The sequence below is a fragment of the Bacillus niameyensis genome (assembly GCF_001375535.1).
GTDB classification, from domain to species: Bacteria; Bacillota; Bacilli; order Bacillales; family Bacillaceae_C; genus Lederbergia; species Lederbergia niameyensis.
Genome location: NZ_LN831197.1, coordinates 1,542,867 through 1,599,667, shown reverse-complemented (window position 1 = coordinate 1,599,667; position 56,801 = coordinate 1,542,867). Strand labels below are relative to the sequence as shown.

65 protein-coding genes, 4 pseudogenes and 1 riboswitch (1 of these 70 only partly in view) are annotated in these 56,801 nt (G+C 36.5%); of the genes and pseudogenes, 48 read left to right on the top strand and 21 right to left on the bottom strand.

The window, feature by feature from the left end; genetic code table 11:
* A protein-coding gene (locus BN1243_RS22295) for a hypothetical protein (protein WP_195892085.1) crosses the window boundary here: on the top strand, positions 1-38 show its end. It extends 106 nt beyond the left edge of the window; the window shows 38 of its 144 coding nt (coding positions 107-144); the start codon falls outside the window, past its left edge; it ends in the stop codon at positions 36-38.
* 42 nt (positions 39-80) lie between these two features.
* Here BN1243_RS22295 and BN1243_RS07880 read toward each other — a convergent pair whose 3' ends face one another.
* Complete coding sequence (locus BN1243_RS07880; protein ID WP_062105725.1) at positions 81-644, bottom strand: beta-class carbonic anhydrase; 564 nt, start codon at positions 642-644, stop codon at positions 81-83.
* A gap of 118 nt (positions 645-762) precedes the next feature.
* Positions 763-810: riboswitch (PreQ1 riboswitch) on the top strand.
* 477 nt (positions 811-1,287) lie between these two features.
* On the opposite strand from BN1243_RS07880, the gene BN1243_RS07875 reads away from it, so the two are divergent.
* Together BN1243_RS07875 and BN1243_RS07870 are read left to right on the top strand one after the other, a co-directional pair.
* Positions 1,288-1,818 (top strand): NfeD family membrane protein, encoded by a 531-nt coding sequence (locus tag BN1243_RS07875; protein WP_062105723.1) that lies wholly within the window; start codon positions 1,288-1,290, stop codon positions 1,816-1,818.
* Positions 1,819-1,836: 18 nt separating this feature from the next.
* A complete protein-coding gene (locus tag BN1243_RS07870; protein WP_062105720.1) occupies positions 1,837-3,381 on the top strand; it encodes a flotillin family protein in 1,545 nt (514 codons plus the stop codon).
* A gap of 227 nt (positions 3,382-3,608) precedes the next feature.
* Here BN1243_RS07870 and mreBH read toward each other — a convergent pair whose 3' ends face one another.
* The 4 genes from mreBH to BN1243_RS07850 form a co-directional block, all read right to left on the bottom strand.
* A complete protein-coding gene (mreBH, locus tag BN1243_RS07865; protein ID WP_062105718.1) occupies positions 3,609-4,616 on the bottom strand; it encodes a rod-share determining protein MreBH in 1,008 nt (335 codons plus the stop codon).
* 380 nt (positions 4,617-4,996) lie between these two features.
* Positions 4,997-5,515, bottom strand: coding sequence for an acyl-CoA thioesterase (locus BN1243_RS07860; protein WP_062105716.1), 519 nt, complete (start codon positions 5,513-5,515; stop codon positions 4,997-4,999).
* Positions 5,516-5,618: 103 nt separating this feature from the next.
* Positions 5,619-6,851 (bottom strand): aminopeptidase, encoded by a 1,233-nt coding sequence (locus BN1243_RS07855; protein WP_062105714.1) that lies wholly within the window; start codon positions 6,849-6,851, stop codon positions 5,619-5,621.
* Between the two features lie 68 nt (positions 6,852-6,919).
* The gene (locus BN1243_RS07850) at positions 6,920-7,363 is read right to left on the bottom strand and encodes an RrF2 family transcriptional regulator (protein WP_062105712.1); all 444 of its coding nucleotides are present in this window, start codon (positions 7,361-7,363) and stop codon (positions 6,920-6,922) included.
* Between the two features lie 198 nt (positions 7,364-7,561).
* Between BN1243_RS07850 and hmpA the strand changes: the two genes are divergently transcribed.
* The 4 genes from hmpA (at position 7,562) to motB (ending at position 10,934) form a co-directional block, all read left to right on the top strand.
* Positions 7,562-8,782, top strand: coding sequence for an NO-inducible flavohemoprotein (gene hmpA, locus BN1243_RS07845; RefSeq protein ID WP_062105710.1), 1,221 nt, complete (start codon positions 7,562-7,564; stop codon positions 8,780-8,782).
* Positions 8,783-8,869: 87 nt separating this feature from the next.
* A complete protein-coding gene (locus BN1243_RS07840; protein WP_062105708.1) occupies positions 8,870-9,247 on the top strand; it encodes a DnaJ family domain-containing protein in 378 nt (125 codons plus the stop codon).
* A gap of 93 nt (positions 9,248-9,340) precedes the next feature.
* Positions 9,341-10,144 (top strand): flagellar motor stator protein MotA, encoded by an 804-nt coding sequence (gene motA, locus BN1243_RS07835; protein ID WP_062105706.1) that lies wholly within the window; start codon positions 9,341-9,343, stop codon positions 10,142-10,144.
* Positions 10,128-10,934, top strand: a complete 807-nt coding sequence (gene motB / locus BN1243_RS07830; protein ID WP_062110492.1) for a flagellar motor protein MotB — start codon at positions 10,128-10,130, stop codon at positions 10,932-10,934. Before motA ends, motB begins: the two co-directional genes overlap by 17 nt.
* 106 nt (positions 10,935-11,040) lie before the next feature.
* Here the strand turns inward: motB and BN1243_RS07825 are convergent, their stop codons facing one another.
* The gene (locus BN1243_RS07825; RefSeq protein WP_062105704.1) at positions 11,041-11,481 is read right to left on the bottom strand and encodes a flavodoxin domain-containing protein; all 441 of its coding nucleotides are present in this window, start codon (positions 11,479-11,481) and stop codon (positions 11,041-11,043) included.
* Between the two features lie 117 nt (positions 11,482-11,598).
* Here BN1243_RS07825 and BN1243_RS07820 point away from each other — a divergent pair, with 117 nt between their 5' ends.
* Both BN1243_RS07820 and BN1243_RS07815 read left to right on the top strand, forming a co-directional pair.
* A complete protein-coding gene (locus tag BN1243_RS07820) occupies positions 11,599-12,198 on the top strand; it encodes a glycerol-3-phosphate acyltransferase (protein ID WP_084781851.1) in 600 nt (199 codons plus the stop codon).
* A gap of 16 nt (positions 12,199-12,214) precedes the next feature.
* On the top strand, positions 12,215-13,807 hold the full coding sequence (locus BN1243_RS07815; RefSeq protein ID WP_062105700.1) for an aminotransferase class V-fold PLP-dependent enzyme: 1,593 nt from the start codon (positions 12,215-12,217) through the stop codon (positions 13,805-13,807).
* Positions 13,808-13,923: 116 nt separating this feature from the next.
* Here the strand turns inward: BN1243_RS07815 and BN1243_RS07810 are convergent, their stop codons facing one another.
* Positions 13,924-14,151 carry a DUF1128 domain-containing protein gene (locus BN1243_RS07810; RefSeq protein WP_062105698.1) on the bottom strand — a complete coding sequence of 76 codons (228 nt, stop codon included), beginning with the start codon at positions 14,149-14,151 and terminating at the stop codon, positions 13,924-13,926.
* 183 nt (positions 14,152-14,334) lie between these two features.
* Between BN1243_RS07810 and BN1243_RS07805 the strand changes: the two genes are divergently transcribed.
* The 8 genes and pseudogenes from BN1243_RS07805 to BN1243_RS07770 all read left to right on the top strand — a co-directional run bounded on the left by BN1243_RS07805 (position 14,335) and on the right by BN1243_RS07770 (position 22,390).
* On the top strand, positions 14,335-15,171 hold the full coding sequence (locus BN1243_RS07805; RefSeq protein ID WP_062110490.1) for a YihY/virulence factor BrkB family protein: 837 nt from the start codon (positions 14,335-14,337) through the stop codon (positions 15,169-15,171).
* Positions 15,172-15,182: 11 nt separating this feature from the next.
* Positions 15,183-15,569: an OsmC family protein gene (locus BN1243_RS07800; protein ID WP_062105696.1), complete on the top strand. Its 387-nt coding sequence runs from the start codon at positions 15,183-15,185 to the stop codon at positions 15,567-15,569.
* A gap of 109 nt (positions 15,570-15,678) precedes the next feature.
* A complete protein-coding gene (gene cax / locus BN1243_RS07795; RefSeq protein ID WP_062105694.1) occupies positions 15,679-16,734 on the top strand; it encodes a calcium/proton exchanger in 1,056 nt (351 codons plus the stop codon).
* Between the two features lie 99 nt (positions 16,735-16,833).
* Positions 16,834-17,640: a YfkD famly protein gene (locus tag BN1243_RS07790; RefSeq protein ID WP_062105692.1), complete on the top strand. Its 807-nt coding sequence runs from the start codon at positions 16,834-16,836 to the stop codon at positions 17,638-17,640.
* Positions 17,641-17,735: 95 nt separating this feature from the next.
* Entirely contained in the window at positions 17,736-18,533 is a 798-nt protein-coding gene (gene pdaA / locus BN1243_RS07785; protein WP_062105690.1) for a delta-lactam-biosynthetic de-N-acetylase, read from the top strand.
* Positions 18,534-18,804: 271 nt separating this feature from the next.
* Positions 18,805-19,674 carry a DNA-3-methyladenine glycosylase family protein gene (locus tag BN1243_RS07780; protein ID WP_062105688.1) on the top strand — a complete coding sequence of 290 codons (870 nt, stop codon included), beginning with the start codon at positions 18,805-18,807 and terminating at the stop codon, positions 19,672-19,674.
* Entirely contained in the window at positions 19,674-21,050 is a 1,377-nt protein-coding gene (gene rlmD / locus BN1243_RS07775) for a 23S rRNA (uracil(1939)-C(5))-methyltransferase RlmD (protein WP_407638851.1), read from the top strand. The genes BN1243_RS07780 and rlmD overlap by 1 nt, the downstream gene beginning before the upstream one ends.
* Before the next feature lie 437 nt (positions 21,051-21,487).
* Positions 21,488-22,390, top strand: a pseudogene (locus tag BN1243_RS07770) (macrolide 2'-phosphotransferase).
* Positions 22,391-22,769: 379 nt separating this feature from the next.
* On the opposite strand, the gene BN1243_RS23025 reads toward BN1243_RS07770, so the two are convergent.
* Positions 22,770-23,654 carry a DNA translocase FtsK gene (locus BN1243_RS23025; RefSeq protein WP_062105686.1) on the bottom strand — a complete coding sequence of 295 codons (885 nt, stop codon included), beginning with the start codon at positions 23,652-23,654 and terminating at the stop codon, positions 22,770-22,772.
* An 81-nt stretch (positions 23,655-23,735) separates the two neighbouring features.
* Between BN1243_RS23025 and BN1243_RS07760 the strand changes: the two genes are divergently transcribed.
* From BN1243_RS07760 to BN1243_RS23125, 13 genes and pseudogenes are all read left to right on the top strand, one after another.
* The gene (locus tag BN1243_RS07760; protein WP_062105684.1) at positions 23,736-24,101 is read left to right on the top strand and encodes an Hsp33 family molecular chaperone HslO; all 366 of its coding nucleotides are present in this window, start codon (positions 23,736-23,738) and stop codon (positions 24,099-24,101) included.
* A 74-nt stretch (positions 24,102-24,175) separates the two neighbouring features.
* Positions 24,176-24,385, top strand: a complete 210-nt coding sequence (locus BN1243_RS22565) for an alpha/beta fold hydrolase (protein ID WP_230200137.1) — start codon at positions 24,176-24,178, stop codon at positions 24,383-24,385.
* Positions 24,386-24,619: 234 nt separating this feature from the next.
* Positions 24,620-25,573, top strand: a complete 954-nt coding sequence (locus tag BN1243_RS07750) for an aminoglycoside phosphotransferase family protein (RefSeq protein ID WP_062105680.1) — start codon at positions 24,620-24,622, stop codon at positions 25,571-25,573.
* Between the two features lie 18 nt (positions 25,574-25,591).
* A complete protein-coding gene (locus BN1243_RS07745) occupies positions 25,592-26,125 on the top strand; it encodes a GNAT family N-acetyltransferase (RefSeq protein ID WP_062105678.1) in 534 nt (177 codons plus the stop codon).
* A gap of 40 nt (positions 26,126-26,165) precedes the next feature.
* Entirely contained in the window at positions 26,166-26,360 is a 195-nt protein-coding gene (locus BN1243_RS22560) for a hypothetical protein (RefSeq protein WP_230200136.1), read from the top strand.
* A 563-nt stretch (positions 26,361-26,923) separates the two neighbouring features.
* Positions 26,924-28,120, top strand: coding sequence for an MFS transporter (locus tag BN1243_RS07735; protein WP_062105674.1), 1,197 nt, complete (start codon positions 26,924-26,926; stop codon positions 28,118-28,120).
* Positions 28,121-28,520: 400 nt separating this feature from the next.
* The gene (locus BN1243_RS07730; protein WP_062105672.1) at positions 28,521-28,772 is read left to right on the top strand and encodes a DUF6054 family protein; all 252 of its coding nucleotides are present in this window, start codon (positions 28,521-28,523) and stop codon (positions 28,770-28,772) included.
* A gap of 177 nt (positions 28,773-28,949) precedes the next feature.
* Entirely contained in the window at positions 28,950-29,351 is a 402-nt protein-coding gene (tnpA, locus tag BN1243_RS07725; protein ID WP_062105670.1) for an IS200/IS605 family transposase, read from the top strand.
* Positions 29,352-29,359: 8 nt separating this feature from the next.
* A complete protein-coding gene (tnpB, locus tag BN1243_RS07720) occupies positions 29,360-30,532 on the top strand; it encodes an IS200/IS605 family element RNA-guided endonuclease TnpB (protein ID WP_062105666.1) in 1,173 nt (390 codons plus the stop codon).
* A gap of 74 nt (positions 30,533-30,606) precedes the next feature.
* Positions 30,607-30,765: pseudogene (locus tag BN1243_RS22555) on the top strand (DUF6054 family protein); the annotation flags it as partial.
* 621 nt (positions 30,766-31,386) lie between these two features.
* Positions 31,387-32,052: an HAD family hydrolase gene (locus BN1243_RS07715; RefSeq protein WP_062105664.1), complete on the top strand. Its 666-nt coding sequence runs from the start codon at positions 31,387-31,389 to the stop codon at positions 32,050-32,052.
* Between the two features lie 576 nt (positions 32,053-32,628).
* Positions 32,629-33,579 (top strand): DNA/RNA non-specific endonuclease, encoded by a 951-nt coding sequence (locus tag BN1243_RS07710; protein WP_062105662.1) that lies wholly within the window; start codon positions 32,629-32,631, stop codon positions 33,577-33,579.
* Positions 33,580-33,627: 48 nt separating this feature from the next.
* Positions 33,628-33,690: pseudogene (locus BN1243_RS23125) on the top strand (ArsB/NhaD family transporter); the annotation flags it as partial.
* 157 nt (positions 33,691-33,847) lie between these two features.
* On the opposite strand, the gene BN1243_RS07705 reads toward BN1243_RS23125, so the two are convergent.
* Positions 33,848-34,339, bottom strand: coding sequence for a phosphatase PAP2 family protein (locus BN1243_RS07705; RefSeq protein WP_230200135.1), 492 nt, complete (start codon positions 34,337-34,339; stop codon positions 33,848-33,850).
* A gap of 404 nt (positions 34,340-34,743) precedes the next feature.
* Here BN1243_RS07705 and BN1243_RS22545 point away from each other — a divergent pair, with 404 nt between their 5' ends.
* Positions 34,744-35,229, top strand: a complete 486-nt coding sequence (locus BN1243_RS22545) for a methyltransferase domain-containing protein (protein ID WP_230200134.1) — start codon at positions 34,744-34,746, stop codon at positions 35,227-35,229.
* 480 nt (positions 35,230-35,709) lie between these two features.
* Here BN1243_RS22545 and BN1243_RS07695 read toward each other — a convergent pair whose 3' ends face one another.
* Genes BN1243_RS07695 through BN1243_RS07685 form a run of 3 tightly spaced genes read right to left on the bottom strand, consistent with a single transcriptional unit; the run spans position 35,710 to position 37,822 of the window.
* Positions 35,710-36,060 (bottom strand): VOC family protein, encoded by a 351-nt coding sequence (locus BN1243_RS07695; protein ID WP_062105658.1) that lies wholly within the window; start codon positions 36,058-36,060, stop codon positions 35,710-35,712.
* Positions 36,060-37,094 (bottom strand): S-adenosylmethionine:tRNA ribosyltransferase-isomerase, encoded by a 1,035-nt coding sequence (locus BN1243_RS07690; RefSeq protein ID WP_062105656.1) that lies wholly within the window; start codon positions 37,092-37,094, stop codon positions 36,060-36,062. The genes BN1243_RS07695 and BN1243_RS07690 overlap by 1 nt, the downstream gene beginning before the upstream one ends.
* Entirely contained in the window at positions 37,094-37,822 is a 729-nt protein-coding gene (locus BN1243_RS07685) for an SDR family NAD(P)-dependent oxidoreductase (RefSeq protein ID WP_062110486.1), read from the bottom strand. Before BN1243_RS07685 ends, BN1243_RS07690 begins: the two co-directional genes overlap by 1 nt.
* Positions 37,823-38,364: 542 nt before the next feature.
* Between BN1243_RS07685 and BN1243_RS07680 the strand changes: the two genes are divergently transcribed.
* Both BN1243_RS07680 and BN1243_RS22540 read left to right on the top strand, forming a co-directional pair.
* Complete coding sequence (locus tag BN1243_RS07680) at positions 38,365-38,586, top strand: hypothetical protein (RefSeq protein WP_062105654.1); 222 nt, start codon at positions 38,365-38,367, stop codon at positions 38,584-38,586.
* Between the two features lie 133 nt (positions 38,587-38,719).
* The gene (locus BN1243_RS22540) at positions 38,720-38,878 is read left to right on the top strand and encodes a hypothetical protein (RefSeq protein WP_230200133.1); all 159 of its coding nucleotides are present in this window, start codon (positions 38,720-38,722) and stop codon (positions 38,876-38,878) included.
* A 45-nt stretch (positions 38,879-38,923) separates the two neighbouring features.
* Here the strand turns inward: BN1243_RS22540 and BN1243_RS07675 are convergent, their stop codons facing one another.
* The 3 genes from BN1243_RS07675 to BN1243_RS07665 are packed head-to-tail and all read right to left on the bottom strand — an operon-like array spanning position 38,924 to position 40,807.
* On the bottom strand, positions 38,924-39,568 hold the full coding sequence (locus tag BN1243_RS07675) for an ABC-2 transporter permease (protein ID WP_062105652.1): 645 nt from the start codon (positions 39,566-39,568) through the stop codon (positions 38,924-38,926).
* Entirely contained in the window at positions 39,552-40,421 is an 870-nt protein-coding gene (locus BN1243_RS07670; RefSeq protein WP_230200305.1) for an ABC transporter ATP-binding protein, read from the bottom strand. The genes BN1243_RS07675 and BN1243_RS07670 overlap by 17 nt, the downstream gene beginning before the upstream one ends.
* 14 nt (positions 40,422-40,435) lie before the next feature.
* On the bottom strand, positions 40,436-40,807 hold the full coding sequence (locus tag BN1243_RS07665; RefSeq protein ID WP_062105647.1) for a GntR family transcriptional regulator: 372 nt from the start codon (positions 40,805-40,807) through the stop codon (positions 40,436-40,438).
* 547 nt (positions 40,808-41,354) lie between these two features.
* On the opposite strand from BN1243_RS07665, the gene BN1243_RS07660 reads away from it, so the two are divergent.
* On the top strand, positions 41,355-41,723 hold the full coding sequence (locus tag BN1243_RS07660; RefSeq protein WP_230200132.1) for an MmcQ/YjbR family DNA-binding protein: 369 nt from the start codon (positions 41,355-41,357) through the stop codon (positions 41,721-41,723).
* A 214-nt stretch (positions 41,724-41,937) separates the two neighbouring features.
* On the opposite strand, the gene BN1243_RS07655 is transcribed toward BN1243_RS07660, so the two are convergent.
* The 3 genes from BN1243_RS07655 to BN1243_RS22035 all read right to left on the bottom strand — a co-directional run bounded on the left by BN1243_RS07655 (position 41,938) and on the right by BN1243_RS22035 (position 43,842).
* Positions 41,938-42,342, bottom strand: a complete 405-nt coding sequence (locus tag BN1243_RS07655; protein WP_062105643.1) for a hypothetical protein — start codon at positions 42,340-42,342, stop codon at positions 41,938-41,940.
* 144 nt (positions 42,343-42,486) lie between these two features.
* A protein-coding gene (locus BN1243_RS07650; RefSeq protein WP_154669822.1) for an IS3 family transposase occupies positions 42,487-43,628 on the bottom strand; the annotation gives its coding sequence in 2 pieces (ribosomal slippage) (positions 42,487-43,382 and positions 43,382-43,628; 1,143 coding nt in all).
* A 46-nt stretch (positions 43,629-43,674) separates the two neighbouring features.
* Positions 43,675-43,842: a hypothetical protein gene (locus BN1243_RS22035; RefSeq protein WP_154669820.1), complete on the bottom strand. Its 168-nt coding sequence runs from the start codon at positions 43,840-43,842 to the stop codon at positions 43,675-43,677.
* Positions 43,843-44,114: 272 nt separating this feature from the next.
* Here BN1243_RS22035 and BN1243_RS07640 point away from each other — a divergent pair, with 272 nt between their 5' ends.
* From BN1243_RS07640 to BN1243_RS07625, 4 genes are all read left to right on the top strand, one after another.
* Complete coding sequence (locus BN1243_RS07640) at positions 44,115-44,348, top strand: heavy-metal-associated domain-containing protein (RefSeq protein WP_062105636.1); 234 nt, start codon at positions 44,115-44,117, stop codon at positions 44,346-44,348.
* Between the two features lie 34 nt (positions 44,349-44,382).
* Positions 44,383-44,682, top strand: coding sequence for a hypothetical protein (locus BN1243_RS07635; protein ID WP_062105634.1), 300 nt, complete (start codon positions 44,383-44,385; stop codon positions 44,680-44,682).
* Positions 44,683-44,745: 63 nt separating this feature from the next.
* The gene (locus BN1243_RS07630) at positions 44,746-44,979 is read left to right on the top strand and encodes a heavy-metal-associated domain-containing protein (protein ID WP_062105632.1); all 234 of its coding nucleotides are present in this window, start codon (positions 44,746-44,748) and stop codon (positions 44,977-44,979) included.
* A 64-nt stretch (positions 44,980-45,043) separates the two neighbouring features.
* Complete coding sequence (locus BN1243_RS07625; protein ID WP_062105630.1) at positions 45,044-45,751, top strand: Crp/Fnr family transcriptional regulator; 708 nt, start codon at positions 45,044-45,046, stop codon at positions 45,749-45,751.
* A gap of 616 nt (positions 45,752-46,367) precedes the next feature.
* Here BN1243_RS07625 and BN1243_RS07620 read toward each other — a convergent pair.
* Positions 46,368-47,509 (bottom strand): IS3 family transposase gene (locus BN1243_RS07620; RefSeq protein WP_154669821.1). Its coding sequence is split into 2 segments (ribosomal slippage): positions 46,368-47,263 and positions 47,263-47,509, totalling 1,143 coding nucleotides; the frame shifts between segments, so codons are not numbered across the junction.
* 173 nt (positions 47,510-47,682) lie between these two features.
* On the opposite strand from BN1243_RS07620, the gene BN1243_RS07610 reads away from it, so the two are divergent.
* The 6 genes from BN1243_RS07610 to BN1243_RS07585 all read left to right on the top strand — a co-directional run bounded on the left by BN1243_RS07610 (position 47,683) and on the right by BN1243_RS07585 (position 50,504).
* On the top strand, positions 47,683-48,027 hold the full coding sequence (locus BN1243_RS07610) for a TIGR04076 family protein (protein WP_062105637.1): 345 nt from the start codon (positions 47,683-47,685) through the stop codon (positions 48,025-48,027).
* Positions 48,027-48,929 carry an aldo/keto reductase gene (locus tag BN1243_RS07605; RefSeq protein WP_230200131.1) on the top strand — a complete coding sequence of 301 codons (903 nt, stop codon included), beginning with the start codon at positions 48,027-48,029 and terminating at the stop codon, positions 48,927-48,929. Before BN1243_RS07610 ends, BN1243_RS07605 begins: the two co-directional genes overlap by 1 nt.
* Entirely contained in the window at positions 48,916-49,101 is a 186-nt protein-coding gene (locus BN1243_RS07600; protein ID WP_456061824.1) for a heavy-metal-associated domain-containing protein, read from the top strand. The genes BN1243_RS07605 and BN1243_RS07600 overlap by 14 nt, the downstream gene beginning before the upstream one ends.
* 34 nt (positions 49,102-49,135) lie before the next feature.
* The gene (locus BN1243_RS07595) at positions 49,136-49,435 is read left to right on the top strand and encodes a hypothetical protein (protein ID WP_062105634.1); all 300 of its coding nucleotides are present in this window, start codon (positions 49,136-49,138) and stop codon (positions 49,433-49,435) included.
* A gap of 63 nt (positions 49,436-49,498) precedes the next feature.
* The gene (locus BN1243_RS07590) at positions 49,499-49,732 is read left to right on the top strand and encodes a heavy-metal-associated domain-containing protein (RefSeq protein ID WP_062105632.1); all 234 of its coding nucleotides are present in this window, start codon (positions 49,499-49,501) and stop codon (positions 49,730-49,732) included.
* A gap of 64 nt (positions 49,733-49,796) precedes the next feature.
* Complete coding sequence (locus BN1243_RS07585) at positions 49,797-50,504, top strand: Crp/Fnr family transcriptional regulator (RefSeq protein ID WP_062105630.1); 708 nt, start codon at positions 49,797-49,799, stop codon at positions 50,502-50,504.
* 616 nt (positions 50,505-51,120) lie between these two features.
* Here the strand turns inward: BN1243_RS07585 and BN1243_RS07580 are convergent.
* Together BN1243_RS07580 and BN1243_RS22030 are read right to left on the bottom strand one after the other, a co-directional pair.
* Positions 51,121-52,262 (bottom strand): IS3 family transposase gene (locus BN1243_RS07580; RefSeq protein ID WP_154669821.1). Its coding sequence is split into 2 segments (ribosomal slippage): positions 51,121-52,016 and positions 52,016-52,262, totalling 1,143 coding nucleotides; the frame shifts between segments, so codons are not numbered across the junction.
* Positions 52,263-52,308: 46 nt separating this feature from the next.
* The gene (locus BN1243_RS22030; RefSeq protein ID WP_154669820.1) at positions 52,309-52,476 is read right to left on the bottom strand and encodes a hypothetical protein; all 168 of its coding nucleotides are present in this window, start codon (positions 52,474-52,476) and stop codon (positions 52,309-52,311) included.
* A 519-nt stretch (positions 52,477-52,995) separates the two neighbouring features.
* Between BN1243_RS22030 and BN1243_RS07570 the strand changes: the two genes are divergently transcribed.
* The 4 genes and pseudogenes from BN1243_RS07570 (at position 52,996) to BN1243_RS07565 (ending at position 56,607) form a co-directional block, all read left to right on the top strand.
* Positions 52,996-54,507, top strand: coding sequence for a LamG-like jellyroll fold domain-containing protein (locus BN1243_RS07570; RefSeq protein ID WP_062105624.1), 1,512 nt, complete (start codon positions 52,996-52,998; stop codon positions 54,505-54,507).
* Between the two features lie 57 nt (positions 54,508-54,564).
* Positions 54,565-54,639: pseudogene (locus tag BN1243_RS23020) on the top strand (hypothetical protein); the annotation flags it as partial.
* A 244-nt stretch (positions 54,640-54,883) separates the two neighbouring features.
* Entirely contained in the window at positions 54,884-55,228 is a 345-nt protein-coding gene (gene tnpA / locus BN1243_RS21645) for an IS200/IS605 family transposase (RefSeq protein WP_084781848.1), read from the top strand.
* Between the two features lie 35 nt (positions 55,229-55,263).
* A complete protein-coding gene (locus tag BN1243_RS07565; protein WP_062105622.1) occupies positions 55,264-56,607 on the top strand; it encodes an RNA-guided endonuclease TnpB family protein in 1,344 nt (447 codons plus the stop codon).
* Positions 56,608-56,801: the final 194 nt, after the last annotated feature.

Here is a 56,801-nt window from a genome sequence, read left to right as displayed (position 1 = left end):
CGAAGGAAAAAAATCCGAATGAAGGTTGTAGGGAATAATAAGAAGACCGAAGCTTATTTTGCTTCGGTCTTCGTTTCATTTTATTCAGAATAACCGCTACTTACTAAATCAAGCTTTCCTGTTTCTGGGTCAATAACAAGTCCATGGACTGGAACTTTTTTATCCATGAGCGGATGGTTTCGAATCATATTGACACTGTGGCTTACACTTTCTTCAACGCTATTGAAGCCCTCAAGCCACTCGTGCAAATTAACTCCAGAATTAGTAATTATGTCAATTGTTTCCTGAGGTATGCCACGTTTTTTCATATCTTCTATCATGACATCGCTTTTCAGAGCGCTCATCCCGCAATCGTGATGGCCAATGACATAAACTTCATCAGCTTGTAGTTCGTATACGGCTACAAGTATACTCCGCATAATACTACCAAATGGATGAGTGAGCACAGCCCCGGCATTTTTAACAACTTTAACATCGCCATTTTTAGTATTCATGGCTTTATGTAACAGCTCAACTAGACGGGTATCCATACAGGTGAAAATCACCATTTTTTTATCTGGGAATTTTGTTGTGGAATATTCCTCATATAATTTTTCCTCTGTAAAATACTTATTGTAATCCAGTATTTCTGATAATAATGACATTTACTTCACCCTTTCTATTTTTATTTTATAAAACTATTGGAGTAAACAAAAGTTTTTTTTCTTATTGACGATATTTAAATAACTCCTTATCATTACGGTAGTAACTAAATAGGCCCCATTGGGAGAGGTTCATAGCGATTAACCCTCTATAAAAAACTATGGATGAAAAATATCCAGCCATATCGATCGCGATGTGGCTTTTTTCATTTTAAAGTTTATGAACCTTCTCCTTTAATGGCTACATTAAGGAGGATTTTTTTATGTCTGGAAGAAACGAGGATACACTGCAAGATTTGTCATTGCTTTCTGTGATACACTATTTGTTTATGTAATGGCAAGCGTATGTAAGCGGGAGCAAACGATTGGAGAAACAAACGCATTTTTCATTCGATCATGATTCAATTAAGGCAGGAAGCTTTATTAGGAAGCTTCCTGTTTCTTTAGAATTTCATTAAAAAGCAGGCAATGGAATTGATTAAATAGTATAATAAATATAAAGAAGGACAGCGATCCGCTTATATAAAAAATTGTTGATTGTTTTTTGAAACCATTCACCTAGTTCTTCCGTATATAAGTTACAAAAGAGGGGCGGTGATTGGCGGACATTGTTCTTTCACATAACAATGTAAAGTGAGTGATGAATATGACATTGTTTGGTTATCCGATTGAAACAATCTACCTCATTTTGCTCATTATCTCCGGAGTCGCAACGATACTGTATTTGTTTTTCGGAGATGTTTTAGAGGGAGCAGATGAAATAAGTCCTTTTTTAAACCCTGTTTTAATATTGGCCTTCATTACTTTTTTTTCAGCAGGAGGATTTATTCTCGAAAAAGTGACAAGTCTTCATTCCATCATCATTATGATCATTGCCGTTTTCATGGCCGCACTTCTAGATCTTCTATTAAATATTTTTGTATTAGTACCGATGAAGTCAGCGGAGCAGTCGCTTAGTTATACTGAAAAGTCATTGGAAGGTCGAGTAGGAAAAACGATTGTTTCAATACCACAGCAAGGTTTTGGAGAAGTCGTCATTGAAAGTTACAGCGGGATGATTTCCAAGCCTGCAGCAAGCTTTGAAGATACACCGATTGAAGAGGGGAAAGAAGTCCTTGTGATTGAAGTAAAAGACGGTGTGTTATATGTAACCCCCTACCAACCTAGTTTTAAGTAGAAAAAGGAGGATGTTTGTATGCTAGCTGAATTTGGAATTTGGATTGTTATTGCAATTGTTGCTTTCATATTAATTGCACTAATTGGTGTTTTCGTATCGAAATATCGGACTGCTGGACCTGACGAAGCTCTAATCGTTACAGGAAGCTATTTAGGTGGGAAAAATGTCCATACCGATGAAGCGGGGAATAAAATTAAAATTATCCGTGGTGGCGGTACCTTCGTATTGCCAGTCTTCCAACAGGCCGAACCTTTAAGTCTATTATCTAGTAAACTAGAAGTTACGACTCCTGAAGTGTATACGGAGCAAGGTGTACCAGTTATGGCTGATGGTACAGCGATTATCAAAATTGGCGGTTCTATCGGAGAAATTGCAACTGCGGCCGAACAATTTTTAGGGAAATCGAAAGAGGACAGGGAAATTGAAGCTAAAGAAGTACTAGAAGGGCATCTACGTTCCATCCTCGGTTCAATGACAGTTGAAGAAATTTATAAAAATCGTGATAAATTTTCTCAGGAAGTTCAACGTGTTGCTTCCCAAGATTTAGCGAAGATGGGTCTTGTCATCGTGTCATTTACGATTAAAGAAGTTCGTGATAAAAATGGTTATCTAGATTCATTAGGTAAACCGCGGATTGCTCAAGTAAAAAGAGATGCAGATATCGCTACCGCAGAAGCGGATAAAGAAACAAGAATTAAACGTGCTGAAGCTGCTAAGGATGCGAAAAAGGCAGAGCTTGAGCGTGCAACTGAAATTGCTGAAGCAGAAAAAATGAATCAATTAAAAATGGCGGAATATCGTCGTGAGCAAGATATTGCTCGAGCAAGTGCCGACCAAGCCTATGATCTTGAAACTGCTCGTGCTAAACAAGAAGTAACCGAGCATGAAATGCAAATTAAAATTATCGAGCGTCAAAAGCAAATCGAATTGGAAGAAAAGGAAATTTTGCGTCGTGAGCGCCAATACGATTCCGAAGTTAAGAAGAAAGCTGACGCTGATCGCTACGCAGTAGAACAGTCTGCTAATGCTGAGAAAATGAAACAAATGGCGGAAGCGGATGCCCATCAATACCGTGTTGAAGCCACTGCAAAAGCAGATGCTGAGCGCGTTCGCTTGGACGGTCAAGCAAAAGCCGATTCCCAACGTGCACAAGGGGAAGCTGAAGCCGAAGTTATTCGTTTGAAAGGTATTGCGGAAGCAGAAGCTAAACAAAAAGTGGCAGAAGCTTTCGAACAATTCGGTCAGGCCGCTATTCTCGACATGGTCTTGAAAATGCTTCCTGAATATGCGAAACAAGTTGCTGCGCCGCTTGGTAATATCGATAAAATTACTGTTGTTGACACTGGTTCAAGCGGTGAAGGTGGTGCCAATAAAGTAACAGGCTATGCTACTAATCTCATGTCAACAATGCAGGAATCTTTGAAAGCATCTGCTGGCATTGATGTAAAAGAACTACTAGAGAACTTATCCGGTAAAAATAATGTTCGGGGCAGTATCGAGCAATTAACAGAGGAAGTTCGCAACAGCAAGAAGAATGTAACAAACATTTCTGATAGTGAGTAAGTTTAAACCCTGGGGAGCCCCAGGGTTTTTTCATGCTGTCAGGTCATTGTTACACGTTTGTTGACTGGTTTATAACGTAAAAAACTTTTACAACCGAAATATTAAATAATTTAAGTCCCATATAAAACTAGTTTGTGTATTTATGCAAAAGTTTTTATTGAGACACGAGATCGGTTCTCGTGGCACTATGCCATGCTTTTTTTGAATAAAAGCGCCACGAGACCGGATTATTTAGAAACAGGCATAAGCTTTTTGATAAAGTGCAAGGATCTTCCTGTCCCGATGGCTACTGATTCTAGTGGGTGGGGAGCAAGATGAACTGGAACATCAATTTCTTTGCTAAGCCACTCTTGCATTCCGTTGAGAAGTGCTCCACCGCCAGTAATCACAACGCCTCGTTCGACAATGTCACCACTTAGTTCAGCTGGAGACTTTTCTAGAGTAGCTCGAATTGCTTCTAAAATATGCAGTAAAGATTCTTTTAAAGCACTTTGAACTTCATAGGAACTTAAAGTAACAGTTTTAGGTAGCCCAGTAACTAAATCTCGACCGCGTATTTCCATGAACTTTTCTTCATGATCAATTAGGGCATAACCGATTTCTATTTTTAATCTCTCTGCTGTAGACTCACCAATGAGTACATTATATTTCTTCCGGACTTCCTGAATGATATTTTCATCAAATAAATCACCACCGATGCGAACTGTACGACTTGTTACGACTCCTCCATAGGAAATAATCGCAACCTCAGTCGTACCTCCACCAATATCGACGATGACATTTCCCACTGGTTCTTCGACTGGAAGATCAGCCCCAATCGCAGCTGCAACAGGCTCTTCGATTAGGTAAACATTTTTGGCTCCACAAGTTTTAACGGCATCATGAATGGCACGCCTTTCAACGGAAGTCGCTCCTGAAGGCGTACAAACTACTACATCAGGTTTTCTTAAAGAGAATCCTAATGTTTTAGATGCCTTTTTCATAATTTCTTTTAATAGTTGACTCGTTATATCGAAATCAGCAATAACACCGTCTCGAAGTGGCCGAACAGCAACAATGCTTCCAGGAGTTTTACCAATCATACTTTTAGCTTCTGAACCTACCGCAAGTGCTTGCTTATTACTAGTTTGCACAGCTACAACGGATGGCTCATTTAATATAATTCCCTTGTTTTTTGTATAAACAAGAATATTAGCAGTACCTAAATCTATTCCAATTTCAGTATTTGAAAACATACAATCACCATTCCTTTACCAGAATCACAAATTAATAGACAGTTTTTTACTAGTATAGACAAATATCTGGGATCGCGCTTGTGGAGAATATTGGAAAATCTCTGTATGTTACAATGTAAAATGCTCGAACATCCTATCATAATTGGCTCTTTATAAAAAGCGGACAATTCTCTGTCAACAAAACTTAATCAGTCTGTAAAAATGTTACTGTTTGGAGATATTTTGAAAAAAGTACACAAAATACAAGTTCTGGTGAAGCAAATTATCAATTTTTCGGGTAGAAAAAATCCGAAGAGTCTTCTAGAAGCAGTAAAAGGAAATCGGAGAAATACAAATAGAAAGAGAGTTCTTCTGCTAAATGCTACAAGAACTCTCAATGATTATTTACTTAGTCCATGAGCAAAAAAGGTAACTAAATCTTTGCTTTCTTGCTTCCGGGTTTTGCGGTATGCTGCACGTTTGCTAGCTGTTTTATGTAACCATTTTTCTTCATCTGTTTCTGGAACGACTTCAGGTACAGGGGTAGGTTTCCCGTTTTCATCGATCGCTACGAACGTTAAAAAGGAAAGAGCGGCTATTGATTTTTCGCCAGATAACAAGTTTTCGGAAACGACCTTTACAAATACTTCCATGGAACTTCTTCCTGTCCATGTCACGATCGCTTCTAATGTCACAGCATCACCAACTTTAATCGGTTTAATAAAATCTACTGAGTCAGTAGAAGCGGTAACAACTGGATTACGCGCTAGCTTTATTGCAGATATAGATGCGACATCATCAATATAAGCCATAAGTTTTCCGCCAAATAATGTTCCGAGGTGGTTGGCATCTGGGGGAAACACATGGCTTGTTTTAATCGTTAATGTTTCTTTCATCGCTTTTCTCTCGATGTTTTCCATTTTGTCACCTCATTTTATATACCATCTTATTATAGCATGGGGATAAATGATTCAATAATACAATAAAAAAACCCCGCACTTTTATGCGGGGCTTAAATAAGGATTAAAATGCCCATTCACCATTACGGAAAATAGGTTCCACTTTTCCGTCTTCTGTAATGCCGTCTATATCCATTTCAGCCGAACCAACCATGAAATCAACATGAGTAATACTTGAGTTTAAGCCGTTTTTAGCCAACTCTGTCTGAGACATTTCTTTTCCACCTTCGATGCAAAAAGCATATGCACTGCCGATTGCCAAATGGTTCGAGGCATTTTCATCAAATAATGTATTGTAAAATAATAAATTTGATTGTGAAATCGGAGAACTGTTAGGTACGAGGGCTACTTCTCCAAGATAGCGCGCGCCTTCATCTGTCTCAACGAGTTGCTTCAAGATGTCTTCTCCTTCTTTTGCTTTAACGTCAACGATTTGCCCATTTTCAAATGTAATGGTGAATTCATCAATGATATTACCAGCATAGCTTAATGGCTTTGTGCTTGAAATATAACCATTGACACCATCTTTTTGCGGAGCAGTGAAGACTTCTTCTGTTGGCATATTTGCCATAAATTCTTTTCCGCTCTCATTGATACTTCCTGCGCCAGCCCAAATATGCTTTTCTGGTAATTCGATTGTTAAATCTGTACCAGGAGCTTTATAATGGAGCTTTTTGTAATGTTTTTCATTTAAGTAATCTACTTTTTCGTGAAGAGTTTCATCGTGTTGTTTCCAAACAGCGATAGGATCTTCTTGATCAACCCGCGTTGCTTTAAAAATCGCATCCCATAGTTCAAATACTTGCGCTTCTTTAGAAGCATCAGGGAATACTTTCTGTGCCCAAGCTTGGGATGGAGCTGCAATAACAGTCCAGCTTACTTTATCGGATTGAATGTATTGACGATATTTCGCCATTGCTTTTCCGGCGACTTTTTGGAAATTAGCAATTCTTGACCCATCAACCCCTTTAAGAAGGTCAGGGCTTGAAGAAACAATTGACATGAACGCTGCACCTTGTTCAGCCAATTCCTCGATTTCTCGGGCACGCCACATAGGGTATTCATTGAATGCTTCGTCAGGTGCAAGGTCATATTTTAACCTGGAAACAGTGTCATCGTTCCAATTAACAACGACGTTTTTCGCTCCAGTCTCATATGCCTTTTTGACAACAAGACGAACAAATTCAGCTGCTTCAATAGAAGCATTGACAACAAGAGTTTGCCCCTTTTGGACATTAACTCCAACTTTAACAGCTAAATCTGCGTATTTTTCTAGATTTTCCTGGAAATTGGCCATGTTCATTCTCCTTTAATGAAAAATATAGTACATAACATATTTTAGCAGTTATAGAAAAGACAACCAAACTATTTATCAGTGATCCCAAGTAGTTCCTGATAATCTTTAGGGTTTTTGACCAAATCTGCAAGTGTATATTCATCTAACACTTGTAAATAGGCATTTAATGCTCGATGTAGAGCATGTTTTAAACTACAAACTGGAGATATAGCACAATAAACTTTTCCATGTTCAAAACAAGGTACAAGTTTAAAATCATCCTCCGTTTTCCGGACAATAGCACCTATATTAATTTCTTTAGGCTCGAGAGCAAGTTTGAAGCCGCCCCCGCGTCCACGAATTGTCGTGATCACACCCATTTTGCCGAGTTCATGAATAATTTTTGTTAAATGATTTTTTGAAATATTATAGGCGTCAGCAATTTCGGCTATATTAGATAAATTATCCCGTGGCTTAGAGGCGAGATAAATTAGTACACGCAATGAATAATCAGTGAAATTGGTTAATCGCATTTTTATACCCCCATAACCTTCATTATATCTATTTCATCGAATGGAAGAAAAGATAATCACTCTTTGTTAAATAGTGAACATTTATAGACTTCTTTGTGACAGATTTTTTAAACGTTACTAGGACTTATTGTGATTATAAAAACATTAGTATAAATTAAAGATGTATTTAAAATATACCTTTAAAGGGGTTTGAAAAAAATGGCGCTCTCTATTAAGACAATTGAGATTGTGAAATCAACTGCTCCAGCTCTAGAGGTTCATGGAGTCAACATTACTTCCGCATTTTATAAAAATATGTTTTCAAATCATCCGGAACTATTAAATATTTTTAATCATGCTAATCAATCACAAGGACGCCAGCAAACGGCCCTAGCCAATATGGTGTATGCTGCTGCCAAGAATATCGATAGACTTGAAGAACTTCTTCCTGCTGTCCAACAAGTTGCTTTTAAGCATCGTGGATTGGGGGTAAAGCCAGAACATTATCCAATTGTCGGAAAATATTTGTTGCTGGCAATTAAAGAAGTGCTTGGAAGTGCAGCAACAGATGAGGTGCTAGAAGCTTGGAAAGAAGCTTACGGTGTCATTGCCCAAGTGTTTATTGATATTGAAGCTAATATGTACAAAGAAGCACAAGAACAAAATGGCGGTTGGGATGGCTTTAAAGAATTTAACGTTATCGATCGCGTGCAAGAAAGCGGAGTAATTACTTCATTTTATTTAAAACCGGTGGATGGTAAAGCAATTCCTTCTTATAAACCAGGGCAATATATTACAGTTCGTGTTCACATACCTGGTGAGGACTTCACATTGAACCGACAATATAGTCTTTCAGCAGGACCTGGTAAAGAGTACTTCCGTATTTCTGTAAAAAAGGAAACTGAGTTTGAACCAAATGGCAAAGTTTCTAATTACTTGCATAATCAAATTTTTGTTGGTGATACAATTGAGGTTAGTGCCCCAGCAGGAGATTTTCATTTAAATGAACAAGAGGACGCACCGCTTGCGCTAATAAGTGGTGGTGTCGGACTAACGCCAATGATGGGAATGCTTGATGCGCTTGTGCAATCAAACTCGAAAAGAAAAGTATCCTTTATTCATTCTGCTCGTCACGAAGAAGTCCATGCATTCGCTGAAGATGCTGCTAAAAAGATATCTGAACTAGAGAATGGTGATTATTATTTTGGATATGAAAAACCTTTTAATTCAGAAGGAAATCATCATTTTACAGGATATATAACGAAAGAATTTTTGCAAGATAAAATCGAGATAAATACAGTGTGCTATGTATGTGGACCAGTGCCATTCTTGCAAGCTGTTGTAACTATATTAGAAGATCTTGGTGTTACTCAGGAAAATATCCGTTTTGAATTCTTTGGACCAGCTATGCAGCTACAAAAAGAAGAAGCGTTGGCTTAATATGAAGCTGTCTCATAAGAGGGGATTATTACCTTTTGTGAGACAGTTTTTTTTTATATAATTGATGGAAGAAAGCGGGGGAGCGCTATGGATCGTTTTACGGATTTAACTGAGGAAAGAATACGTAAAGCTTATGAAAATGGGGAATTTGATAATTTGCCTGGAATGGGAAAACCATTGCCGCCAGATTCATTAGAAGGAATACCGAAAGAACTAAGAATGGCTTATAAAATGTTGAAAAATGCTGGATTCTCACCAGAAGAAATGGATGTAAAAAAAGAAATTATGTCTATTGAAGATTTAATTCGTAAATCGGAAGATGAATTAGAAGCTCAAGGCTTAAAAAAAGAACTTAATGCCAAATTATTGCAATATAACAGTCTATTATCCAAAAAAGGAATCAAAACAAATTCCTCTGTCTTTAAAAATTACCAAGATAAAATAGATAGAAAATTACTTGAATAATTAAAAGAAATTGTTTGATAAAATATGGATTGAATTTTGTATAGTTCTGTCGATATATAAAATAAGACATATTTAAAGTTTAGGGTGAAATAAATGGATAAGACAACAATTATTGGCTTAATTTTAGGATTTATTGCAATTGGTGTGGGAATGGTTTTAAAGGGGGTCTCAGTCAATGTACTAGCTAATCCAGCTGCAATTTTAATCATTCTAGTTGGAACGGCAGCGAGTGTAGTTATTGCGTTTCCTTCATCAGAAATAAAACGGGTACCTAAATTGTTTGGTATTCTTTTTAAAGAGAAAAAAACGTATAAGCCAAAAGATGTTATTAAGGAATTCTCGGAATTGGCACAATTGGCGAGAAAAGAAGGTTTATTAGTGCTTGAATCGAAACTAGATGAAATTCCTGACCCATTTATGAGGAATGGATTAAACCTTGCAGTAGATGGGCAAAGTGCTGATTATATTAGAGATGTTTTAAATGAAGAGATTGAGGCTATGGAGGAACGCCATTCAGCTGGTGCTGCTATTTTTACGCAAGCAGGTACATATGCTCCAACACTTGGGGTACTTGGTGCTGTAATCGGCTTAATTGCGGCCCTTGGTAATATGGCTGATACTGATGCGCTCGGTCATGCTATTTCTGCTGCTTTCGTTGCGACCTTGCTAGGGATATTTACAGGATATGTATTGTGGCATCCATTTGCCAATAAATTAAAACGTAAATCCCAAGAAGAGGTAAGATTAAAAGAGATGATGGTAGAAGGTATTCTATCGATATTAGAAGGGGAAGCCCCACGAATTATTGAACAGAAACTAGCTTCTTACCTCCCAGCCTCTGAAAGGCAAGCAATATTGGAGGAAAGTGGTGAGGTTGAAAATGTCCAAGCGTCGTAGTCGGAAACACAAAGAAGAAGAGGAAGTAAGTGAAGCATGGCTATTACCTTATTCTGATTTATTAACATTATTATTAGCTCTTTTTATTGTGCTGTTTGCATCGAGTTCAGTTGATGCTCAAAAATTTGACCAAATGTCCCGTGTATTTAATGGTATCTTTATGGGCGGAACGGGACCGTTAGATTACCAGAATCCGATAGATGTTAACACAGATCATAGTAGTGATTATCCACCTAAATCGAGTCCAGTTTTGGAAGAAGATGATAATCAGGAGAAGACGGAGAATCAAAAAGAGCTAACGATGGAATTGGAAGATAAGAAAGAACTTCAAGAAATCCAGTCGAAAATCAATGCCTTTATTGAAAAAAAGGAATTTGATAGTAAATTTTCTACTGAATTAACAGATGAAGGTCTTTTGCTTACGATTAGGGATAATGTCTTATTTGAATCGGGTAAGGCTGAAGTAAGGGCAAAGGATAGAGATACGGCTAGAGAACTTGCAAAATTCCTTGAGATGGAACCACCGCGGAATATTATTATTAGTGGGCATACAGATAATGTGCCGATTCGTAACGCTCACTATGGATCGAATTGGGAATTAAGTGTTATGAGAGCAGTCAATTTCATGAAGGTCTTGTTAGAAGAAGATACAAATCTAGATCCTAAATGGTTTAGTGCAAAGGGATTTGGTGAATTTCAGCCAATTGGTGATAATCAAACAGCTGAAGGAAGAGCTAAAAACCGCCGAGTAGAAGTACTCATTTTACCGCGTGCAGAGGCGACGGAATAAAGTGAAACTTCAATCAGTGGGGGGTCTTACAGCCTGTTAATGCGAGATAATTAGATAAGGATAAGTTAAAGGGCCGTGATCAAAATCTCGGCCCTAATTTGTTCTGTTATAGCAATGTAGTAAATTGTACTGCAAACTTCTTCGCTTCCTCAATTTCCGAAAGGTCCGGATATAATTCTATGAGAAACTTAGGCAGAACTATTTTTGCTCCTACCTCCATGAACTTATCTTCAAATAGTTCAAGTGCAGCTCCATACGTATCAGTATAGTATGAATCACCAGAACCAAAGATAGCAGCTTTTTTTCCTGTTAAGTCATGATAGTCCAGTTCCTCATAGAAATCCATAAACTCATCAGGGATGACACCTTCCCATGTATAAGTGCCAATTAGGATGCCATCGTAATTTAGTAATTCCGCTGGATCTGTGTTAAAAGGATCTTTCGTGATAACTTCTACATTCGTTTGCTCAAACCCTGATATGATCGCATCCGCAATGGCCCCTGTTTTTCCGGTTGCACTTGCATATATTAAAATCACTTTTTTCATAACATCACTCTTTTCCCATGATTCATATACTATTTTATCAAAAACGATAAAAGAAAACCGTCACAAACCTGTGAACCATTGGAACTACAAATATTCTTAATAAAATATAGTCATTTTATGGTACGATGGAAAAAAGGTGGAGAGGAAGGATTTATGAAGGTTATTATCTTATTTATAGTTGCTTATCTGATTGGGAACTTATTAACAGCTCATTTTGTAAGCAGGCTCTTGTATAAAGGGAATATACATGATGTGGGAAGCGGAAATGCGGGGGCTAGGAATGCTGGCCGGATGTTTGGCAAGAAAGCCTTTATTTTTACCTTTTTAGGTGATGCAGCTAAAGGAGCAGCAGTAATTATAGCAGCTAAATGCTTCGGATTTTCCTTGACCGTGCAATTATTCGCTTTACTAGGAGTGATTTTAGGTCATCTATTTCCAGTTTTTTTCCGATTTAAAGGCGGTAAAGGGATGTCCACATTCGCAGGTGGAATGCTATCCTGTCAACCCCTTTTGTTTGCGGTATTGCTGGTATTGTTCATTCCTTTTTACTTGATTAGCAGAAGTCTAACTATAGGCGCTTTAGGGGCTATTGCGTCTATTCCTTTTGTCATGATATTCTTTTCGTATAAGCCGGTTATTATTTTTATAGGCGCTCTTATATCATTTTTTATTATTTTATCGCACCGGCACAATATTAAAGAGAAAATTTTAAAGTGAAAGGAAAATCGGCTAAATGAGCCTTATCTTTAAACTTGCTAGTGAACCATTTGAATTTGAACAAATCGAAAAGTTAAACTATCAAACTTTTGTGGAAGAAATTCCACAACACGAAAAAAATCAAGCCGGTATGCTCCGTGATCAGTTTCATGATGAGAACACTTATATTATTGGCTTAAAAGAAAAGCAACTAGTAGGAATGATCTGTGTTCGGAGTAATCGACCATTTTCATTAGATCGAAAGATTGGTGAAGTTGAACAGCATTTGCCTGTGCAAGTGAATCGTCCATGTGAAATCCGTTTATTAGCAGTCGATCCAGCATATCGAAACGGCAGAGTTTTTATGGGATTGACTCAAGGACTCATCCGTTATTGTTTAAAAATGGGTTATGACGCAGCGTTAATTTCTGGTACAACACGTGAGCAAAAATTGTATAAACAACTTGGATTTCAGCCATTTGCCTATCTAACTGGTGATGCTCAAGCAGCATTTCAACCAATGTATCTGACAAAAGCTATTTTTGACGCAACACTTGCTGGAAGAATACTGAAAGAGCCTGTTAATTTCCTGCCAGGCCCAGTATCGATCTCTGAAAATGTAAGAGATGCTTTTATGAATAACCCATACTCACATCGTTCAAAAGCATTTGCAGATCGCCTTCTTGAAGTTCAAACAAAACTAAAAACGATGGTGAATGCCCGTTTTGTTCAAGTCTTTCATGGAACGGGAACGCTGGCGAATGATGTAGTGGCTGGACAACTTTCCGTAGTTGGAGGAAAAGGCCTAATTCTAGTGAATGGTGAGTTTGGCATGAGGCTTGTTGATCATGCAGAACGCTGGGGGCTTGATTTTGATCAATTGAAATCCCAATGGGGAGATCCGTTTCAATATGAGCAAATTGAACAGAGGGTAAAAGATGGTAAATATCAATGGATTTGGGCAGTGCATTCCGAAACATCAACAGGTATTTTAAATGATATTGATCAATTGAAAGATATTTGTCAAAATCGTAATTTACAATTATGTTTGGACTGCGTTAGTTCGTTGGGGGCAGTTCCCATCGATTTGAATGGTGTTGCCTACGCGTCAGGAGTAAGTGGAAAATCACTTGGCAGTTATACCGGTCTCTCTTTTGTATTTCATCAGAATGAAGCAAAAACAAATTCCAATTTGCCACGTTACCTGGATTTAGGAGCGTATTTTGAAGCAGACGGGATTCCTTACTCACAATCATCTAATCTAGTAGATGCTTTACACGCCGCATTAATAAAATATGATCCGCCTGAGATCATTTATGATGCAATCAAAGATAGATATGAGTTAATTAGAGAGGGGATCGAAAAACTCGGTTTCCATATTTTATCAGATGAAGCAAATTCCTCTCCAGTAATCATGACGATTGGTTTACGAGAGAATTACAACTCTCGAAAGATCGGCGATGATCTGTTCTTAAATGGGATCAATGTTCATTATGAGAGTTCGTATTTGCAAAAAAGAAATTGGCTACAAATATCTTGTATTAATAGTATAAGCGTGAAAGATATCGAGCGGATGCTTCGAGCTTTAGGAAAGATCTGTTATAAAGGAACTTTAGATGCTGTAAAATAAAATGTATATAAATAAAAGGGCAGACAATTTGAATGTCTGTCCTTTTATTTACTAATTAATAAGGCTTTTGCCGATTAGCAACCTTAAGATTTTTTACGTCGCTAACTTCCGCTTTTCTAGTTCGCCTTTCGAATTCGCCCTAATTCTTCTGCTAATGCTTGCATTTCGTTAGGACTGAAGCTGTTTTTTCTCATAACCATCTCATAGATTTCTTTCAATTCCTCATATAGGTCGGAGTCCATATGCTCTGGTTTAATCGCTCCAGCGTTCACCATTTTTAATTTGGTAACAATTTGGTTTACCATGTATTCCATATTTTTAGCTGATTTTATTGATAGATCCACCACGTTCATCCTCTCACTTTATACATAATAATATCCTTTCATGATCCATTTCAATTGTCAATATGAGATTCCACTTTTTCTTTAGTCTTGAATTACTATAAAGAGGTTTCGGAACCTCATAAAAAGGAAACCTATATAATAGAATTTAAGTTAAACAAAGGTGTGATGCTAGTGAGAAGAACGATGCCGTCGCAAATCTTTCAAAAGATCGTTAAATTCACGAAAAAGTTAATTGTCCGAATTATGGATAATGACGTTACAGGGATGGGAGCCCAACTCGCTTATTTTTTCTTGCTATCTTTATTCCCACTGCTTATATTTATGGTCACCTTATTGCCATACACCCCTCTTTCCCAGGATGATATTTTTAATATCGTTAAAGGTTTTGCACCTGAAGAAACTTTTAAAATGGTGGAAAATACGTTGCAAGAGATTATGGAAAATCGAAGTGGTGGGCTATTATCGATCGGGATTATCGGAACACTCTGGTCGGCCTCCAATGGTATGAATGCATTGATCCGCTCTTTAAATCGTGCCTATGATGTAGAGGAGAAACGTCCCTTTCTTTTAGCGAGAGGATTAGCCATACTTTTGACGATTGCTTTTATTTTCGTTTTTCTCCTCGCTTTATTAGTGCCTGTATTTGGTGAGCAATTAGGAATGCATGTATTTTCTGAACTTGGCATCTCAGATGAATTTTTAGTATTTTGGGGAATTATTCGTTGGACAATCAGCCCAATTATTTTATTTGTTGTTTTTCTAGCTGTCTATTTATTAGCACCAAGCATTCGAATTAGGATGATTACTGCTGCTCCCGGAGCTTTATTTGCAAGTGTAGGTTGGATTATCGTATCATTTGGTTTTTCCTATTATGTAGCGAATTTTGGAAATTACACGTCAACTTATGGAAGCATCGGTGGTATTATCGTGTTAATGCTTTGGTTTTATCTAACAGGTATTATAATAATAATTGGTGGAGAAGTAAATTCATTAATGGGAGAAAAATATCATAAAAAATAGGGGGAAATGATATGGAATTTAAAATGAAAGAATCAGGTTTTTACTCAGAATTTCCATATGGAAGACTTGATATTTCTAGTGACGAAAACTTTGGGTTTAGACCTTATCATTTGCTTACATCTTCTATAGCCGTCTGTAGTGGAGGGGTTCTTGAGAAAATTCTACGGAAAATGCGTTTTGAACTAGAAGATATTTCAATAAATGCTGACGTTGAAAGAAGTGAAGAAGCTCCACAGCCTATTAGAAAAGTGAAGTTGCATTTTCAAATTAAAGGAAAAAATATGAGTGAAGCTAAGGTGAAAAAAGCTTTTGGATTAGTAGACAAAAACTGTTCAATGGTCCAGTCAGTTAAAGGTGCGATTGAAGTAGAAAAAACTTATGAATTAATTGAAGCTTAGTATACAGTTTCCTATTGGAAAGCCTAACGGAAATTTCAATTTCATGTATCGTTTTTCTTACTCAAGGAATAATGGTAAACAAAGACAAAAAGGGACTGATTGAAAAACAATGAAGAAAATATTCCTTATTATCTTAATTGTGGGGCTGCCTTTTTCTGTTATCGGCTCCATTTTTCATTTACCAAGTTTACTTATGTTTGCTGTCTACTGTTTAACTATTATTGCCCTTGCTAGCTTTATGGGAAGAGCGACAGAAAGTTTGACGATAGTTGCAGGTCCTCGAATTGGAGGGTTACTAAATGCAACATTCGGTAATGCAGTAGAATTAATTATATCTATTTTTTCCTTAAAGGCCGGGTTAATAGGGGTTGTGCTCGCTTCATTAACGGGCTCAGTGATCGGAAACCTCTTACTTGTATTAGGGTTATCCTTTTTTATGGGTGGACTAAAGTTTAAAGTTCAAAAATTCAATGTATATGATGCTAGGCACAACTCAGGTTTACTAATGTTTGCTGTTATTGTTGCCTTTGTCATTCCTGAAATGTTTACGCAAAATATGAGTGAAACGAAGACAATCTCTTTAAGTATCGGTATTTCTATTATTATGATTTTGCTTTATTTAGCTGCTTTATTTTTTAAACTTGTGACACATCGCGGTGTCTATCATACGCAAGAATCAGAGGAAAACATCGAACAGGAAGAGCCGGAATGGAGTAAAGGAAGAGCGACTCTCGTTTTGGCACTTGCGACCTTAGCAGTTGCATATACATCTGAGAGACTTGTCCATACATTTGACGCAGTTGGAGAGCAGTTAGGCTGGTCGGAACTATTTATTGGGATTATTATTGTGGCCATCGTAGGAAATGCTGCTGAACATGCATCAGCTGTGTTAATGGCGATGAAAAATAAAATGGATGTCGCTGTGGAGATCGCGGTCGGATCAACATTGCAAATCGCCATGTTTGTTGCTCCGATCCTTGTCTTAGTTTCATTGCTATTCCCAGTATCCATGCCATTGGTCTTTACAATGCCTGAAATTATTGCAATGGCTACTTCAGTCTTATTGACCATTATCATCGCTAATGATGGAGAATCGAACTGGTTTGAAGGTGCTACATTACTTGCGGCTTATCTTATTATGGGGATTGGTTTTTATTTGCTGTAATAGGGATAAACTTAAAGGTTTCTGAAAAACATAAAGGCAGATGACTAATTTTTACATGCAAAAATTGTTTGCTTAAAAATAGGAAAGGAGTTTGCCTTCATGTTCCGTTTTATAATGTTAATATTATTGTCAGCCTTTTTGGCAGTAGCTGGACCATCCCCACATTCTTTAGCAGAAACGAAGAATAAAAAAGAGACTAATAAGAAAATCGAAATACCTTCTTTTGTTTTGAATATTGAAAAGGAAAATACACTTCCAAATCTAAGCGAAGATCTTCCACAGTTAAAACCAAGTGAATTTACGAGAGAATTGATTGACTCTGCAGATGAAGCAATTGAAAATCCCAACTTGATCCGAATTTTAAATGAATCTTCTATTAATAAGTCGCCATTAGCGATTGGAATGCGTGCAACAATTTTTATGGGAGAATACCCATTAAATTATAAATCAGAAGAAACGATTCCGAATTGGCAATACCAGAAGATCAATTCTAATGTTTATGACAATAGTTCAGGAGAAGGAAATCATCAAATGAATTTCGTTCAACAAGCTCAAAAGAGAATTAAAGGCGGCTTAACAGCAAAAGTTCCTCAAGCTGAAGATGTTCAAAACATGGTATTGCTTAAAGCAATGAAAAAAACGAATTTACCTTTAACGTTGGAGGCAACGATTGGCGCAGGTACGAAACATCACCAAGTTTATAATGTCAATCCGAAAAAGGTAGGTCACCTAAATGCTTATGTTCCTGCTCTCGTTGAAAAAGGAGAAGTAACTTATGGGGAAGTCTACCTTGTAATAAAAGGATCGAAACGCAAAATTGAAATCAAAAATGTTACATCACAAAAAATCGGTGCGTGGATCCCAATACGAGACCATCTCGCCTTCACCTTCCATACAGCACCGTAACCAGGTTCACATTAGTGAATCTGGTTTTTTTTGGTCCGCATGAATGAATCGCTATGGAAAAACCTAAAGAAAAAGGACGAAAGGCGGGAGGTTAGATGAGGAAAATATTGAGTTTCAGTCTTATATTTATTCTTGTCATGACATTTACTTTGAAAGTAGAAGCCCTATCTGATAAACCGATTCATTGGGGATTTAAAAAGGGGCATAATGAACAACAGGCAGACGCCGGGGCAACCTATGATGCACTCCTTGAAAAATATAGTGCTTTTTATAAAGGGAATCCGAGTGAAAAAATAGTATATTTAACTTTTGATAATGGGTACGAAAACGGATTTACGGAGCAGGTTTTAGATGTGCTAAAAAAAGAAAAGGTCCCAGCCACCTTTTTCGTTACGGGACATTACTTAGAAAGTGCGCCTGATTTAGCGAAAAGAATGGTCACGGATGGACATATTATTGGAAACCACTCATGGAGCCACCCAGATATGACGCAAATTGGCGATGAGAAAATTAAAGAAGAACTCGAAAAGGTTTCAAAAAAGACAGAACAACTTACAGGACAAAAGGGTATGCAATACTTACGCCCACCGCGTGGCATTTTAAATGAAAGAACACTTAAGGTCGCAGGGGACGCAGGTTATATCCATGTACTATGGTCGCTTGCCTTTAAAGACTGGGAAACGAACAATCAAAAGGGCTGGAAGTATGCCTATGACAACATAATGAAACAAGTTCACCCTGGAGCTGTCATTTTACTTCACACCGTTTCAAAAGATAATGCCGAAGCATTAGAAAAGGTGATCAAGGATTTAAAAAATCGCGGTTATGAATTCCGAAGTTTGGACGATTTTATGATGAAAGAAAAATTAGATGTGCCATTGATGGGGTGGTAGGAGTTATGCAGTTTGCTCCTAGGATGAAGGGCATTTGCCCCCAATTGAAGCTAGAGACCGAAAAACGAGGAAGGTGGGAAGTGCGTCTTCAAATAAGGGGCAATGAAGACAGAAAAGTGATAAAAGTGGAAACTCCGTCTTCATAAAATTCCCCTGTTTTAGTAGCAAATAACCCCTACCCACGTAAACCAGCAAAAACAAAGCCAGGATTTCAAAGCCTGGCTTTAATTATGTTATAATGAAAAATAATTTTTGTTTAGGGGTTATGCTAATGTGGCAAGAAAAAATTGAAATCGCAGGTCCGTATAATTTTGATTTAGCTTTAAGCAGACTAGCCATGGATCCACTACATATAATCAATCAACAAGAGCGCTCGATAAAAGTGCCTATCTATGGTGAAGTACCAGAAGTGGCTTTGGTTCAAGCCGTTGGCACGACAGATGAACCCGAATTTTTAGTCAGTGGCCATGATATGACAACGAAGCAGCACGTATTACATAAAATTTATACCGCTTTTCAATGGAAAGTCTCGTTAAATGAGATCCAAGAACATTTTGCAAAAACTAACCTCAAAGACATTTTTGCCGTCCATCGGGGCACTCCGGTAGTATTAGAATTTGCCCCATATACAACATTGATTAGATCAATTATTCATCAGCAAGTAAATATGAAATTTGCTATTTCACTTACAGAGACGTTTGTAAAGACCTTTGGCTTTGAAATAGATGGCGTTCCTTTTTATCCACTCCCGGAAACAGTGGCAAAATTAGCAACTGAACAATTAAGAGTACTTAAGTTTAGCCAGCGAAAAGCAGAATATATTATCGATTTGGCTCAAAAGCTTGCGAGCGGAGAATTAATACTTGAAAATTTGTCCACATTGCCTGATGAGGAGATCATTCGAGAACTGGTTAAAATTCGCGGAGTCGGACCGTGGACGGCTCAAAGCTTTTTATTATTTGGACTAGGAAGGCCTAATCTATTTCCTGCAGCAGATATAGGTATTCAAAAGGCTATTAAAAATCTGCTTGGATTGGAAAAAAAGCCAACCCGTGAGGAAATGTTAGAATATAGCAAAGAATGGGAACCGTATTTAAGTTATGCGTCCCTCTATTTATGGAGAAGCATCGAGGAAGAGTGATGAACATGGAAAAAATTAAGCAAAGCCAAAAATTTCCGCTAACTATTAAAAGAATTGGTATTAATGGAGAAGGGGTAGGCTATTTTAAAAAGCAAGTCGTTTTTGTACCTGGAGCACTTCCAGGAGAAGAGGTAGTAGTTGAAGCTGTAAAAGTTCATCCTAAATTTACAGAAGCAATCGTGAAAAAGGTTCGAAAACGATCACCATACCGCGTAAAAGCCCCTTGTCCCGTCTATGAACAGTGTGGTGGCTGTCAACTACAACATTTACGATATGATCAGCAATTGAAAGAAAAGCGAGATATCCTCATTCAGTCATTAGAAAGACACACCAATTTTAATATAGAAAAAATGGACATCCGCGAAACAATTGGAATGGAGGATCCTTGGAAATATCGAAATAAAAGTCAGTTCCAAATCCGTGAAGTGAATGGCAAAGTAGTGGCGGGTTTATATAGCTTAAACTCACACCGAGTTATCAGTGTTCCAGAATGCATCGTTCAACATCCAGCAACGAATAAAGTCAATAACGAGGTCAGACGAATCCTCGAAGATTTCCGAATTCCTATTTACAATGAAAAAACGAAAAAAGGAATCGTAAAGACGATCGTAGTTAGGGTAGGCGTTGAGACTGGACAGGTCCAAATAGTTCTAGTAACGACAGGAAAAGAACTTCCTCGAAAAGAAATGATTATAAAAGAAATAAAGAAACGGCTTCCAGAAGTAATGTCAGTTATGCAAAACATCAATCCAAAGAAAACCTCGCTCGTTTTTGGTGATAAAACTCAAAAATTAGCAGGTACCGAATATATTGAAGAAAAAATGAGTGTGTTCTCCTATGAACTCTCAGCTCGGGCCTTCTTCCAATTAAATCCTGAACAGACACTTAAACTATACGATGAAGTCAAAAAGGCAGCTCAACTTACAGGTAAAGAAAAAATAGTCGATGCTTATTGCGGAGTTGGAACGATCGGACTGTGGCTTGCGGAAGATGCAGCGGAAATCCGCGGAATGGACGTCATCGCCGAAGGAATAACTGATGCCAAGAAAAATGCACGAAAACACGGTGTAGAAAATGCAATGTACGTGACAGGGAAAGCTGAAGACATTTTACCTAAGTGGGAAAAAGAAGGCTGGCACCCAGACGTTATCATCGTCGATCCTCCGCGGACCGGGTGTGATGAAAAGTTCCTGCAAACACTTTTGAAAATCAAACCGAAAAAGTTCATCTACGTTTCGTGCAATCCGTCAACATTGGCAAAGGATTTGCAGTTTATTAGTAAACATTATCAGGTGGAGTACATTCAGCCAGTGGATATGTTTCCGCAGACGGCGCATGTGGAGTGTATCTCGCAACTCATTTTAAAATGTAACTAACTAAAATTCTTCCTACAAGTGATAATAAACATTTTCATCCTCCCCTAACCAGTGAGAATAAAAATGTTCCAAGATTGCGTGAGAAAAAGCTCGTAAAGCCCGACATATCAAATGATTAATACAACCAAGGCACATGCTGAATATTTTAATCGACCAGATATTCAATATACAGTTCTACAAACAGGAGAAAAGTCCCCTAAACAATTGCAAGTTATTTATGAGAACAGGAGCAAGAACCTGAATCCTTTATGAAGTCTGCAAGATTAATAAGAACAGTAATAGGGCATTTAATCGCTAATTTTTATTGATAATGGGAACATTATTAAAACAGACAGGCTAAGAGTTGAGAAGTTTATACGATATTTACATAATGCTAATGCTATATGTAAATAACTTAGCTATACGATTGCACAAAAAGTGATTTGGATGTGATAATAATGAGTTATACAAAAAAAGAAGTATTGAAAATTGCAGATAGACATACTTTCCAATTGTTAGAAAATTCTTTGGTTTTTAATGAATCTGGATTAGACTTTCAGGTTGTATTTGCTAAGGATCAGGAAGGAAAGGAATGGGTACTGAGGATTCCGAGATGGTCTGATGTATTTCCTAGAACGAAGGCAGAAAAAAACGCATTGGATATTATCAACAAATACGCAGAATTTGAGGCTCCTAATTGGGAAGTTTACACAGAAGAGCTGATTGCTTATAAACAGTTACGTGGTGTTCCGGCAGGAACCATTGACCCTGAAGCACAAGCCTATGTTTTTGAAATTGATGAAAATAATATTCCAGAAGGATTTTATCAGTCACTAGGAAAAATATTGGCGATACTTCATCGAATTCCACAAAAACAAGCAGAAGAAGCGGGATGTCGTTCAAACACCAGAAGAAGTAAAACAAATCATGAAAGACCGAATGGATGCTGTTAAGGAGAAATTTGGGTGGGAGAGGAGTTATGGAATAGATGGCAGTCGTGGTTGAACGATGAAGAAATATGGCCACAAGAAACAGGAATGATTCATGGAGATTTGCACCCAGGACATATCCTCATTAAAAAATCAGGAAATGTAACAGGTTTAATTGATTGGACGGAAGCAAAGGTAGCTGATATATCAACTGATTTTGTTGGCCACTATAGAGTATTTGGTGAAGAAGGTCTTGATGAACTCATCCAAGCGTACAAAGTAGCGGGAGGATACCATTGGCCAAAGATGAAGGAACATATCATTGAATTAAACGCAGCTTATCCAGTTGGAATAGCTGAATTTGCCTTAATATCTGGTATGGATGAATATATTCAGATGGCAAAAAAAGAATTAGGTTTAGCTAGAATGTAGCTATTGTCGCTAAAAAATTATGCTTCCTTAAATAAAATTAATGTTCCCAATCCGAGGGTTTTTTTCGGCATTTTTCCCGGTAGGCCTTCGGTCTATTTTTGTAAAATTTGGCGAGGTTTCAATTGTAACTCAACCCCATCTTCAATCAAAATTCAATCCAAAATCAATCATTCCCCAACTCAATGTCCAGTGAGGATTCTGGACTATTTTGGTTAGTTCCCCTTCGGTATAATATCGGTATCCTTTTCGGTTTTTTTCTCACTCATTAGAATCAGAATGTCCTCAATTATCTACTCCGTTTTCGTCTATTGTGGGAATGTAATTTTTTTATCAAAATCATTGCGAGATCGGTACAAATTAACGGTAAGTTCAATATATTTTATTGGGAGACTATTACTTTCCTAGGCTTAGATCCTTCATATGGACCAATTATTCCATCTGCCTCTAAACTATCAATAAGCCTTGCAGCCCTTGTGTATCCAATACGAAACTTTCTTTGTAAAAATGAAACAGAAGCTGATTGTGCTTCAATCACTAAATCCTTAACATCCTGATATAATTCATCTATTTCAAGAGCTTCGGGCTGTTCTATTGCCTCTTCCGTTTCCTCAATATTGGTTATAATTTCTTCTTTTTCAATCCCCTTTATCATATCATCGAAAAAATTGACGTTAAATTCAACTTCACTATTTTTAGGCTTGAAAAATTCTATTTTAAATAATTCTTCTATTATTTTCTCTATATGATTATTATCTTCTTTTGTGTAGTTATGCACTTCCTTTAATGACATTGTGAAATTATTCATTGCTAATAAAAGTAATAAACCTTTTGATTCAAGCGTCAATTTTTTACTGTGTAAAATATGGTTTAGATAATCTTTAGCCTTGGCCATATTTACACCTCGAAAAGACCGTTCATCCGTAAATTGGGTGGGGAAATTAAATAACTTTAATGCTTTTTTTGTTGTTGAAATATTAAACGAATCTACAGTATCAGAGTATTCACTATAGTAATTAAATGATGCGTGATCCCTTTCTATTCTTTTTGCTAAAATAATAGTAGAGAAAAATTGCTTATTGGAAATACAATAACTGGAATCAAAATACCTTGGCATATATAGGTAATAGTCGGAAGTAACACATTTAGTGACTTCTTGCGGATCTGTATTTAGAATTGCCCCTATTGTTTTATTGTCCATCTGTATATCTTTTAAAATTGGTATTTCATTAGGCTGTACAATTAATACGGAAACTTTATTACGCATGATCTATTTCACCTCTACCCTTTCGTTTTATTAACATCCTATGTCCTCCTCTCTCTTTTTAGAACAAGAAGGGGGGAGGAGATGCCTTACCGAAATATTACTGATGATATTTCACATTATTATATTCAGAGTGAACAAACTCAAACCTTTATCGGAACTAATTTTGGGCTAGATCTTGTGGGTGGTCTAATATGTAGTAATGCTATATTTGCCCAATTGCTTCCTGGTGTTTTGCCTCATTTGATGGCTGAGATAAAACACACATCTAATCCAAATAGGGACTTCTATAATAAGGTTAATAAAGATGATCTAAAAGGTGCGGAGAAAAAATTCAAGATGATTTTAGAAGAAATCCGTGTTGAAATGTTAGGAGGCACTCCGCTTTCAAATATAAAAGTGAGAAAATTGGCGGAGAATGGAACAAGATACTCCATTCAATTACTGTGAATGATTCCGATATATTATCATCTGAATCCTTAATTCAGAGAAGTGAGATTACACGAACGGGACCTTGCACTAAATTGGCAGAAAGGTTATCTGAAATAAAAAAACAAACATTAATCGTCCATCGGTCGAACGATACGACTGTTCCTATTAAACATGCAATAGAAGCACATGAGGCTAAAAAAGACTCCGAAATGTATGTAATGGAGGGGTGCAAACATTGGCCTCAGAAAGAGAGACCTGAAGAGTTCACCCGAGTTATTACAAAATTTCTGATGAAAGTGTAAAAGTCTATTTTTCTGTTTTTCTTAGAAGAACTGCAATTTGTTATTAAAGACTGAAGAAGATGGCTTTCTTAGGGCTTCTAACGGCACAAAAATCACGATAATATAAGATGATAACCCACCTTTTAAACTTTGAACTGGTGGGTTTGTATTTTATCTAATCCTAAAACACTGGAAAAGAGGAAGCTCTAATTGTGTTATATTTTATCTAAGTCGTAAGTTTTTTTGGAGGACAGAATGGAAAATGTAAAAATGATTTTAAAAGAACATTATGACATTAACATTACCGATGTGTTGCCACAAAAAGGTGGTTGGGCATCACTTGCTTATAAAGTGTCTAACGAGAATCAAGGTTATTTCTTAAAGGTATATGAAAAAAGCAGAGCTTCCACACCGAAGTTAACTGTTCTTGTTGATCAATATGTTCCGATCTTGGTATGGCTTATGCAAAATAGCTTTTTGAAGGGGAAAATCTCCGTTCCTTTCTTAACAAATAGTGGAGACTACAAATGTGAAGACGAGTATGGTGTTTATTTACTTTATGAGTATATTGAGGGAAGAACTATTGGGGATCAGGATTTAACTGAGACTCAAGTTCGACAGCTTTCAAAAATCATTACAGAGCTACATTCACATGGGGAAGACATTCCAGTAGAGACGGATGCTATAAAAGAGGATTTTGATATTCCATTTTTACAGATTTTACTTCATACATTGCATAAAAAGAAAAACGATTTACCATCTGATATATGGGAATTGATTCATCCTTACATTCCACTATTATACGATCTGATTCAGACTGTTCAGGAGCTTTCACATAACTTGAAAAAATGTGATTTGAGAATGGCTTTATGTCATACGGATTTGCACTATTGGAATCTAATGCAATCTGGGCAACAGTTAATATTGATTGACTGGGAAGGGTTGAAATTAGCCCCGCCTGAAGCTGACTTGATATTCTTAGTTAATAAACCATACTTTGATGAATTTCTAAGTATCTATCAGAAAACCGATCAAAACTTTTCAATTAATCCCGAAGCAATGACCTTTTATAGAGGAAAGAGACGATTAGAAGATATATGGGAGTTTTTGGAACAACTTTTGTATGATAAACAAGAAGAGCAAGAAAGAATTGTAATAATGAACTATTTACGAGAAGAGCTGCATGTTTTAAGTGAAAATTTGTATTAGAACAGGAGCTGTTAAGAGATGAATATAGTAATTAAGCAAGAACATGTCGAGGACTATAAAGTAACTGAAGAAGTGGTAAAGTGTGCATTTGTTAATGCAGAATACAGTGATAAAAATGAACATAATTTGGTGTCTCGAATTAGAAACTCTAACGTATTTATTCCAGAATTATCTTTAGTGGCGGTGGATAAAGATAATAACCAAATAGTGGGACATATTCTTTTATCTAAGATAAAAATTATGAATGACAATAAAATTGTAGAGTCACTTGCTCTTGCTCCTGTATCTGTCTTACCAGAATATCAAAATAAAGGTGTAGGTAGGTTTTTAATTCTTGAAGCATTGAGAGAAGCAAAAGAGCTTGAGTATAATTCGGTTATCGTTTTGGGTCATCCAGAATATTATCCGAAGTTCGGGTTCAAAAAAGCATCTATTTGGGGGATAAAAGCACCTTTTGAAGTACCAGATGAGGCATTCATGGCAATTGAGTTACGTGAAAATGCTCTTAATAAAGTTCAGGGAGTTGTTGAATATCCTGGTGTTTTCTTTTGAATGAATAGTGAAAAATTGTAATAGATATTAAATCTGTAGAATGAAATGGTTATTGGCAATTATTTTGAAAAATGGATTGTATAAATCCCTAAATGAGAGTAGTCATAAATACTCAGGTGGGGAATTCGATAATCTAGGATTTAAGAAAAAAGCTGTCCGAATGGTTGAGAAGTATAACAAGAAACCAAAAGATTACAAAGTGATAATTGATCAGATTTTCCTCCAATCCGGATAAAACCATAGAGGGTAATAATGTTACATGGCCTTATGTCGAAAACGGAAATGCTTCTTAAAATCAAGGTCAAAGGTAAACGCCAAACGCTATTTACCCTTGACTTATTCAAAAAGTCGGTTTAAAATTTGTTAATGAATTTTAAACGTTAAGGAGGATTATTAAAAAATGATACCTAGACTATGGTCCCTAACTTTGAACCAGTAATTGAATACGTTCAAAGACTCTGTTTGTGTATATAGAGTAACGGGATTAGTCTGTCCTTTTTTAATAATCTTCATTTCATATTTTAAAAAAATATCCGCCCCATACGAACATTTTGTTCATCTTTTTGAAAATGCTTCTTACTGCTAGGTGTATGCGGATTAAAGTATGTAATGTTTAGAAAGGCGGATGGTTCTACCTTTCTTTATTTATGTCTAATTTTCCTCCCAAAGAAAATAATTTGGTAGGTTTATTTGCTAACGGCTCCTAATAGCCCCTATTAATAAGGATGGGTCTCTTTTCCTTTACTCTCAATCACAGGCAGATGCTTGTGATTTTTTTATTAATTGGAGGTAAGAAAAATGGGGAATGAAAATTGGAAACGAAAATTTAGTGCAATATATACAGGGCAGTTCTTTTCACTACTGAGTAGTGCGGCTGTTCAATTTAGTATTATTTGGTGGCTAACTGATTCAACGGGTGGATCGCCTCTTGTCCTGACGATGGCTGGTCTAGCAGGATTTTTACCACAAGCATTAGTTGGTCCATTTGCGGGTACAATCACGGATCGTTACTCTCGAAAATTGATGATGATTCTGTCAGACATGACTGTCGCTCTTGGGAGCTTACTCTTATTTACAACAATGTTCTTTAATGAGCCGAGCATTCTATTGGTAATATTTGTTCTGGTCATTCGTTCTCTTGCAACTGCATTTCATATGCCAGCAATGCAAGCCTCTGTACCTCTGCTTGCACCTGAAGAGCATCTTACAAAGGTAGCAGGCTGGGGGCAGACAGTAAGTTCTATTTCAAATATTGCAGGACCCGCAGTCGGGATGTCTTTACTTGCAGTTAGCTCAATTGAATGGGTGTTATTGTTAGATGTTTTTGGTGCTGTTATTGCAAGTAGTATTTTACTATTTATTCACATTCCAAGGGTACCGAGGACAGAAGAAAAGGTTTCAAGCAGTTTTATTACCGAAATGAAAGAAGGGTATCATGCGATTGTGAAGCGTCCCGTCGTGTTGAAGTTAACCATTACAATGACCATTGTAGCTCTTCTTTTTATTCCACTAGGCACTTACTTTCCACTTATGACACTTAAATCTTTTGAAAAAGGTGTTGTAGAAGCAGGGATAGTGGAGATTGTTTTTGCTATTGGCTTAATAGTTGGAGGCTCTCTATTAGGTGTTTTAGGAGATCGTTTTAATAAAGTAAAAATGATGGCAACAGGAATGATGTTGATGGGAGCGACTTTATTCATTTCTGGTTTACTCCCATCATCATTTTTCTATGCCTTTATTGTGTTGGCTGGTTTGGTCGGGTTGTCGGGACCATTCTTTTCAGCACCATTTTATGCTCTGATCCAGACAGAAATTGAACCGCAACTACTTGGGAGAGTGTTTAGTTTTGTGACCAGTCTTTCATTACTAGCAACACCGGTTGGCTATCTTGTAGCAGGAGTTTTAATTGAATTAACAAATGTAGCCACGCTGTTTTCATTGACAGGTATATTAATCGTAATTAATGCAGTTATAACATGGAAAGCGGCGAAATAGAAGGAGATAATCATGCAATTTATTTTTTTTTGATGCGAGCTTGAACTTGAAATAGAAGCTCGTATCGGTCCTGGCTATCAATACGAAATTATTAATTTTCGGAAGGTAGCAAAGATGAAAAAAGCACTTTATTAAAGCTGCTGGCGGGTATAGTTCAATCTTCTAGAGTAATGTAAAAAGTTATGTAGACTTTGCATATTTTGATCAATTAACGGTTTAAAAGTATATGAGGTTTAAGCGGGGGTAAAAAGGAAAGAGTATTTTTTAATGCACATAGTAGATACAAAAAAAGAGAAGAAATTAGTTTTTTTTCTCTTTTTTTGTAGGATATAAGGAATTAGGATGGAGTAAAGGCATTTGGGGTTGGAAATATGGAGGTAGAGGATCTATGTGAAATACTTTGGTCGAAAAAGAAACCGAGGTTAATGAACAATCGTATTATATAGAGAAAATAAATTATGGGGGAGGAGATGGGGTAATCATGGCAAAGTATGAAAAGACAATTATTGGTCAATTCGAGAAAGTGATTAATCGTTTGGAAAGCGATATTGGTAATAGTGGAATAAGTATGAGATTAGTTGATGAAAGCAACTACACTATTGGAGATACTAAAATAGCAGTTCGAGTTTATGATAAATATTTTATGAATTAGCTGAGAACACTTGTGATTTCAATCATGAGATGAATCGGCTTCGAATCGGGCGTGATTTCCTGTCGCGTTAACGATCCGACATATGCATGACTAAAAAGCTATACGATTCCCTTGTTTAATCATGATCATACCCAAAAGTCCCATGACATATAGTATAATACTGGTGAGGTGGTTGATATGGTAGAAGTGAAAAAGGGAAGAGGATATGTATACTCTATTCAATATCATCTTGTATGGTGCGTCAAATATAGGCATAAAGTATTAGTCGGAAATATTGAGGTACGTCTAAAGGAATTGCTTCATCAAATTGCGGATGACAATGGTTTCACTATTTTGGAAATGGAAAGTGACCAGGATCATATTCATCTATTGGTGGATTGCACGCCACAACATTCCATTTCAACGATGATCAAAGCATTAAAAGGTGTTTCAGCTAGATTACTATTTAAAGAGTATCCTGAATTAAAAAAGAAACTTTGGTGCGGCCATTTGTGGAACCCTTCTTATTTTGTCGCAACCGTTAGCGAGCAAACGGAAGCACAGATTCGGCAATATATTCAAAAACAAAAAGTGAGGTGAGTTTTCCAATGTTGGTGAATAAAGCCTACAGGTTCAGAATCTATCCGACCAAAAAACAAGAAGTTCTCATCGCAAAAACGATCGGTTGTTGCCGTTTTGTTTACAACTTTTTTGTAGGCAAACAAAAAGAACAGGATGCTTATTGGCACATCTGTAATGAAATGGTTCAAAATGGACAACTCCTCCAAAATAATTGGAACGGGCAATTCTTCAACAAATACAAGTCTATCAAAGCCATTCGCGAAATGAAAGCGCATTATCCATTTTTAAAAGAAGTGGACAGTATCTCCCTTCAAAAGTCGGTTGAGATCGTGAATGATGCCTACTCAAGATATTACAAAAAGCAAAATGATGAGCCTCGCTTTAAATCAAAAAAGAATCCCGTTCAGTCCTATACAACGAAGCATGTGAATGGAAATATTGCCGTACTGGACAAACATCTGAAACTCCCGAAACTGGGACTTGTCCGCTTTGCGAAAAGTCGAGAAGTGCATGGGAGAATTATCAATGCCACGATCAGACGGAATCCCAGTGGAAAATTTTTTATCTCCATTCTAGCAGAGGTAGATGTGCATCCAATGCCAAAAACAGGATCAGCCGTTGGCGTCGATGTGGGATTAAAGGACTTCGCTACACTATCAGATGGAACGGTCTATGAAAATCCAAAGTTTTTTCGCAAATTAGAAGAAAAATTGGCTAGGTCTCAACGTATCTTATCAAGACGTAAAACGGATTCTTCTAATTGGCATAAACAAAGAGTGAAGGTTGCCAAAATCCATGAAAAAATCACCCATGCAAGAAACGATCTGTTACATAAAATCTCCACCCAACTTGTCAAAAACCACGACATTATTGGAATGGAGGATTTAGCTGTCAAGAATATGCTCCAAAACGATCATCTAGCGAAGACTATAAGTGAAGTATCATGGGCACAATTCAGAACTTTGGTGGAATATAAAGCTAAGTGGTATGGAAAGCAAGTAGTCATAGTGGCAAAAAACTTTGCTTCCAGCCAACTATGTTCCCATTGTGGCCATCAGCATAAAGACGTTAAGAATCTTGAGCTGCGTGAATGGACATGCCCGATGTGTATGCACCATCACCAACGTGATATTAACGCAAGTATCAATCTTCGCAAGGAAGCGTTGCGATTAACCGCAGGAACTGCGGAGATAGCCTAATCCATTAGAAGCCATTAGGATTCTGTACTTAGGAATCTCGCGACTTCAGTCGTGAGAGGTTCAAGAGAAATGGAAACAGAGCAAGTTTAAGCCTTACGGTAGTAGGTAATGACAGTAGTATTTTTATTAGTGCAATTGGTGCTGGTGGGGGACAAGGTATTTTTTTAAACTTTAGTCTGGGTGCTGAAGCTGACATGGTTTCAGTAGTGCAAAAAAGTATAGAACAAATGTAATATTACTTAATTTTACTTCTAATCGTGGTTTCCGCATAATGCGTACGGGGGAGATACTTTAGGAGATAAAGGGTTATATAGAGATTATGAGGATAAGGAATAACTAATTGCTGAGCAAATGGTGCTTTAACAAAACAAAGAATAAAAAATTTGACTCTCTTTCGATTCATAGGATCCCTAACGAAAAATTTTAAATTCAAAAATACGTGCAAATCGCGATCAAAAATGTGGGGAGGATATGGTAGTTTTTTATAAATGATGTAGAGAGCCACGGAAAAATAAAGTTTATTCTCTGGAATAAGGAAGGGATTGGGGGACTGTGAAATTTAGTTCATAAACTTTCAGTCCTTATTTATATAAGAAGCTTTGAGAAGAGGCTGTCAAATAACTATAATCGGGGAAGGTAGAATATCTAATATCCTCTTCTTCAATTTTTAAAGGTAAAAGAAACTATGAAGGGGCATATGTCTCGTAAACGTGGTGGCTAAACTGTTTAATTTTACAATAATATGGGGGAAGTTACTTTTTGAAGAGAGGAATTAGTTTTGAAATTCCAAAAGGATATGGAAGCTATTATTAAAGGTTTAAGGGGTTTTAAAAATTTTTGATAGAGGGTGTGTAATTATTAAAGCGATTATTTTTGATTTTGATGGTACTCTTGCTGATACTTTGCCTATTTGTTTTTATGCGTTTCAAGCTGTATTTAAGGAATTTGACAACATTGAGGTTACTTTAGATGAGATTAAGGCTATGTTCGGTCCATCAGAGACTGGAATCATCAGAGAAAATCTTATAGATTCAAATCATGAGAAAGCAATCGAATTATATTATGAAAAATATAGTGAAAAGCACAGTGAACTCGTTTTGGATAATGAGAAGATTAACGACTTACTTCTGCAATTAAAAAGCGTTGGTTATAAATTGGGAATTGTAACAGGGAAAGCAAGAAGAAGTCTACTTATTTCTTTAGAATGCCTTAATATGAAGGACTTATTTGATGTAATCATTACTGGTGATGATGTTGATAAACCAAAACCTCATCCAGAGGGAGTAAATACTGCATTGGAGCATCTAAACATAAAAAATACCGAAGCTATTTTTCTGGGAGATAGTGATGCTGACATTCAGGCTGGTAAACAAGCCAAAGTCCATACAATTGGGGTTCAATGGCTGCCAAATTATCAGACACTAGAGTTTAGTGTTCAACCAGATCAAATGTTTAGTAGCGTTGACGAATTCATACAACACTTACAAACTATAGATATGGACAACTATGAAAGCAAATAAAATCATGAACAAATGGCTTTTTGGATTTTAGTCGTATTGACAACATCTTTAATGGGGTCTTCCTTCCCGATCGGAAAAATTGGACTTGAGTACACTACACCGATCATGTTGGTTGCACTACGATTATTCTTGGGGTCATCATCCCTAACTCCTTGTCTACTGTGTCTCTAAATAAAAATAACGCTCCAAATCCGAGGGTTTTTCCGGTGCTTTTCCGAACGACCTTCGGTTTTTTTAAGCCAATATTGGGGAGAATTTAATTTTGAACCAATATCTTAAAGAACTACCGACATATGGAATGCTTGATCCTTTTAGGACTCTGACCATAGTTATGACAAGGGTAAGCTCTTAATGTACCTCCACAATCCAAAACCTATAACGCCATTTTCCTTGTTCAAGTAAATGGAGAATAGTTCAATAGCACTCACAAAAGTATGTATTAATTCCTGTATAATAATATGAGAAATAAATACGATACAAAAGGCATTGAAATTTAGTGGTAATATCAATATTCAATGTTAACATTCAGAGATTTTTAGAATGATTAATATGAAACTATTACAGGAGAGTCCTAAAATGAAAAAGAAAATGAGCTATTTAATCTTACTTTTAACAATCATCTTTATGGTTGGTTGTACCAATGTAGAAGATGCACCCATTACAGATGTAGAAACAGATTCACAAGAAGTAACCACAGTTGAAACAAATAAAAATAGTGAAAAAGAAGAAACAATCACTACGGTTTCTGAAAAACCAGCGGTAGAGGAAACAACAACCCAACGAAATAATGAACTGTCCGCAGGTTACGAACTTATTGAAGTTGATGGTGGTGATTTGTCTGGTTATCGTCGACCTAACGTCGTCGTTGACATTGGTTATGGGGACCGTGAATATTGGGCATTTACTAACGAATACGGGCAACTGGTGCGTGTCATTGCTGAAGAAATCATTTTACAAGATGATAGTAAAGAATCTGTATTATCGTCTGGTAGATACTATTCTGATGAGGCAAAGGTTCCTGGTGTCGAAAGCGACGTTTTAGATGAAGGACATATCATTGCTGATTCTCTTGGAGGGGTATCTAATGCTTATAACATTACCCCACAAAATAGTACACTCAACCGACACGGTGATCAAGCCTATATGGAAGATGCAATCCGCAAAGCTGATGGAGCTACTAATTTTGAAGCAATTATCACATATCCGAATACGAAAACGCAGATTCCTTCCAGTTACAAGTACACCTATACTTTAAGGGGTAACGTAATTGTTGATACATTTGATAACGTGAACCCTGATAAAATAAACGAATCACTTGGTTTAACAGGCAGTAAATCTTCAGAATCAAACAGTTCAAACACAAGTTTAAGCAAAAGCGATGATCTTTCAAGTGTTGATACAAATGGTAATGGGAAGGTAACGATAAAAGAAGCAAAAGATGCAGGTTATAAAATGCCATTAACTCGTGATCATTGGTTATACCCATATATGGACGATCGTGATAACGACGGTATGGTAGGTGAGTAAACCACTAGAACTTTGAGGCAAAATAAATGAACGAAAGAATATTTTCCTTCGGATTTAGGTCCCAATATCACTCTAATTGCTTTACTTGCAACATTAGTATGGCTACATGTTTAATCACAAAAAGGTGTGATAATATCATCCGGCTCTTTTACAGCTTTTGGAGTAAGTAGCTACTAGCAATTATTTCTCCATTGCTTTTGTTTATTCTTCGTATATAACTAATGGAAATAAGGATTTAGCACTCAAGTTGAGACTATTCCTTATTTTTTTATTTAGCTTGTTTCTGTTGGTATTTTCGTTCCTTATATCTTTGATAAAAACCAATAGCTGAGGTAAGCCAAAAGGCACTAATAAAATAACCCGCTATTATATCGCTAGGATAATGAACTCCCAGATAAATTCGACTAATTCCTATGAGACCAATCATAAATATACTAAAAATAATTAATACGGTTCTTCCTAGGTGTGTAGAAATATGTCGCCAGAGTAAAAATGTTAGAACACCATATAACGCAAACGCCATTGTTGCATGACCGCTAGGGAAGCTGTAATTGCTCGCTTCGGCTAAGCGATGTAAATCTGGACGTGCCCTATGAAACAACTGCTTTAATGTTTCAAATAAAATATAGGCACCTAAGATAACAGCAATAAATAAAACAAGTTCCGACCGGTGCTTAAAGACTTTAAAAAGGATAATAATGGACAGAAGTGAAATTACAACAACTGGTATCGTGCCACCGATAAACGAGAATACTTTCATGGTATTTGTTAACCATGGGGATTCCAAACCCTGCACATAATAAATGATGATTCGGTCGAAATTAATTATTGTATGTTTACTAACAAGAAGAGCCATGGTGGTAAAGCACAATAGTGAGACAAAACTTATTAGAAATGCAGTGAAAAGATCTTTCTTTATATTCATAAACAGACCTCAAATCATCTTAATTGGTATTTGTGAGCACTATTAGTTCAAGTTATTATTGTAACTCACATACATAAATAATACCCTTTTAAGAGGGGAAAAATGGAACAGCATATAGATTATCAATGAGCAATCTGTATTCACGTTGACTATGGAGCTACGGAATTTAGTTGAAAAACAGTACAAAATAAACGTTAACAATGATTTTCTAGAAAAATAATTGAATTATATGGGAAAATTTGCTTGAGCGGTTTTTTGAAGCAAGAAGGAAAATAATTACCGAAAGTGCCTTTTTTGAACCATTAAGCCATTCCATTGCAAAAGTTATATATAATCATGTTGCTAAAACAAATGAAACAATATTTATGCTTGATATGGGCTGTGGTGAAGGTTCACATCTCTCTAATATTTGCGAAATTGTTAGTTCTAATTATTACGATAGTGTAGTAGGAGTAGGAATAGATATTTCTAAAGAGGGTATCACGGAGGCTTCTAAGAACTACACTGAAAGGATCTGGACTGTAGCTGATCTTGCGAATACACCATTTAAAAATCAGCAGTTCGATGTTATCCTAAATATCCTATCACCTTCGAATTACTCTGAATTTAATAGGTTGTTGAAAGCTGATGGTGTAGTTATAAAAATTGTTCCTCAAAGTGATTACTTAAAAGAGTTAAGAGAACATCTTCTTAATAACCTAACAAACAAAAATATTCTAATATAGAGACTGTGAAAAGGTTTAATGAGAATTATCAAGTTATAGAAAGTTCAAGGATAAGTTATACAATGGACCTTAATAAATCTTACATTCAATGGCTAGTTCAAATGACTCCTTTAACTTGGACAACATCAGAGGAACGAGTAAAGTCTTTTTTAAATAAAGACTCAGCTCAAATAACTGTTGACTTGGAAATATTAATTGGTAAAAAAGTAATTAATAAATAGATAAACTCTGAGGTAGTCCTTATGTTGGGGCTACCTTGAAGTTTTTTATTCAACTAATCTGCCTTCAATCTTTTCAAAATCATATCAAATGATTTTTGGGACTTATTGCTAATAGGGTTTTTAGTTGAGACAAATTATTCTACCGTTAAATTTTGGACTGTTATATTTTTATTCAACACTTATATGTAAAAGGATGTCGAGAAGTTTTCGACATCTTATTCGTAAATATGATATAAATATTACCGATGTTGATTGATCTTCACACTTGAATAAGCTCTATTACCTCACCATCAAGTCCTTCATAAAAAACGGTAATCCAACCATTTTTCAGTTTGTAGGGGCCTTCTGAAGGAGAGAGTCCTTTTCCATCCAACCTCTTCATCCAGCTTTCTATGTCATCGACTTGCCAAGCTACATGGACTGAATGGCATAGATCAGGAGTATTCTCTGCTTCAATTAATTCGATTCTCACATCGTCATTTTTTAGAAAGGCGATCTTCTCACCGCTCCACGTAAGGAATTGCTCAATTTTAAAGTCAAACATCCTTTCATAGAATGAAATGGAGTCATCCAAATTTCGAACTTCAATACCACTATGATGCCATCTCATCATTTTTCTTCCATTGGCAGGATCAGATTCATATCACCAAACTCATGCCAAAGATATCCGGTTGATAATGCATCCTCATATGCCTTCATTAGATGTTTTTCATCAATAAACGCACTTAGCATATCTAGATGACTTGCCTCTGGTTCGTGAAAACCTGTTAAAAGTCCGTCTACTACCCTTAGCGGGTACTCTTTTCGAATATATAGTCGGGTGAACCCCTCCTGTGCTTTCACATTTTCAGTATTTTGGACTGCTGTTTCTAGTGCCCGAACTACCGTTGTTCCGACGGCAATGACACGTCCCTTATTTATCTTCGTTTTGTTTACCAATTCAGCCGTTTCTTCTGGAATGCAAAACGCTTCAATATGGTTACTTGGATTAGGCCAGCGGTCATTTCCGTAATAGCTTAGTCCGGCATGCAACTGCAGAAAAGCGATGTTGATTCCTTTTTGTTTTAATTTATTTAGCAGCTTCCAGGAAAAAGCTCTTCCTGCTGAAGGCATTTCCACGGATCCGGGAACGGAGGCATAAACAGTCTGATACATATCCAACGGCCATGGGGTTTTAATATATTCATAGTACAGTGGCTCTCCGTATCGATAAAACACATCGAACAAATCCAATCCGCTCTTTGAAAAGGAAAGAATAACCAAGGGTACCTCATTTCCTTTTCCTATGATGGTTGCTGTTAATTCTCCAGGTAAATTTATCTTTTCCCCTACTGAAAATACGTTGCCCACAATGAGTACTTCCCATTCTTGGTCCGTTAATTTACGGGATAATCGAATTTCAATCGTTTGCTTTCCTTTTTTTCCTTTTAACACGGCTGGAAGGGTGCGACTATTATTTAGGACAAGCAAGTCCCCTTCGTGTAGGATTGAATCTAGTTGATAGAAGTGATGATGGGAAATTTCTCCTGTAACTCTATCAAGTGTCATTAATCTGGCATGATCCCGACTAATCCCTCTATATTCCGCAGGGGTAGTTGCATTTAAAGATGCAGGCACTTGGAAGGGACGGGCATCTGCCATCATTAAATTTCCCTCTTTTCATCTAAAAGGGACTGTGCCTCAAATCTTGCTCCATTCACATCTGTGGATTCATTTAATGCGATGGCTACAAATACTTTCGCCACATCATTCGGATCACTTAGTTCATAATCACAATCAGGAACCGCAATGCTGTGCATCTCTGTATCCATTTCCCCAGGGTCAACCATACACATACTAACCCCCGTATCTTCTAGTTCATCAGCCCATGTTTGTGTTAATCCCTCTACTGCGAACTTGGAAATACCGTAAGCACCCCATTCCGCAAATCCTGTTTTCCCTGCCTCTGATGTTACATTAAGGATTCTTCCTTTATTTCGAGTTAACATACCAGGTAATACACGCTTTGTGAGTAGGAAAGGGTTAATCGTATTCACACGAAGCACTTCCGCAAAGTCATGATCTGGATAATCAGCCAACAGTGTAGGGCCAGGTCCAAATATAGAGGCATTATTAATTAATACATCTACCCGTCCAAACGCTTCTTCCGCAATGGATACGAACCGATCGACATCCTTAGCAATAGAGATATCAGCATTGACTGCGATGATTTCCACTCCAAACTCCTGTGCTTCCTGCTTCACCTTTTCCAACAACTCTTTTCCTCTTGCACAAATGGCAAGCCGTACTCCTTGTTTTGCGAATGCTAATGTTAATGCTCTTCCGAGGCCTTTAGATGCTCCTGTAATCATAACAACTGCTGTGTTATTCATAAAATTCCCTACCTTCTTATTATTCTTACTCTTACTATATCGAGGGAGGGCATAGGCAGCATCGGGAGGAAGGAGGAAAATTGCTACTAATATAAGATGATTCATACATACAACTTTTGAATGAGCAAACAAACTCCATTCATTCTCCTCAAAACTTAAACAAGTTGAGAGAAGTCCTTAACAAAAAGCTATGGACTAAGACTAGATTAAAAAGGCTGTTAAGGTCGACTACCTTCTTATCTAATCAATCAATTATTACCAAAGTTGACTTGTTGGTCCATTGTAAACTCATGAATGTTCGTATCTTCTGATTGAACAATTACAAATGCGACAACATTGGCAACACGATTAAGTGGAAAAGTATTTCCTTTTTCGATAATTAGAGGAATTATTGTCTTAATAATAGAAATAGAAACGTAAAGTATGGCTATCGGCTAGATTAGTGGATAGGAAACGGTTAAAAGGGAGGAGGTTCGCAAAAAAATATTTACTATGTGTTTCTAGAATAGAATAAAGAAATAATTTCAAAGGAGCTGGAATTAATGAAAAATGGTCGTGATGGTGGATTTATTTATTGGAAGTTGAATTATAGAAAGAAATTCATTCGAACTTTGTGGACGATTCCTGTTGTTATATTTTTATCCATCCAGCTATTTGTATCGGATTTCCCTCCAAGACTGGGCATGTTTTTATGGGTGCTTTTAGTAGTTACCCTTACTGTTCAATTAACTTATACGTATGTTAAGTGGAAAAGTGAAAGATAAAACGCCGCTTTAAAGATAACTAAAGTACCATTTCTATATTTAGTAGTGACGATTTTTACTAACGAGGGGTATTTCTTTACGGTGGAAATCCTATTATTTTTATTGGAGTAAAGCAGCGGGTTTGCTTGTAAGCTTGAATAATAATCACAAAAAGCGCACTAAGGGTACTTATGGATTAGCGAAATCTATGATAGAGATATGGGTAATTCAAGAAATGGTACATGGGGAAATTAATATGGATATAGAGAGTATTCGACTATCGGCATTAATTGAGAATTTGTTTTTATCATAATAAAAAGACCATTTTTTTAAAAAGGCCTTTTTAAGAACTATTTTGTTAAAACTCTCTCTTTTTATAAAAGTGCAAAGATAAAAAATATGAAAAGGTAAATATCAAGAACGATAGTAGCAGAACAACCAATGTTAACTCAGTGGAAGAACTGTTTAATAAGAAATTTCCTAACTCTGGTTTTTCTTTGTAGATTTTATCGATCAACGTTGTTCCGCCGAAAACTATTGTAAAAAACAGGATTAAATTGATCATTTTGGATTTCAAATAACCTAACTTGAAAATTAGCGGTAGAGAAATCGAACAAAACAATACTGGTGCAATTACAGAACCTAAAATTCCTCCGGTAGTAAAAGAAATTGGGTTAAGTGGCAACTTAATAAGGTCAACGAGAACATGGATGATTAAGTTTAATAGGATAACATAGGCAGCAAAGACAAAAACAGAAAGGTACTTTGACAGTACAATTGAACTTTTTCTAATAGGTAGGCTGATTAACATTTTGTCACTATTATTTTTTTCCTCTATTGCACTTGCTCCTAAAGTAAGCATGTATGTTACAGCAAATACACTTAGTGATAATCCAGCAGGTCCCATTTTAAAAAGATATAAAGAGAAAAATAGAATTAGTAGAATCGATAAAATAAATGATTTCTTTTGTACCAAGAGATCCTTTTTAATGAGATGATACATAATCCCCACTACCTTTCGTGGAAAATAATAGAATATCCTCTAATGTTGCTTTCTCAATAACAACTGACTTACCAAAATATTTTACTAGTTCTGTTCTATTATTATGTAAAGCTTTAAATCCAAACTTATTTTCCTCAACTCCAATAAAAGAGACATCTCTTTCATTCTTTAGAAACTCTTTGCTACCTTTTACAATACAGTAATGATCCAAGAGGTCATCTTTTGGTTTACTTAGAATGATTTCTCCATTATTGATAATTGTGATAAAGTCCGCAATTTTCTCCAAATCAGATGTAATATGTGTTGAAAAGAAAACAGCTTTATTTTCATCTTCCAACAATGTACGTAATATCCCAAGTAGTTCACTTCTGACGAGCGGGTCAAGACCAGAAGTGGGTTCATCCATAATGAGAAGTTCAGCATGATGAGACAAGGCTATTGCCAAGGAAAATTTCATCTTCATTCCTTTTGATAAATGTTTAATTTGCTTTTTTAATGGTAGATTAAATTCTTTTGCATATTTTATAAACATCTGTTCATCCCATCTTTTATAAAATGGGCGGATTATGTTTTTCATTTCTTGCACTGTTAGTTCTTCATAGAAATGATTTTCATCATAAACAAAACCGATTCTTTCCTTAACTTTTATTTCTTCTTTTTCATGATCTAATCCAAAAACTTTGATTTGTCCATTATCTTTTCGAATTAGGTTCATAATGAGTTTAATAGTAGTGCTTTTACCTGCACCATTTGGTCCGATAAACCCCATAACATAGCCTCTGTCCAATGACATGTTAATATTCTTTAATGAAAATCCATTGTATTGCTTAGATATATTCACTAACTCTAAGATTTTGTCCACTATGTTCACTCCTCGTATAGTAGTTTCATTATTTCATTTAATTCTTCTAGCGGCATACCAATTAATTTTGCCTCAGATATTGCTTCATTGAGCTTACCTTCAATTAATCTTATTTTATTTTCACGAAGTATTTCGGTATTGATAGGAGCGACATAGGAGCCTTTACCAGCAACGGTGATAATAAAGTCATCCTTTTCTAACTCGTCATAAGCTCGTTTTGTAGTGATGACGCTAATTTCCAATTCCTTAGAAAGAATCCTAATTGATGGCAACGGATCCATTTCTTTTAAGGCTCCACTAAGGATTTGGGCTTTTATTTGATTAATTATTTGTAAATAAATAGGGCTATCAGAAGAATTAGAAATGATAATATTCACAATGTACTTCTCCAATCGTTATATCTGTATATATACAGTATATACAGGTTGCCTAATTGTGTCAAATTGGTTGTTGAACTTGTAAATCAGGTGTTTTGGTGAAGAACTTTTTAAAGGATTTGTAGAAGGAATCTTGTCTCGAAAAGATAGTCAATTATTACAAACGATTCGAGAGTTTGAGGGGAAGGGGCAATTAATATTCTTGTTAAGTAAGTTAGTTCAAGAAGAACGAAATCTTGGATTAACAAGGAACGCCGGGGAATGCTGTAACTAAAAGAATGATTGTAATGCTTAGGTACGGAAATTGTATAGAGCGATGTTAGAAAACAGAAGTTTGTTTGATGGATAGCAAAATTTAGCTAAGAAACTAGATTTGATGGTGGCAATAGCAACTTTCAGTCTAATTTGAAAAAGTAATGTAATTAGTCCAGTGGCATAGCAAGTCTGTGAATTATGCGCCAGACAACTCACAAAAATGGGGTGTCTGGCGCAATGTGCTATTTATAAGGCGATACATGATTTCTAATAAGCTCCAGGTGAATAAATTGTGAAATCACAAGAAAAGTTGCAAGTCCTGCTCGGAAATGCGTGCAAGATCTGCCTTTCACTGCCCGAAGTCGTTGAACATATAGATGGTTTTGGACACACAACCTTCCAAATTTGCGGAAAATCTTTTGTAAAACTTACTGAAAGATCCGGCTTGTCATTTAAATCTAATCGAGAAATTCAAGAGCTTTTGCTTCAGAAAAAGCAGTTTTTCAAAACTCCTTATATAGGACATCATGGTTGGGTTTTAATACAAACTCCGAATGATGGAGACTGGGAGGAATTGACCGAATTGATTCAAGAAGCTTATTTACGTGCAGCCCCGAAGAGCTTAGTTAAGGAATGGATTGAACAGCGAAGTGAGATGTGATAATGGACCAAGATTTATGTTGGATTAAAAACTGTAAATGAACTGCACCCGATTTGTTAGACACAATCTTACAAATCAGGTGCAGTTTTTTATCACAGTATACAACGTCTGAACGAGCACATGGATTCCCTAACTTAGGTACAGATGGAGAAACTCAATCGTGATAGGCTGGCGGATGAGGCCCGAATATATTATCTGGAGGAACTGAGTGATTCTACTTGTAATAAATCGGTAGTTTTGATGTTCGTAAGCGATTTCCATCCTCTAGTGTCACTTCAGTATATATTAAAAAGTATGGCTCATAGTAAATCCCTTTAAAAGATGGCATCTGTTTATTTATGATTTCTCCAATATTTTCATTTGTATATGTCCATCCATCTGAAGGATTTGTTTCACTAAAAACTAAGATTGGACCTATGTCTGACTCCAATCTTAAGCTATAGAAATCTACTTTCTTAGCATTTTCATAATCTAATAACTCAATTTGAAAATACTCGTCATTGATCACATACCAATCATCTTTAATGACATAATCAGAATGTATCTTATAAATAAATTCTAAATTATCAAAGGTGTCATTATAATCATCTAATCTGGCGTAGGATGAAAATCTAACCATATCCAGACTCTCTCTTAAATCCCTCAATTTAGTAGTCTCATCTGAATTAACCATTTTCAGGTCGTTTATTTCCTTATCCTTTTCTGATATAAGTTTCTCTAACTCTAAAATCTCATTAGTTAATCGTGGTATGTCAACACTAAATCAAACAACTTTTTTAAGGGACGAAATTCTATACTCTACTGGACTTAAATAGCCAAGTGAACTGTGCATACGGATATTGTTGTACCAATTTACATAATCGAAAAGTTCAAGAGCTAGTTGTTCAAGGGTTTGAAAATGCCTTCCGTTAATTAATTCAGTTTTTAATATCTTAAATGTAGCTTCTGCCACCGCATTGTCATAGGGATTTCCTTTATCACTTAGAGATCGTTTAATCTGAAATTTACTTAATAACTCATCGATTCCAACGTTCTTAAACTCAGATCCTCGATCGGTATGAAACATTTTTATTTTCCCTAATGGTTGCTTGATAGATTCGAAGGCACGTTGAACTAGAGCTGCGTCTTTACGCTTTCCAGCGCTATAACCAACTATTTCTCGATTATATAAATCTAGTAAAAAACAAACGTAATTCCATTCGCTTCCTACTTTCACATACGTTAAATCACTAACTAAAACGGTCATTTCTTTATCGACTTGAAATTCACGATTTAGCACGATTCGAACAGCCTCTTCATTTGGCGGTGATGTCATTGGCTTATATGATGGTTGTGCATATTTAGACTGGATTCCAAGCTCATCCATTAATCGGCCAATTCGGCGTCTAGAGACTGTTAAACCCGATTTAGCCAGGCCCTTTTTAATTTTTCGAGTACCATATACCTGACGGTTGTTGTTAAAAATCTCTAGGATTTTCTCTTTTAATTCTTGTTCTTCTGCAATTCTTTCTTGTTCCTTTTGAGCTGCTATTTTTGTATCGTAGTAAAAGGTACTACGAGAGATTTGTAGGACTTTGCACATTGCTGATACCGAATATTTGTGACTGTTTCTTTTTATCACTTCTATTTTCGTCCCATGATCAGCGCGGCTTGCTTTAAAATATCGACTTCCATTTCTAACTGCTTATTTCTCTTTCTTAATTCAATTAATTCTTGTTCCTCTGGAGTTCGATTATCTTTTGCTTGAAAAGATCCGGACTGTTGGAATTGAGCAATCCATCTGTCTAATGCTGAGGCAGTCAACTCATATTCACTTACAATTGATTGGCGGCTTTTTCCACTTTCATACAATGCCACCACTTGTTTTTTAAACTCGGTTGAAAAGGTACGTCTTTTTTTAGGCACGGTAGATTCTCCTCACTTATTGTTACTATTCTACTCGCCCTTATTTTTATTGTCCAACTAAGTGTAACCTATCCAATCGTACATTTTCTTCATTAAAAGGTTCTGACTCTTTATTAGTGCAACCTGAAATGAGCAATAAACTGAAACCTACTAACAATACAATAAGTATCTTTTTCATTTGAGCCACCTTTGTTCTTTTAATTGCATACCTCATTCATATGTCACTCCTGTTAGCCGTATTCAACTTCTAGTGCATTAAAAAGTCATACACGGTTGGATAAGCGTTGGAACTACTTATGCAGTTATTCCTAGTTATAGAAGGACTTAAAGAATTTTCACCGAATTAGTAGGTAAAAAAGAAAAGAGTGGTTGGAACTTATGAGCGGGAAAGATTTGATCGTGAGCCAATAGAATTCCANAAGCTATACTTGAATTGTAAGGAGGAAGAGATGAAACCAACCTTCAAAAAGGGAAGGAGAATAATTCATGCGAAAAGCAGTGATTCAATTAGAAACCTTATCTTGTCCATCATGTATGCAAAAAATTGAGAATGCCGTCAAAGGATTAAATGGGATCGATCAAGATAGCGTAAAAATACTATTTAACGCAAGCAAAGTTAGATTTGATTTTGATTCAGATTCAGTCGCTATTACCGATATCGAAAAGGCCATTGAAGACTTAGGATATCCAGTCGTCAAATCAAAAGTAAAATCTTCCTAAGAATCAAAAAGTCACAAGAAAGAGGGGACGAATAATGTCTGAACAAACATTTTACGAAGTAGTAAACAACCATTTTGAAAAACTGGATTTATACACCACTGCAATAACACGGGCCCATGGTAAGAATCACCCAGAAGCCTTTGAAGTACGTGAATTGTTTAAAACAATTAGTGGAAAAGTAAAAGACGCTGGTACGAACAAACCTGACTTAGATGCTGAATTTGCTCAATTACGAAAAATCACAGACAACTACACCATTCCTGGAGATGTATGTGAAACGTATGCAGGCACATTCGAGATGCTATCAGAAGTAGATAAAGCATATCAGGATTAAAGTAACTCAAAACAAAAGAATAAATTGGTTACGGTCGTTAAAAAATGAAGGGGGAAATGATTTATGCAAAAAGCAACGATTCAATTAGAAACCTTATCTTGCCCATCTTGTCTCCAAAAGATTGAAAATGCGGTGAAAGGAATAAACGGTGTGAATCAAGATAGCTTGAAAGTAATGTTCAATGCTAGTAAAGTAAAAGTAGATTTTGATTCAGAAGCAGTTGCTATTAACGATATCGAAAAGACAATTGAAGACTTAGGATATCCTGTTGTCAAATCAAAGGTAAAACCTGCTTAATCGAGTGAATAGAAAGGAAGCCTAAGATGCCCTCTTAGGCTTTTTATAAAAAGGAGAGGTTATTTTGGAACAAAACCAATGTTGTCATCACCAACATGGACATGCAGAATGTATTCGTATCGTTCCCATCTTCAACCATCTGGAAGACTCACAAATGGATTTGATTGCGGAATCTGCCAAGACACTTCATCTGCAAAAAGGGGAAATGTTATTCCGTGCAGATGAGGAAGATGATACCTTATATATTATCAATTCAGGTAAGGCTCGGATTTACCGCTTATCGGATTCTGGAAAAGAACAACTTGTTCGCATTTTAAATCCCGGTGATTTTACAGGTGAAGTTGCCATTTTCCAACCTGGAAGTATTCATGAAAATTATGCGGAAGCATTACAAAATACATCCATTTGTTTAATTAAACGAGAGGAATTACAGAAGTATTTGGTGGAATATCCGCAGATCTCATTAAAAATACTATCAGAAGTAACGATACGATTGAAGGATTCTGAAAAACAAACCACACAAGTAGCGATTGAAAATGTAGAAACCCGCATTATATCCTTTTTAGCTGAGAATGTTGAAAAGGGAAGTGGCAATAGTCCAACGATTATCTTACCAATGTCCAAAAAGGATTTAGCCTCGTATCTTGGTACCACACCAGAAACAATCAGCCGTAAATTTACTACTCTAGAAGAACTTGGATTGATTAAACAGTTACCGAAAAAGAAAATTAAAATAATGGATTTAGATCAATTGTTACTTCATACTGAATAAATATAAGCAAGAGTAGCGTGCCATCATACTAACGGGTTAAGTTTAATAGTACAAAACATAAAATAACAAACCTTTTAGCAATCCAATTAGCATAAAAAATGATTGCTAATTTTTGTTGGTTTAACAATGTTTATCTACAAAAAAGAAAGAAAAATGGCTCCTTATTTGGCACTTATTTTGCCAAGAAGATATAAAATTGTGTCAACTGCATTATTTAGCAAAACACTCCCTAATAACTTAGCTAATTCCTCTGATAAATAGCTAAGGGATTGACAATTTATGTTAAAATTATAATTTGGATTGTGAATTAGTGTATTTAAAGTAACGGGTGCTTTCGTATTATAAGGTTAACCAGTTTTTACTGGTTGACCTTTTTTAAATAGAATCTATTATATCAGTAGCCAGGGTAGGACGTACGGGTGCTTGGGGCATTGATCCCGTCAACTAAACTGTCCGCCCCCTACTTGTAGAAACATGTTTGGGGCTGGTTGGGACCTAGATCTCGTATAACAAGCGAAGCTATGATACTTCAAGATGGAATAGGGGTTACTGGTAAGTAATTTGAGAGAGGAAGAGATAAATAATGAATCCAGTAGTTTGGTATGTCAACACTAAATCAAACAACTTTTTTAAGGGACGAAATTCTATACTCTACTGGACTTAAATAGCCAAGTGAACTGTGCATACGGATATTGTTGTACCAATTTACATAATCGAAAAGTTCAAGAGCTAGTTGTTCAAGGGTTTGAAAATGCCTTCCGTTAATTAATTCAGTTTTTAATATCTTAAATGTAGCTTCTGCCACCGCATTGTCATAGGGATTTCCTTTATCACTTAGAGATCGTTTAATCTGAAATTTACTTAATAACTCATCGATTCCAACGTTCTTAAACTCAGATCCTCGATCGGTATGAAACATTTTTATTTTCCCTAATGGTTGCTTGATAGATTCGAAGGCACGTTGAACTAGAGCTGCGTCTTTACGCTTTCCAGCGCTATAACCAACTATTTCTCGATTATATAAATCTAGTAAAAAACAAACGTAATTCCATTCGCTTCCTACTTTCACATACGTTAAATCACTAACTAAAACGGTCATTCCTTTATCGACTTGAAATTCACGATTTAGCACGTTTCGAACAGCCTCTTCATTTGGCGGTGATGTCATTGGCTTATATGATGGTTGTGCATATTTAGACTGGATTCCAAGCTCATCCATTAATCGGCCAATTCGGCGTCTAGAGACTGTTAAACCCGATTTAGCCAGGCCCTTTTTAATTTTTCGAGTACCATATACCTGACGGTTGTTGTTAAAAATCTCTAGGATTTTCTCTTTTAATTCTTGTTCTTCTGCAATTCTTTCTTGTTCCTTTTGAGCTGCTATTTTTGTATCGTAGTAAAAGGTACTACGAGAGATTTGTAGGACTTTGCACATTGCTGATACCGAATATTTGTGACTGTTTCTTTTTATCACTTCTATTTTCGTCCCATGATCAGCGCGGCTTGCTTTAAAATATCGACTTCCATTTCTAACTGCTTATTTCTCTTTCTTAATTCAATTAATTCTTGTTCCTCTGGAGTTCGATTATCTTTTGCTTGAAAAGATCCGGACTGTTGGAATTGAGCAATCCATCTGTCTAATGCTGAGGCAGTCAACTCATATTCACTTACAATTGATTGGCGGCTTTTTCCACTTTCATACAATGCCACCACTTGTTTTTTAAACTCGGTTGAAAAGGTACGTCTTTTTTTAGGCACGGTAGATTCTCCTCACTTATTGTTACTATTCTACTCGCCCTTATTTTTATTGTCCAACTAAGTGTAACCTATCCATACTAAGATAATCAATAAAAAGGTGGTATAATTAAGAAAGGACAGGCTTTTTTTTTTAGGAACCTAAACTTCTGCAAGTGAGGAAAGGAGGACGTGCCGTGGATGATAAATTTACACTGTATAACTTAAAGGTAGAGGTTGTTGCTACAGATCAACCAATGGTATGCAGGCATAAGGAAGGTGACTATTTTCTAGTTGTTGGAGAAGACCTTATCTTCCCAGAAGCTAATTCATTTTCCATGTATGCTTTAAGTGCTATTTTGCCATTGTTGCCTGCCAAGCAGCGGCCATTACACGCTAATGACTGGATGTTGTCTGATAGCCTAATTGCCTGCCCGGATCCAAACTGTGGAGCCAAGTTTAAAATAACCCGTACTGGGACTCAAGAATTTAGTCATGCTGAATGCACAATAGAACTCATACATAAAGGAGATCAACAATAATGGCGGAACGATTCGAATTAGCAAAAGATTATACGATCAGTAGAGTGATCAACGGGTGTTGGCAGCTATCAGAAGGCCATAGCATAAAAACAAAATTAGACATGAAAGATGTCAAGAATGCTTTCTATATGCTTGCAGAAAGGGGATTTACGACATTTGATTGTGCAGATATTTATACAGGAACTGAAGAATTACTCGGTGAATTTTTAACGGAACTGAAGCACGGAAGCACCCTTTCGCCACACGATATTCAAGTTCATACTAAGTATGTACCGGATATCAATTTGCTTAGTGAGGTTGATTACAACTATACAGAAAAAATAATCGACAGAAGCCTTAAACGTCAAAAACGAGATGTATTAGATCTTGTGCAGTTTCATTGGTGGGATTACAATGTGCCCGGCTATGTTGAGACGGCGGGAGACCTGCTGAAACTTAAAGAAAAAGGAAAAATCCGTAATATCGCCGTTACAAACTTTGATACGAAGCATTTGAGCGAGCTCGTTGATGCCGGTATCCCTATTGTATCTTGTCAAAATCAATATTCGGTTTTTGATCGACGCCCAGAAAAGAAATTAATCGATTATTGTACAAGCAAAGGAATTTCCCTGCTGTGCTATGGTACATTATCGGGAGGTTTGATAGCGGAAAAATGGAATGGTCAACCATCGATACAACCTGAAACACGCTCACATGTTAAATATCTCCAAGTGATTGAGGATACCTTGGGTTGGGATGGCTATCAGGAATTATTGTTAATCCTGCAAAGAANNAAGCTATACTTGAATTGTAAGGAGGAAGAGATGAAACCAACCTTCAAAAAGGGAAGGAGAATAATTCATGCGAAAAGCAGTGATTCAATTAGAAACCTTATCTTGTCCATCATGTATGCAAAAAATTGAGAATGCCGTCAAAGGATTAAATGGGATCGATCAAGATAGCGTAAAAATACTATTTAACGCAAGCAAAGTTAGATTTGATTTTGATTCAGATTCAGTCGCTATTACCGATATCGAAAAGGCCATTGAAGACTTAGGATATCCAGTCGTCAAATCAAAAGTAAAATCTTCCTAAGAATCAAAAAGTCACAAGAAAGAGGGGACGAATAATGTCTGAACAAACATTTTACGAAGTAGTAAACAACCATTTTGAAAAACTGGATTTATACACCACTGCAATAACACGGGCCCATGGTAAGAATCACCCAGAAGCCTTTGAAGTACGTGAATTGTTTAAAACAATTAGTGGAAAAGTAAAAGACGCTGGTACGAACAAACCTGACTTAGATGCTGAATTTGCTCAATTACGAAAAATCACAGACAACTACACCATTCCTGGAGATGTATGTGAAACGTATGCAGGCACATTCGAGATGCTATCAGAAGTAGATAAAGCATATCAGGATTAAAGTAACTCAAAACAAAAGAATAAATTGGTTACGGTCGTTAAAAAATGAAGGGGGAAATGATTTATGCAAAAAGCAACGATTCAATTAGAAACCTTATCTTGCCCATCTTGTCTCCAAAAGATTGAAAATGCGGTGAAAGGAATAAACGGTGTGAATCAAGATAGCTTGAAAGTAATGTTCAATGCTAGTAAAGTAAAAGTAGATTTTGATTCAGAAGCAGTTGCTATTAACGATATCGAAAAGACAATTGAAGACTTAGGATATCCTGTTGTCAAATCAAAGGTAAAACCTGCTTAATCGAGTGAATAGAAAGGAAGCCTAAGATGCCCTCTTAGGCTTTTTATAAAAAGGAGAGGTTATTTTGGAACAAAACCAATGTTGTCATCACCAACATGGACATGCAGAATGTATTCGTATCGTTCCCATCTTCAACCATCTGGAAGACTCACAAATGGATTTGATTGCGGAATCTGCCAAGACACTTCATCTGCAAAAAGGGGAAATGTTATTCCGTGCAGATGAGGAAGATGATACCTTATATATTATCAATTCAGGTAAGGCTCGGATTTACCGCTTATCGGATTCTGGAAAAGAACAACTTGTTCGCATTTTAAATCCCGGTGATTTTACAGGTGAAGTTGCCATTTTCCAACCTGGAAGTATTCATGAAAATTATGCGGAAGCATTACAAAATACATCCATTTGTTTAATTAAACGAGAGGAATTACAGAAGTATTTGGTGGAATATCCGCAGATCTCATTAAAAATACTATCAGAAGTAACGATACGATTGAAGGATTCTGAAAAACAAACCACACAAGTAGCGATTGAAAATGTAGAAACCCGCATTATATCCTTTTTAGCTGAGAATGTTGAAAAGGGAAGTGGCAATAGTCCAACGATTATCTTACCAATGTCCAAAAAGGATTTAGCCTCGTATCTTGGTACCACACCAGAAACAATCAGCCGTAAATTTACTACTCTAGAAGAACTTGGATTGATTAAACAGTTACCGAAAAAGAAAATTAAAATAATGGATTTAGATCAATTGTTACTTCATACTGAATAAATATAAGCAAGAGTAGCGTGCCATCATACTAACGGGTTAAGTTTAATAGTACAAAACATAAAATAACAAACCTTTTAGCAATCCAATTAGCATAAAAAATGATTGCTAATTTTTGTTGGTTTAACAATGTTTATCTACAAAAAAGAAAGAAAAATGGCTCCTTATTTGGCACTTATTTTGCCAAGAAGATATAAAATTGTGTCAACTGCATTATTTAGCAAAACACTCCCTAATAACTTAGCTAATTCCTCTGATAAATAGCTAAGGGATTGACAATTTATGTTAAAATTATAATTTGGATTGTGAATTAGTGTATTTAAAGTAACGGGTGCTTTCGTATTATAAGGTTAACCAGTTTTTACTGGTTGACCTTTTTTAAATAGAATCTATTATATCAGTAGCCAGGGTAGGACGTACGGGTGCTTGGGGCATTGATCCCGTCAACTAAACTGTCCGCCCCCTACTTGTAGAAACATGTTTGGGGCTGGTTGGGACCTAGATCTCGTATAACAAGCGAAGCTATGATACTTCAAGATGGAATAGGGGTTACTGGTAAGTAATTTGAGAGAGGAAGAGATAAATAATGAATCCAGTAGTTTGGTATGTCAACACTAAATCAAACAACTTTTTTAAGGGACGAAATTCTATACTCTACTGGACTTAAATAGCCAAGTGAACTGTGCATACGGATATTGTTGTACCAATTTACATAATCGAAAAGTTCAAGAGCTAGTTGTTCAAGGGTTTGAAAATGCCTTCCGTTAATTAATTCAGTTTTTAATATCTTAAATGTAGCTTCTGCCACCGCATTGTCATAGGGATTTCCTTTATCACTTAGAGATCGTTTAATCTGAAATTTACTTAATAACTCATCGATTCCAACGTTCTTAAACTCAGATCCTCGATCGGTATGAAACATTTTTATTTTCCCTAATGGTTGCTTGATAGATTCGAAGGCACGTTGAACTAGAGCTGCGTCTTTACGCTTTCCAGCGCTATAACCAACTATTTCTCGATTATATAAATCTAGTAAAAAACAAACGTAATTCCATTCGCTTCCTACTTTCACATACGTTAAATCACTAACTAAAACGGTCATTCCTTTATCGACTTGAAATTCACGATTTAGCACGTTTCGAACAGCCTCTTCATTTGGCGGTGATGTCATTGGCTTATATGATGGTTGTGCATATTTAGACTGGATTCCAAGCTCATCCATTAATCGGCCAATTCGGCGTCTAGAGACTGTTAAACCCGATTTAGCCAGGCCCTTTTTAATTTTTCGAGTACCATATACCTGACGGTTGTTGTTAAAAATCTCTAGGATTTTCTCTTTTAATTCTTGTTCTTCTGCAATTCTTTCTTGTTCCTTTTGAGCTGCTATTTTTGTATCGTAGTAAAAGGTACTACGAGAGATTTGTAGGACTTTGCACATTGCTGATACCGAATATTTGTGACTGTTTCTTTTTATCACTTCTATTTTCGTCCCATGATCAGCGCGGCTTGCTTTAAAATATCGACTTCCATTTCTAACTGCTTATTTCTCTTTCTTAATTCAATTAATTCTTGTTCCTCTGGAGTTCGATTATCTTTTGCTTGAAAAGATCCGGACTGTTGGAATTGAGCAATCCATCTGTCTAATGCTGAGGCAGTCAACTCATATTCACTTACAATTGATTGGCGGCTTTTTCCACTTTCATACAATGCCACCACTTGTTTTTTAAACTCGGTTGAAAAGGTACGTCTTTTTTTAGGCACGGTAGATTCTCCTCACTTATTGTTACTATTCTACTCGCCCTTATTTTTATTGTCCAACTAAGTGTAACCTATCCAATCGTACATTTTCTTCATTAAAAGGTTCTGACTCTTTATTAGTGCAACCTGAAATGAGCAATAAACTGAAACCTACTAACAATACAATAAGTATCTTTTTCATTTGAGCCACCTTTGTTCTTTTAATTGCATACCTCATTCATATGTCACTCCTGTTAGCCGTATTCAACTTCTAGTGCATTAAAAAGTCATACACGGTTGGATAAGCGTTGGAACTACTTATGCAGTTATTCCTAGTTATAGAAGGACTTAAAGAATTTTCACCGAATTAGTAGGTAAAAAAGAAAAGAGTGGTTGGAACTTATGAGCGGGAAAGATTTGATCGTGAGCCAATAGAATTCCAAGTTAATTGGCATTAGACTCATAAGGTCCGCATCGTAACGGTTTTTCAAATGATGTGTCTTATTTTTATAAAAGGTTATTTCTGTTTAATTGGAAATTTTCTAATGACTAAGATATAGATTTTATTATTGTTTAGAAAAACTTGATACTTAGAAAACGATAGTGATGGTCAGGAGGTTAATATATTGATAGATTGTTTTACCTACGTATATAAAGCAGGTTTGCAGCAAATTCAATAATCATAATCGACGATCGTGTGAAATTTTTTCTAAAATAAGACTAACGATAACAGTTTATTTTGAGCTGGAGGGGTAAAATGACTAATCAAAATGTAAGATTTTTAGAAGGACCACGTTGGCGTATCGATTACTCGTGTGCTAAAAACAGAAAAGTAGATGGGAAAAGCGGGCAAGCACTTGATTTAAGTGCTAGTGCTCCGATACGAACAACTACATCTTTGATGAACCCATTAAAGGACTATTCAGGTGATTTTACAGTTAGTGTTTGGGTCAAGGGAGAACTTTTAAGTGGTTTTGGCAATTATTCATATGATGTAATCACAGCTACTCATGTTATTGATGATAGCCAGATAGGGTGGAAAATGGGGGTTCAGGCTAGTGGTGCGTGGTATTGGCAAGTAAAGGAAGTGGAGTCTTATGTATATGAACCCACAGCTATTCGACAATCTATTCGTGATGGGAAGTGGCATTATCTTTCTTTTACTTATTCTGCAGTACAACAGGAAATTCGTCTTTATTATGATGGATTGAATGTAGGAATATATAGCGTTTCTTTAAAATCAGACCAATATTGGCAACAAGCTGAGCTACTTTGGATTGGTGGAGAAAAGAAAAGTGATAGCGATAGTGAAGCGTTCCCAGGGTTGATTGATGAAGTATGGATAGATGACCGTGCCCTCACGGCTAAGGAAATTGGTAAGCGTTTTTCTCTACATCAGCAACTTAAACCCATACCGGAAAAGCAAAGTCAAAATCTTAAAGTGATGACGTTTAATATATGGAACGGTGGACGTGAGATGGGGGCAGAGATCGGTGTCCAGCGCACCGTTGAAGTAATAAAGGAAAGCGGTGCGGATTTGATCATGATGCAGGAGACGTATGGTTCTGGACCAATCATTGCGGATGCTCTTGGATATTATTTCTATTTAAGAAGTTCGAATATATCCATTATGAGCCGTTATCCGATTTTGGAGACATATCCATACTATCAAGCTTTCCATTGTGGTGGAGTGCGAGTTCGATTCAATAAGGATCTATATGTGAATGTATTTTCCATATGGTTACATTATCTTAGTGATTATTTGGGGGAAATGCATCAGAAGGCAGATCTTAGCTACGCAGAGTTGCTTGAAGGTGAGCAGAAGCGGTTAAATGAATTGAAGGAAATCATGAAATGCTTGGAGCCATTAGCTTTAAAATCAGATCAAGAGCCACTTCTATTATGCGGAGATTTCAATAGTGGTTCCCATTTAGATTGGATCGAAGAAACTCAGTCGAGGCATAACGGGTATGTATTTCCGTTTCCACAGTCCCATGCACTAGTTGCAGCGGGATATAAAGATGCGTATCGGCAAATTCATCCGGATCCAGTTTCCGATCCATCCATAACTTGGCCAGTCGCCGAATTAGACAATTATATCCGTGATCGTATTGATTTTATTTATCTTCATGGCACGAAAATTCATCCACAGTCTGCAAGGAAAATCGATACACATCCTGTGCGTTTTCCATCTGACCATGCGGCAGTCTTGGTTGATTTTCAAACTCATAAACCGACGTATGAAATGACTGAACAATTAAAGGAGTAAGTTTTTTGTCAATGAATAATACAAAAACATAACGAATGGGAAAGTAAGCAGATTGAACTCTCTTGCAGTTTAGCTGAGCTGACTAAAGGAACAAATGTGACTGTCAATACTGTTATGCCTGGTTCCACTTTGTTGAATTTTATCCCTTTCGGCAAGAAGACTCCATCTGATTTGTGTTGCGGGCCGCAGCCCAACAATTCAGGTGGAGGTGAATTGCCGTTAGCCGATAGGCTGAACTCTTTTGCTTGTTGTGTATAATTTTTCTCGTCCTTTAGCGAACAAACATTCGTTATATTTTTTGTCCAATGGTATAATTAATGGTAGAAAGGAAGTAGATTGATATAATAACCAAACTAGATAGTAATACCATTTAGCTTTGGTTACTAAATACCGCAGAAAAGTGCTGAATAATGAGATTTCAGACTATCTGAAAAACCACTTCATACGACTGCTTGAACCAAAAGGCATGACCGTAGAAGAATGGAACCATGATGGCGACCACATTCATCTATTGTTTCGTTCAGTTCCAAATATCGACTTGTCAAAAGCAATTAACCGTTACAAGAGCGTTAGTTCTCGGTTCGTAAAACAGGATTTTTCGCAGATAAAACAATATCTTTGGAAAGAGATGTTTTGGTCTCGAAGTTATTGTCTTTTAACAACAGGTGGTGCATCTATCGAAACCATTCGTCAATATATTGAGTCACAAGGAATGAAATAATCCTATATGACTCATTGAGAAAGGCGGTGAACACAATGACTAGAAAGAAACCGATTAAAGTATTGCGTAAACAAAAGAAAGTCGAAAACATTCAGCGCTTCACTCAAAAACAGAACATAGGACGTGGTACCCTTACGGCTAAAGAATTTCGTCTGCTTCAACGTATGTCACATAGTTCAAAGGCATTACGTAATGTTGGATTGTATACGATGAAACAAAGCTACTTGAACAACGGTAAAATTGCGACCGTAAAAGAAATTGACGCTGCTATGCAAGCGGATGTGAACTATTGGGGAGTGCAATCTAACTCCGTTCGAGCCATTCGCAGAACTTTGTATTCAGATGTGAAGAGCTTTTTTGAAGCATTGAAGAAATGGAAGGAAAGCCCAGAGAGATTCACCGGTCGTCCCAAATTTCCGAAGTATTCTCGTTCTACTGAAAAACATATAATTGAAATCTATCAAGTCCCAAAAGTTGATAAAGACGGATACTGGATGATTCCAATGAATGCTGAATTCAGGAAACGGTTTGGGTCTATTAAAATTCGTATGCCAAAAAACTTGTTGAGCAAAAAAATTTCCTACATTCAAATTGTACCTAAGCAAAAAGGTCGGTTCTTTGAGGCGCATTACACGTATGAAATGCAGGTCTCTCAAATGAAGAAACAACCAACGACAACCACTAATGCTTTAGGTTGCGATTTAGGTGTGGACCAATTAGTAAGCTGTGCGACAAATACAGGGGATACGTTCTTGATTGATGGTAAAAAACTAAAATCTATCAACCAATACTTCAACAAAACAATAAGCCAACTACAACAGAAAAATGCTGAAAATGGAACTTCAAAACGTGTTGTGACAAAATCTATAGCTAATCTTTGGAACAAACGGGAAAGGCAAATCAATGGTTATATTTCACAAACCGTAGGTTTGTTGTTCAAAAAAGTGAAGGAATTAAACATTGATACAATTGTCATTGGCTATAATGCCGGTTGGAAACAAGAGTCCAATATGGGAAAAAAGAACAACCAAAAATTTGTTCAGATTCCCTTCCATAAGCTAATTTCTGCCATTGAAAATAAATGCTTAAAAGAGGGCGTTCGTTTTGTTGAACAAGAAGAAAGTTATACATCAAAAGCTAGTTTCCTAGATAGGGATACGATTCCTGTTTGGACAAAAAAGGATAAATCGAACTACACATTCAGCGGCAAACGGATCACTCGCGGTCTGTATCGAAGTAAAACAGGACAATGCATCCATGCTGACATTAATGGAGCATTAAATACTTTAAGAAAATCAGAAGTTATGGAATTAGACGAAAATCTTATAGTGAAGACTCCGGTGATATTGAAAGTTCAAAAACGTAAGGCTGTTGCTTAGCGCATAGCTTAGTGGGTGCGTCAACCATCCATGTGTACTCGACTTGTCGGGGCTTGTAGCACACGCCAGAATATCTGAGTGGGGGCTTCTTCCGTGAGGAAGAACTGCTCTTTTTCGGAAGGGTGGTGCAAGTGGGAAAACGATCGTTCGTCACCACTACCAACCAAAAACAGTGTTTGGGGAGTGCTAAACAG

Coding starts and splice junctions, on each gene's coding strand:
- BN1243_RS07750 (WP_062105680.1), top strand. CDS start 24,620: ATGGAAAATGTAAAAATGATTTTAAAAGAACATTATGACATTAACATT.
- BN1243_RS07825 (WP_062105704.1), bottom strand. CDS start 11,481: ATGAAAAAAGTGATTTTAATATATGCAAGTGCAACCGGAAAAACAGGG.
- mreBH (WP_062105718.1), bottom strand. CDS start 4,616: ATGTTTTCAAATACTGAAATTGGAATAGATTTAGGTACTGCTAATATT.
- BN1243_RS07745 (WP_062105678.1), top strand. CDS start 25,592: ATGAATATAGTAATTAAGCAAGAACATGTCGAGGACTATAAAGTAACT.
- BN1243_RS07565 (WP_062105622.1), top strand. CDS start 55,264: ATGACTAGAAAGAAACCGATTAAAGTATTGCGTAAACAAAAGAAAGTC.
- BN1243_RS07840 (WP_062105708.1), top strand. CDS start 8,870: ATGGATCGTTTTACGGATTTAACTGAGGAAAGAATACGTAAAGCTTAT.
- rlmD (WP_407638851.1), top strand. CDS start 19,674: ATGAACATGGAAAAAATTAAGCAAAGCCAAAAATTTCCGCTAACTATT.
- BN1243_RS07820 (WP_084781851.1), top strand. CDS start 11,599: ATGGTACGATGGAAAAAAGGTGGAGAGGAAGGATTTATGAAGGTTATT.
- BN1243_RS23025 (WP_062105686.1), bottom strand. CDS start 23,654: ATGCGTAATAAAGTTTCCGTATTAATTGTACAGCCTAATGAAATACCA.
- BN1243_RS07710 (WP_062105662.1), top strand. CDS start 32,629: ATGAAAAAGAAAATGAGCTATTTAATCTTACTTTTAACAATCATCTTT.
- BN1243_RS07855 (WP_062105714.1), bottom strand. CDS start 6,851: ATGGCCAATTTCCAGGAAAATCTAGAAAAATACGCAGATTTAGCTGTT.
- BN1243_RS07870 (WP_062105720.1), top strand. CDS start 1,837: ATGCTAGCTGAATTTGGAATTTGGATTGTTATTGCAATTGTTGCTTTC.
- motB (WP_062110492.1), top strand. CDS start 10,128: ATGTCCAAGCGTCGTAGTCGGAAACACAAAGAAGAAGAGGAAGTAAGT.
- BN1243_RS07640 (WP_062105636.1), top strand. CDS start 44,115: ATGCGAAAAGCAGTGATTCAATTAGAAACCTTATCTTGTCCATCATGT.
- BN1243_RS07685 (WP_062110486.1), bottom strand. CDS start 37,822: ATGAATAACACAGCAGTTGTTATGATTACAGGAGCATCTAAAGGCCTC.
- BN1243_RS07735 (WP_062105674.1), top strand. CDS start 26,924: ATGGGGAATGAAAATTGGAAACGAAAATTTAGTGCAATATATACAGGG.
- BN1243_RS07675 (WP_062105652.1), bottom strand. CDS start 39,568: ATGTATCATCTCATTAAAAAGGATCTCTTGGTACAAAAGAAATCATTT.
- BN1243_RS07695 (WP_062105658.1), bottom strand. CDS start 36,060: ATGAGATGGCATCATAGTGGTATTGAAGTTCGAAATTTGGATGACTCC.
- BN1243_RS22035 (WP_154669820.1), bottom strand. CDS start 43,842: ATGAGGTATGCAATTAAAAGAACAAAGGTGGCTCAAATGAAAAAGATA.
- BN1243_RS07655 (WP_062105643.1), bottom strand. CDS start 42,342: ATGGTTAGATTTTCATCCTACGCCAGATTAGATGATTATAATGACACC.
- BN1243_RS07880 (WP_062105725.1), bottom strand. CDS start 644: ATGTCATTATTATCAGAAATACTGGATTACAATAAGTATTTTACAGAG.
- BN1243_RS07690 (WP_062105656.1), bottom strand. CDS start 37,094: ATGATGGCAGATGCCCGTCCCTTCCAAGTGCCTGCATCTTTAAATGCA.
- BN1243_RS07780 (WP_062105688.1), top strand. CDS start 18,805: ATGTGGCAAGAAAAAATTGAAATCGCAGGTCCGTATAATTTTGATTTA.
- cax (WP_062105694.1), top strand. CDS start 15,679: ATGAAGAAAATATTCCTTATTATCTTAATTGTGGGGCTGCCTTTTTCT.
- BN1243_RS07805 (WP_062110490.1), top strand. CDS start 14,335: ATGCCGTCGCAAATCTTTCAAAAGATCGTTAAATTCACGAAAAAGTTA.
- BN1243_RS07680 (WP_062105654.1), top strand. CDS start 38,365: ATGAAAAATGGTCGTGATGGTGGATTTATTTATTGGAAGTTGAATTAT.
- BN1243_RS07600 (WP_456061824.1), top strand. CDS start 48,916: ATGCAAAAAATTGAGAATGCCGTCAAAGGATTAAATGGGATCGATCAA.
- motA (WP_062105706.1), top strand. CDS start 9,341: ATGGATAAGACAACAATTATTGGCTTAATTTTAGGATTTATTGCAATT.
- BN1243_RS07705 (WP_230200135.1), bottom strand. CDS start 34,339: ATGAAAGTATTCTCGTTTATCGGTGGCACGATACCAGTTGTTGTAATT.
- BN1243_RS07875 (WP_062105723.1), top strand. CDS start 1,288: ATGACATTGTTTGGTTATCCGATTGAAACAATCTACCTCATTTTGCTC.
- BN1243_RS07850 (WP_062105712.1), bottom strand. CDS start 7,363: ATGCGATTAACCAATTTCACTGATTATTCATTGCGTGTACTAATTTAT.
- BN1243_RS22560 (WP_230200136.1), top strand. CDS start 26,166: ATGAAATGGTTATTGGCAATTATTTTGAAAAATGGATTGTATAAATCC.
- BN1243_RS22030 (WP_154669820.1), bottom strand. CDS start 52,476: ATGAGGTATGCAATTAAAAGAACAAAGGTGGCTCAAATGAAAAAGATA.
- BN1243_RS07635 (WP_062105634.1), top strand. CDS start 44,383: ATGTCTGAACAAACATTTTACGAAGTAGTAAACAACCATTTTGAAAAA.
- BN1243_RS07800 (WP_062105696.1), top strand. CDS start 15,183: ATGGAATTTAAAATGAAAGAATCAGGTTTTTACTCAGAATTTCCATAT.
- BN1243_RS07630 (WP_062105632.1), top strand. CDS start 44,746: ATGCAAAAAGCAACGATTCAATTAGAAACCTTATCTTGCCCATCTTGT.
- tnpA (WP_062105670.1), top strand. CDS start 28,950: ATGGTAGAAGTGAAAAAGGGAAGAGGATATGTATACTCTATTCAATAT.
- BN1243_RS07790 (WP_062105692.1), top strand. CDS start 16,834: ATGTTCCGTTTTATAATGTTAATATTATTGTCAGCCTTTTTGGCAGTA.
- BN1243_RS07590 (WP_062105632.1), top strand. CDS start 49,499: ATGCAAAAAGCAACGATTCAATTAGAAACCTTATCTTGCCCATCTTGT.
- hmpA (WP_062105710.1), top strand. CDS start 7,562: ATGGCGCTCTCTATTAAGACAATTGAGATTGTGAAATCAACTGCTCCA.
- BN1243_RS07860 (WP_062105716.1), bottom strand. CDS start 5,515: ATGGAAAACATCGAGAGAAAAGCGATGAAAGAAACATTAACGATTAAA.
- BN1243_RS07570 (WP_062105624.1), top strand. CDS start 52,996: ATGACTAATCAAAATGTAAGATTTTTAGAAGGACCACGTTGGCGTATC.
- pdaA (WP_062105690.1), top strand. CDS start 17,736: ATGAGGAAAATATTGAGTTTCAGTCTTATATTTATTCTTGTCATGACA.
- BN1243_RS07815 (WP_062105700.1), top strand. CDS start 12,215: ATGAGCCTTATCTTTAAACTTGCTAGTGAACCATTTGAATTTGAACAA.
- BN1243_RS07595 (WP_062105634.1), top strand. CDS start 49,136: ATGTCTGAACAAACATTTTACGAAGTAGTAAACAACCATTTTGAAAAA.
- tnpB (WP_062105666.1), top strand. CDS start 29,360: ATGTTGGTGAATAAAGCCTACAGGTTCAGAATCTATCCGACCAAAAAA.
- BN1243_RS07760 (WP_062105684.1), top strand. CDS start 23,736: ATGCCTTACCGAAATATTACTGATGATATTTCACATTATTATATTCAG.